Source organism: Pseudomonas sp. LJDD11 (assembly GCF_024584215.1).
Taxonomy (GTDB): Bacteria; Pseudomonadota; Gammaproteobacteria; order Pseudomonadales; family Pseudomonadaceae; genus Aquipseudomonas.
Map to the genome: position 1 here is coordinate 28,540 of NZ_JANJFL010000006.1, position 56,976 is coordinate 85,515.

General features: G+C 61.7%; 52 protein-coding genes and 1 pseudogene (1 of these 53 only partly in view). 28 read left to right on the forward strand and 25 right to left on the reverse strand.

The annotated features are described in order from the left end of the window. The first annotated feature begins 90 nt into the window (after positions 1-90). From NRB16_RS09460 to NRB16_RS09490, 7 genes are all read left to right on the forward strand, one after another. Complete coding sequence (locus NRB16_RS09460; protein ID WP_253111793.1) at positions 91-1,272, forward strand: amino acid ABC transporter permease; 1,182 nt, start codon at positions 91-93, stop codon at positions 1,270-1,272. Between the two features lie 10 nt (positions 1,273-1,282). Next, entirely contained in the window at positions 1,283-2,380 is a 1,098-nt protein-coding gene (locus NRB16_RS09465; RefSeq protein WP_253140531.1) for an amino acid ABC transporter permease, read from the forward strand. A gap of 10 nt (positions 2,381-2,390) precedes the next feature. After that, the gene (locus tag NRB16_RS09470; protein ID WP_045482932.1) at positions 2,391-3,155 is read left to right on the forward strand and encodes an amino acid ABC transporter ATP-binding protein; all 765 of its coding nucleotides are present in this window, start codon (positions 2,391-2,393) and stop codon (positions 3,153-3,155) included. Between the two features lie 141 nt (positions 3,156-3,296). Further along, a complete protein-coding gene (locus tag NRB16_RS09475; RefSeq protein WP_306456397.1) occupies positions 3,297-4,556 on the forward strand; it encodes an MFS transporter in 1,260 nt (419 codons plus the stop codon). A gap of 68 nt (positions 4,557-4,624) precedes the next feature. Beyond that, a complete protein-coding gene (locus NRB16_RS09480; RefSeq protein WP_045482926.1) occupies positions 4,625-5,110 on the forward strand; it encodes a nuclear transport factor 2 family protein in 486 nt (161 codons plus the stop codon). Beyond that, a complete protein-coding gene (locus tag NRB16_RS09485) occupies positions 5,103-5,405 on the forward strand; it encodes a GIY-YIG nuclease family protein (RefSeq protein WP_257106025.1) in 303 nt (100 codons plus the stop codon). Before NRB16_RS09480 ends, NRB16_RS09485 begins: the two co-directional genes overlap by 8 nt. Before the next feature lie 50 nt (positions 5,406-5,455). Beyond that, on the forward strand, positions 5,456-6,388 hold the full coding sequence (locus NRB16_RS09490; RefSeq protein WP_257106026.1) for a glutathione S-transferase N-terminal domain-containing protein: 933 nt from the start codon (positions 5,456-5,458) through the stop codon (positions 6,386-6,388). 396 nt (positions 6,389-6,784) lie between these two features. On the opposite strand, the gene NRB16_RS09495 is transcribed toward NRB16_RS09490, so the two are convergent. Together NRB16_RS09495 and yejK are read right to left on the reverse strand one after the other, a co-directional pair. Beyond that, positions 6,785-7,135, reverse strand: coding sequence for a glutaredoxin domain-containing protein (locus NRB16_RS09495; protein ID WP_257106027.1), 351 nt, complete (start codon positions 7,133-7,135; stop codon positions 6,785-6,787). 4 nt (positions 7,136-7,139) lie between these two features. After that, positions 7,140-8,141: a nucleoid-associated protein YejK gene (gene yejK, locus NRB16_RS09500; RefSeq protein ID WP_045482915.1), complete on the reverse strand. Its 1,002-nt coding sequence runs from the start codon at positions 8,139-8,141 to the stop codon at positions 7,140-7,142. Between the two features lie 20 nt (positions 8,142-8,161). On the opposite strand from yejK, the gene NRB16_RS09505 reads away from it, so the two are divergent. Beyond that, the gene (locus tag NRB16_RS09505) at positions 8,162-8,425 is read left to right on the forward strand and encodes a hypothetical protein (protein WP_257106028.1); all 264 of its coding nucleotides are present in this window, start codon (positions 8,162-8,164) and stop codon (positions 8,423-8,425) included. A gap of 67 nt (positions 8,426-8,492) precedes the next feature. Beyond that, positions 8,493-8,774 carry an HU family DNA-binding protein gene (locus NRB16_RS09510; protein WP_045482913.1) on the forward strand — a complete coding sequence of 94 codons (282 nt, stop codon included), beginning with the start codon at positions 8,493-8,495 and terminating at the stop codon, positions 8,772-8,774. A 65-nt stretch (positions 8,775-8,839) separates the two neighbouring features. Here the strand turns inward: NRB16_RS09510 and rlmF are convergent, their stop codons facing one another. From rlmF to NRB16_RS09535, 5 genes are all read right to left on the reverse strand, one after another. Next, positions 8,840-9,850 carry a 23S rRNA (adenine(1618)-N(6))-methyltransferase RlmF gene (rlmF, locus tag NRB16_RS09515; protein WP_257106029.1) on the reverse strand — a complete coding sequence of 337 codons (1,011 nt, stop codon included), beginning with the start codon at positions 9,848-9,850 and terminating at the stop codon, positions 8,840-8,842. A gap of 133 nt (positions 9,851-9,983) precedes the next feature. Then, a complete protein-coding gene (locus NRB16_RS09520) occupies positions 9,984-12,830 on the reverse strand; it encodes a valine--tRNA ligase (protein WP_257106030.1) in 2,847 nt (948 codons plus the stop codon). A 133-nt stretch (positions 12,831-12,963) separates the two neighbouring features. Then, positions 12,964-13,392 carry a DNA polymerase III subunit chi gene (locus tag NRB16_RS09525; protein ID WP_253111803.1) on the reverse strand — a complete coding sequence of 143 codons (429 nt, stop codon included), beginning with the start codon at positions 13,390-13,392 and terminating at the stop codon, positions 12,964-12,966. A 7-nt stretch (positions 13,393-13,399) separates the two neighbouring features. Continuing rightward, positions 13,400-13,828, reverse strand: coding sequence for a DNA polymerase III subunit chi (locus NRB16_RS09530; protein WP_045482903.1), 429 nt, complete (start codon positions 13,826-13,828; stop codon positions 13,400-13,402). 60 nt (positions 13,829-13,888) lie between these two features. Next, a complete protein-coding gene (locus NRB16_RS09535; protein WP_045482899.1) occupies positions 13,889-15,379 on the reverse strand; it encodes a leucyl aminopeptidase in 1,491 nt (496 codons plus the stop codon). A gap of 311 nt (positions 15,380-15,690) precedes the next feature. Here NRB16_RS09535 and lptF point away from each other — a divergent pair, with 311 nt between their 5' ends. Next, positions 15,691-16,812 carry an LPS export ABC transporter permease LptF gene (gene lptF, locus NRB16_RS09540; protein ID WP_253111805.1) on the forward strand — a complete coding sequence of 374 codons (1,122 nt, stop codon included), beginning with the start codon at positions 15,691-15,693 and terminating at the stop codon, positions 16,810-16,812. Then, entirely contained in the window at positions 16,805-17,866 is a 1,062-nt protein-coding gene (lptG, locus tag NRB16_RS09545; protein ID WP_045482893.1) for an LPS export ABC transporter permease LptG, read from the forward strand. The genes lptF and lptG overlap by 8 nt, the downstream gene beginning before the upstream one ends. 210 nt (positions 17,867-18,076) lie before the next feature. On the opposite strand, the gene NRB16_RS09550 is transcribed toward lptG, so the two are convergent. From NRB16_RS09550 to NRB16_RS09595, 10 genes and pseudogenes are all read right to left on the reverse strand, one after another. Next, entirely contained in the window at positions 18,077-18,568 is a 492-nt protein-coding gene (locus NRB16_RS09550) for an RDD family protein (protein WP_257106031.1), read from the reverse strand. A gap of 103 nt (positions 18,569-18,671) precedes the next feature. Further along, entirely contained in the window at positions 18,672-18,884 is a 213-nt protein-coding gene (locus NRB16_RS09555; protein WP_010220199.1) for a cold-shock protein, read from the reverse strand. Positions 18,885-19,284: 400 nt separating this feature from the next. Further along, a complete protein-coding gene (gene gcvT / locus NRB16_RS09560; RefSeq protein WP_257106032.1) occupies positions 19,285-20,409 on the reverse strand; it encodes a glycine cleavage system aminomethyltransferase GcvT in 1,125 nt (374 codons plus the stop codon). A gap of 81 nt (positions 20,410-20,490) precedes the next feature. After that, positions 20,491-23,355 carry an aminomethyl-transferring glycine dehydrogenase gene (gene gcvP, locus NRB16_RS09565; protein ID WP_257106033.1) on the reverse strand — a complete coding sequence of 955 codons (2,865 nt, stop codon included), beginning with the start codon at positions 23,353-23,355 and terminating at the stop codon, positions 20,491-20,493. A 10-nt stretch (positions 23,356-23,365) separates the two neighbouring features. Beyond that, on the reverse strand, positions 23,366-23,749 hold the full coding sequence (gene gcvH / locus NRB16_RS09570; RefSeq protein WP_045482884.1) for a glycine cleavage system protein GcvH: 384 nt from the start codon (positions 23,747-23,749) through the stop codon (positions 23,366-23,368). A 258-nt stretch (positions 23,750-24,007) separates the two neighbouring features. Further along, positions 24,008-25,525, reverse strand: coding sequence for a sigma-54-dependent transcriptional regulator (locus tag NRB16_RS09575; RefSeq protein WP_257106034.1), 1,518 nt, complete (start codon positions 25,523-25,525; stop codon positions 24,008-24,010). A 97-nt stretch (positions 25,526-25,622) separates the two neighbouring features. Continuing rightward, on the reverse strand, positions 25,623-25,979 hold the full coding sequence (locus NRB16_RS09580; RefSeq protein WP_045482878.1) for a DUF5064 family protein: 357 nt from the start codon (positions 25,977-25,979) through the stop codon (positions 25,623-25,625). A 61-nt stretch (positions 25,980-26,040) separates the two neighbouring features. Continuing rightward, positions 26,041-26,513 (reverse strand): annotated as a pseudogene (locus NRB16_RS09585) (YbaN family protein). 53 nt (positions 26,514-26,566) lie between these two features. Further along, positions 26,567-27,187 (reverse strand): biliverdin-producing heme oxygenase, encoded by a 621-nt coding sequence (locus tag NRB16_RS09590; protein ID WP_253111811.1) that lies wholly within the window; start codon positions 27,185-27,187, stop codon positions 26,567-26,569. Positions 27,188-27,300: 113 nt separating this feature from the next. Then, entirely contained in the window at positions 27,301-29,865 is a 2,565-nt protein-coding gene (locus NRB16_RS09595; protein WP_257106035.1) for a TonB-dependent receptor, read from the reverse strand. A gap of 245 nt (positions 29,866-30,110) precedes the next feature. Between NRB16_RS09595 and NRB16_RS09600 the strand changes: the two genes are divergently transcribed. Beyond that, positions 30,111-30,629, forward strand: a complete 519-nt coding sequence (locus NRB16_RS09600; RefSeq protein WP_257106036.1) for a sigma-70 family RNA polymerase sigma factor — start codon at positions 30,111-30,113, stop codon at positions 30,627-30,629. Between the two features lie 36 nt (positions 30,630-30,665). Further along, positions 30,666-31,619 (forward strand): FecR domain-containing protein, encoded by a 954-nt coding sequence (locus NRB16_RS09605; protein WP_373568448.1) that lies wholly within the window; start codon positions 30,666-30,668, stop codon positions 31,617-31,619. A 436-nt stretch (positions 31,620-32,055) separates the two neighbouring features. On the opposite strand, the gene gap is transcribed toward NRB16_RS09605, so the two are convergent. Beyond that, positions 32,056-33,054 (reverse strand): type I glyceraldehyde-3-phosphate dehydrogenase, encoded by a 999-nt coding sequence (gene gap, locus NRB16_RS09610; protein WP_253111813.1) that lies wholly within the window; start codon positions 33,052-33,054, stop codon positions 32,056-32,058. Between the two features lie 220 nt (positions 33,055-33,274). On the opposite strand from gap, the gene edd reads away from it, so the two are divergent. The 9 genes from edd to NRB16_RS09655 all read left to right on the forward strand — a co-directional run bounded on the left by edd (position 33,275) and on the right by NRB16_RS09655 (position 44,210). Further along, positions 33,275-35,101 carry a phosphogluconate dehydratase gene (gene edd, locus NRB16_RS09615; protein ID WP_045482858.1) on the forward strand — a complete coding sequence of 609 codons (1,827 nt, stop codon included), beginning with the start codon at positions 33,275-33,277 and terminating at the stop codon, positions 35,099-35,101. Next, entirely contained in the window at positions 35,098-36,072 is a 975-nt protein-coding gene (locus NRB16_RS09620) for a glucokinase (RefSeq protein ID WP_045482855.1), read from the forward strand. The genes edd and NRB16_RS09620 overlap by 4 nt, the downstream gene beginning before the upstream one ends. Before the next feature lie 45 nt (positions 36,073-36,117). After that, on the forward strand, positions 36,118-36,846 hold the full coding sequence (locus NRB16_RS09625; RefSeq protein ID WP_045482852.1) for a response regulator: 729 nt from the start codon (positions 36,118-36,120) through the stop codon (positions 36,844-36,846). Positions 36,847-36,895: 49 nt separating this feature from the next. Next, positions 36,896-38,296, forward strand: a complete 1,401-nt coding sequence (locus NRB16_RS09630; RefSeq protein ID WP_306456399.1) for an ATP-binding protein — start codon at positions 36,896-36,898, stop codon at positions 38,294-38,296. Positions 38,297-38,437: 141 nt separating this feature from the next. After that, a complete protein-coding gene (locus tag NRB16_RS09635; RefSeq protein ID WP_045482846.1) occupies positions 38,438-39,730 on the forward strand; it encodes an ABC transporter substrate-binding protein in 1,293 nt (430 codons plus the stop codon). 154 nt (positions 39,731-39,884) lie between these two features. Continuing rightward, positions 39,885-40,793, forward strand: a complete 909-nt coding sequence (locus NRB16_RS09640) for a carbohydrate ABC transporter permease (RefSeq protein WP_045482843.1) — start codon at positions 39,885-39,887, stop codon at positions 40,791-40,793. Continuing rightward, positions 40,786-41,631: a carbohydrate ABC transporter permease gene (locus NRB16_RS09645; RefSeq protein WP_045482841.1), complete on the forward strand. Its 846-nt coding sequence runs from the start codon at positions 40,786-40,788 to the stop codon at positions 41,629-41,631. The genes NRB16_RS09640 and NRB16_RS09645 overlap by 8 nt, the downstream gene beginning before the upstream one ends. Positions 41,632-41,640: 9 nt before the next feature. Further along, a complete protein-coding gene (locus NRB16_RS09650) occupies positions 41,641-42,801 on the forward strand; it encodes an ABC transporter ATP-binding protein (RefSeq protein ID WP_045482838.1) in 1,161 nt (386 codons plus the stop codon). A gap of 50 nt (positions 42,802-42,851) precedes the next feature. After that, positions 42,852-44,210 (forward strand): carbohydrate porin, encoded by a 1,359-nt coding sequence (locus tag NRB16_RS09655; protein WP_045482835.1) that lies wholly within the window; start codon positions 42,852-42,854, stop codon positions 44,208-44,210. Positions 44,211-44,699: 489 nt separating this feature from the next. Here NRB16_RS09655 and NRB16_RS09660 read toward each other — a convergent pair whose 3' ends face one another. Further along, positions 44,700-45,566: a MurR/RpiR family transcriptional regulator gene (locus NRB16_RS09660; protein ID WP_045482832.1), complete on the reverse strand. Its 867-nt coding sequence runs from the start codon at positions 45,564-45,566 to the stop codon at positions 44,700-44,702. A gap of 207 nt (positions 45,567-45,773) precedes the next feature. Here NRB16_RS09660 and zwf point away from each other — a divergent pair, with 207 nt between their 5' ends. From zwf to NRB16_RS09675, 3 genes are read left to right on the forward strand one after another with little or no spacing between them, the layout of a single operon-like run. Further along, the gene (gene zwf / locus NRB16_RS09665) at positions 45,774-47,243 is read left to right on the forward strand and encodes a glucose-6-phosphate dehydrogenase (protein ID WP_045482829.1); all 1,470 of its coding nucleotides are present in this window, start codon (positions 45,774-45,776) and stop codon (positions 47,241-47,243) included. Further along, positions 47,230-47,943, forward strand: a complete 714-nt coding sequence (gene pgl / locus NRB16_RS09670; RefSeq protein ID WP_045482826.1) for a 6-phosphogluconolactonase — start codon at positions 47,230-47,232, stop codon at positions 47,941-47,943. Before zwf ends, pgl begins: the two co-directional genes overlap by 14 nt. A 17-nt stretch (positions 47,944-47,960) precedes the next feature. Beyond that, the gene (locus NRB16_RS09675) at positions 47,961-48,635 is read left to right on the forward strand and encodes a bifunctional 4-hydroxy-2-oxoglutarate aldolase/2-dehydro-3-deoxy-phosphogluconate aldolase (protein WP_144403185.1); all 675 of its coding nucleotides are present in this window, start codon (positions 47,961-47,963) and stop codon (positions 48,633-48,635) included. Positions 48,636-48,707: 72 nt separating this feature from the next. Here NRB16_RS09675 and NRB16_RS09680 read toward each other — a convergent pair whose 3' ends face one another. Further along, entirely contained in the window at positions 48,708-48,950 is a 243-nt protein-coding gene (locus tag NRB16_RS09680) for a DUF3820 family protein (protein ID WP_045482823.1), read from the reverse strand. A 44-nt stretch (positions 48,951-48,994) separates the two neighbouring features. Further along, the gene (locus NRB16_RS09685; RefSeq protein ID WP_045482821.1) at positions 48,995-49,444 is read right to left on the reverse strand and encodes a helix-turn-helix domain-containing protein; all 450 of its coding nucleotides are present in this window, start codon (positions 49,442-49,444) and stop codon (positions 48,995-48,997) included. A 112-nt stretch (positions 49,445-49,556) separates the two neighbouring features. Between NRB16_RS09685 and NRB16_RS09690 the strand changes: the two genes are divergently transcribed. The 3 genes from NRB16_RS09690 (at position 49,557) to NRB16_RS09700 (ending at position 52,432) form a co-directional block, all read left to right on the forward strand. Next, positions 49,557-50,795 carry an MFS transporter gene (locus tag NRB16_RS09690; protein ID WP_257106037.1) on the forward strand — a complete coding sequence of 413 codons (1,239 nt, stop codon included), beginning with the start codon at positions 49,557-49,559 and terminating at the stop codon, positions 50,793-50,795. Between the two features lie 58 nt (positions 50,796-50,853). Further along, the gene (locus NRB16_RS09695) at positions 50,854-51,747 is read left to right on the forward strand and encodes an EamA family transporter (protein ID WP_257106038.1); all 894 of its coding nucleotides are present in this window, start codon (positions 50,854-50,856) and stop codon (positions 51,745-51,747) included. 211 nt (positions 51,748-51,958) lie between these two features. Then, on the forward strand, positions 51,959-52,432 hold the full coding sequence (locus NRB16_RS09700) for a PA2169 family four-helix-bundle protein (RefSeq protein WP_045482812.1): 474 nt from the start codon (positions 51,959-51,961) through the stop codon (positions 52,430-52,432). A 46-nt stretch (positions 52,433-52,478) separates the two neighbouring features. On the opposite strand, the gene NRB16_RS09705 is transcribed toward NRB16_RS09700, so the two are convergent. The 4 genes from NRB16_RS09705 to NRB16_RS09720 all read right to left on the reverse strand — a co-directional run. Further along, positions 52,479-53,987 carry a diguanylate cyclase gene (locus tag NRB16_RS09705; protein WP_257106039.1) on the reverse strand — a complete coding sequence of 503 codons (1,509 nt, stop codon included), beginning with the start codon at positions 53,985-53,987 and terminating at the stop codon, positions 52,479-52,481. A 139-nt stretch (positions 53,988-54,126) separates the two neighbouring features. Continuing rightward, positions 54,127-55,494: a heavy metal sensor histidine kinase gene (locus tag NRB16_RS09710; protein ID WP_257106040.1), complete on the reverse strand. Its 1,368-nt coding sequence runs from the start codon at positions 55,492-55,494 to the stop codon at positions 54,127-54,129. After that, entirely contained in the window at positions 55,484-56,161 is a 678-nt protein-coding gene (locus NRB16_RS09715) for a heavy metal response regulator transcription factor (protein ID WP_257106041.1), read from the reverse strand. The genes NRB16_RS09710 and NRB16_RS09715 overlap by 11 nt, the downstream gene beginning before the upstream one ends. A gap of 10 nt (positions 56,162-56,171) precedes the next feature. Further along, positions 56,172-56,976: the 3' end of a multidrug efflux RND transporter permease subunit gene (locus tag NRB16_RS09720; protein ID WP_257106042.1), read on the reverse strand. The gene runs 2,312 nt beyond the window's last position; the window shows 805 of its 3,117 coding nt (coding positions 2,313-3,117); its start codon lies beyond the right edge, outside the window — the gene reads right to left on this strand; it ends in the stop codon at positions 56,172-56,174.

The window sequence follows — 56,976 nt, forward strand, 5'->3', positions numbered from 1 at the left end:
CCCCCCCCGACGCCCACATCCCCCCACGCACCAGCCCCAGAGTCGTGGTGCTCTTTCGTCTTGTAATGTTTATTTATTCCGGGGCATTTCATGCAGAATAAAATCGACGCACCTAAACAAAAGCTCACCCTGAGCGACCCCAAAGTGCGCGCCTGGCTATTCCAGATCATCACCGTCGTAGCGGTGATCTCCCTGGGCTGGTTTCTATTCGATAACACCCAGACCAACCTGGAACACCGTGGCATCACCTCTGGTTTCGGCTTTCTGGAGCGCAGTGCCGGCTTCGGCATCGCCCAGCACCTGATCGACTACACCGAAGCGGACAGCTACGCCCGGGTCTTCGTGATCGGATTGCTCAACACCTTGCTGGTATCGTTTATCGGCATCATTCTGGCAACCCTGCTGGGGTTCGTCATCGGTATCGCCCGCCTGTCGCCCAACTGGATGGTCAACAAGCTGGCAACTGTCTACGTCGAGGTTTTCCGTAACATTCCGCCCTTGCTGCAGATTCTGTTCTGGTACTTCGCGGTATTCCTGACCCTGCCTGGGCCACGCAATGCCCATGGTTACCTCGACATGTTCTATGTCAGCAGCCGCGGCGTGAACATGCCAAGAGCCCTGGCGGCCGAAGGCATGACTGCCTTTGTGGTCAGCCTGGTGGTGGCGGTGATCGCCACTGTCCTGATGACCCGCTGGGCCAACAAGCGCTTCGAACTGACCGGCGAGCCGTTCCACAAGTTCTGGGCCGGCCTTGCCATCCTGCTGGCCATTCCCGGCCTGAGCATGCTGGTATTCGGCGTGCCCGTGCACTGGGAAATGCCTGAGCTGCGCGGTTTCAACTTTGTCGGCGGCTGGGTTCTGATCCCTGAACTGCTGGCCCTGACTCTGGCCCTGACCGTATATACCGCGGCGTTTATCGCCGAGATCGTGCGGTCGGGCATCAAGTCGGTGAGCCACGGCCAGACCGAGGCGGCTCGCTCGCTTGGGCTGCGTCCTGGTCCGACCCTGCGCAAGGTGATCATTCCCCAGGCACTGCGGGTGATCATTCCGCCGCTGACCAGCCAATACCTGAACCTGGTGAAGAACTCGTCCCTGGCGGCCGGTATCGGCTATCCGGAGATGGTCTCGCTGTTCGCAGGAACCGTGCTGAACCAGACCGGTCAGGCCATCGAGGTCATTGCCATCACCATGAGCGTGTACCTGGCAATCAGCATCAGCATTTCTCTGCTGATGAACTGGTACAACAAGCGCATTGCGCTGATCGAGCGGTGAGGAAACGCGCATGAGCACACATATTTTCAAACCTAATCTGGCGCCACCCAAGGCCACTGTCGGGGTGATCGGCTGGATGCGTTCGAACCTGTTTTCAAGCTGGTTCAACACGCTGCTGACGCTGTTTTCGCTGTATCTGGTCTGGCTGATTCTGCCACCGATCATCAACTGGGCCATTCTGGATGCGAACTGGAGCGGCACAACCCGCGCCGACTGCACCAAGGCGGGCGCCTGCTGGGTGTTCATCGAGCAGCGCTTCGGGCAGTTCATGTATGGTTACTTCCCCGGCGACCAACGCTGGCGTGTCGACCTGACCGTGATTCTGGCTATCGTCGGTATCGCGCCGCTGTTCATCAAGGCGGTGCCGCGCAAGGCGGTCTACGGCCTGAGCTTCCTGGTGCTGTACCCGATCATTGCCTTCTACCTGCTGCACGGCGGTGCGTTCGGTCTGAGCACCGTACCGACCAGCCAGTGGGGCGGCCTGATGCTGACCCTGGTGATCGCCACGGTGGGTATCGCCGGTGCTTTGCCGCTGGGTATCCTGCTGGCGCTGGGGCGGCGTTCGAACATGCCGGCGGTGAAGGTGGTCTGCGTGACCTTCATCGAGTTCTGGCGTGGCGTGCCGCTGATCACCGTGCTGTTCATGTCCTCGGTGATGCTGCCGCTGTTCCTGCCTGAAGGCATGAACTTCGACAAGCTGCTGCGGGCGCTGATCGGCGTGATCCTGTTCCAGTCGGCGTACATCGCCGAGGTGGTGCGCGGTGGCATGCAGGCCATTCCCAAGGGCCAGTATGAAGCCGCTGCGGCCATGGGCCTGGGCTACTGGCGCGCGATGGGCCTGGTGATTCTGCCGCAAGCCCTGAAGCTGGTGATTCCCGGCATCGTCAACACCTTCATTGCCCTGTTCAAAGACACAAGCCTGGTGATCATCATCGGTCTGTTCGACCTGCTCAACAGCGTCAAGCAGGCTGCGGCCGACCCGACCTGGCTGGGCATGGCGACCGAGGGCTACGTGTTCGCGGCCCTGGTGTTCTGGATTTTCTGTTTCGGTATGTCCCGCTACTCCATGCATCTGGAGCGCAAGCTGGACACTGGCCACAAGCGTTAGGAGTTTCGTGATGAGTGAAGCAGTCAAAAAGCCTCTGGGCGCTGAAGGCATGATCCGCCTGGAAGGCGTGCACAAGTGGTATGGCCAGTTCCATGTGCTCAAGGACATCAACCTCAATGTTCGCCAGGGCGAGCGTATCGTGCTGTGCGGCCCGTCCGGTTCGGGCAAGTCCACCACCATTCGCTGCATCAACCGTCTGGAAGAACACCAGCAGGGCCGGATCATCGTTGACGGCACCGAGCTGACCTCGGACCTGCGGCAGATCGAAACCATCCGCCGTGAGGTGGGCATGGTGTTCCAGCACTTCAACCTGTTCCCGCACCTGACCATTCTGCAGAACTGCACCCTGGCACCGATGTGGGTACGCAAGATGCCGAAGAAGGAAGCCGAAGAGATCGCCATGCACTACTTGCAGCGTGTGCGTATCCCGGAGCAGGCCAACAAGTACCCAGGTCAGCTCTCCGGTGGTCAGCAGCAGCGTGTGGCGATCGCCCGCGCCTTGTGCATGAAACCGAAAATCATGCTGTTCGACGAGCCAACCTCGGCACTGGACCCGGAAATGGTCAAGGAAGTGCTCGACACCATGGTCAGCCTGGCCGAAGAGGGCATGACCATGCTTTGCGTAACCCACGAAATGGGCTTTGCCCGGACCGTGGCCAACCGAGTGATCTTCATGGACCGCGGCGAAATCGTCGAACAGGCTGCACCTGACGACTTCTTCGACAATCCGCAAAGCGACCGTACCCGCCTGTTCCTGAGCCAGATCATTCATTGATCGACGCTTGAGCGATAAAGAACCCGGGCCTGGTGCCCGGGTTTTTTTAGCCCCGCAACCCAAGCTCCAGTCGGCTGAACCTTGTAATCTTCGCGCCCCTCCAACAGGATACTGCCCCCTTCTGCCAAGGGGTGTTACCTGATGCCTGAGGATTCAATGACCGCCCAGCCGCCCCACGACCGCCCCGATACCCTGACCGAGACCGTAACACTGACGCCTGCGCCGCAGCCGGCGCGCACTTGGCTGTTGCTGCTGGGGCTGGTGCTGGTGGCGCTGAACCTGCGTCCTGCGTTGTCGAGTATCGCGCCATTGCTCAATGACGTGTCTGTGGCATTGGGGTTGTCTGCGGCCGATGCTGGCCTGCTGACCACCCTGCCGGTGTTGTGCCTGGGCCTGTTCGCCCCGCTTGCTCCGCTGCTGGCCCGGCGTTTCGGTAGCGAGCAAGTGGTGTTATGGGTGTTGTTGTTACTGGCAGCAGGCATCCTGCTGCGCAGCCATCTGGGGGTATTCGGGCTGTTTGCCGGTAGCCTGTTGGCCGGCGCAAGTATCGGCGTCATCGGCGTGCTGCTGCCTGGCATCGTCAAGCGCGATTTCCCCAGACAAGCCGGTACCATGACCGGCGTTTACACCATGGCGCTGTGCCTGGGTGCAGCGCTGGCCGCCGCCAGCAGCGTGCCGCTGAGCCACCGGTTTGATAACAGCTGGGCTATCAGTCTTGGTGTCTGGTGTGTACCGGCACTGATTGCCGCCGTGCTCTGGTGGCCACAGACCCGTGCCCGGCATGCCGTGCAACAAGCCCGTTATCGGGTCAAGGGGCTATGGCGTGATCCGTTGGCCTGGCAGGTGACTCTGTACATGGGTCTGCAGTCATCGCTGTCCTACATTGTCTTCGGCTGGTTGCCTTCTGTGCTGATCGGCCGCGGCCTCGACCCGACCCAGGCCGGATTACTGTTGTCCGGCTCGATCATGATGCAAGTGATCAGCGCCTTGACCGTGCCTGGGCTGGCGGCGCGCTGCAAAGACCAGCGGCTGGCGGTGATCATCGCCATGTCGCTGACCCTGGCGGGATTGTTCGGTTGCCTGTACGCCTCGCTGGACGGTCTGTGGGGCTGGGCTATCGCGCTGGGCGTAGGGCAGGGCGGCACATTCAGCCTGGCGCTGGCGCTGATCGTGTTGCGTTCGGGCAACTCGCATATCGCCGCCAACCTGTCGAGCATGGCCCAGGGGGTTGGCTATACCCTGGCCTCGGCGGGACCGTTCGCGGTGGGGCTGGTGCATGAGATGACCGGCAGTTGGGATGCCATCGGCTGGGTCTTCGCGGTGCTCGGTCTTGGCGCGATGATCGCGGCGCTGGGCGCAGGACGCAACCTGCAGGTCCAGGTCAGCTGCGAAAAGGTCTGATCTGCCCCATGACAACTGGCCATTGGCTGCCTATTGTGCACAGATCTTTTCCTGAACGAGACGCAGCGATGAGTGATGAGCAGCAAAGCCAGGACCATATAGCGTTGATTACACGTTTTTACGAGGCGTTCAGCCGGCTGGACGCCGAGGCCATGAGCGCCTGCTACAGCGACGATGTGCTGTTCAGCGACCCGGTGTTCGGCGAGTTGCGTGGTCGTGAAGCGGGCGACATGTGGCGCATGCTGACCGCGCGTGCCAAAGACTTTTCAGTCAGGTTCGACAATGTGCGCGCCGACGGGCGCAGCGGCGCGGCGCACTGGGTGGCGACTTACCTGTTCAGCCAGACCGGGCGTACCGTGGTCAATGATATCCAGGCGCGCTTCGTGTTCCGTGACGGCAAGATCTGCGAGCACCATGACAGCTTTGACCTGTGGCGCTGGTCGCGTCAGGCGTTGGGCGCCAAGGGGCTGCTGCTGGGCTGGACGCCGGTGGTGCAAAACGCCATCCGCACTCAGGCACACAAGGGTCTCAAGGCGTACCGGCGCAATGCCTGAGCCGCTCGCTGCACCGGTGGCCAAGCCCTGGTTTGTCTATCTGGTCCGGGCCGCCAATGGCTCGTTGTACTGCGGTATCAGCGATGATCCACAGCGTCGTTTCATTCAGCATCAGAGTGGCAAGGGCGCGCGCTTTTTCCACTCCAGCCCGGCGCTGGCGCTGGCCTATGTCGAGTCCTGGCCGAGCAAGGCCGAAGCCTTGCGCCAGGAGCGTTTGATCAAGAAACTGCGCAAGAGCGCCAAAGAGGCTTTGGCTCGATCGGACTGGCAATTGCCCGTTCAGGCACTGGGCTGATTGTTGCGCGAGCTACTAAGCTGTGTGCTCGCCAATCTAGAGACGCGACCATGTCTGAATTGATCCTGCACCATTACCCCGCCTCGCCATTTGCCGAAAAGGCTCGCCTGATGCTGGGCTTCAAGGGGCTTTCATGGCGTTCGGTGTTCATTCCCCCGGTCATGCCCAAACCTGACCTGACCGCTTTGACAGGCGGTTACCGCAAGACCCCGGTGCTGCAAGTGGGTGCTGATATCTATTGCGATACGGCACTGATCGCCCGGCGTCTTGAGCAGGAAAAAGCCACGCCTGCGTTGTTTCCCATTGGTCACGAGTTTAGCGGTGCCGGGCTGGCCGCCTGGGCTGATGCCACCTTGTTCCAGCACGCGGTCGCCCAGGTGTTCCAGCCTGAGGTCTTGGCCGAGCGCTTTGCCAGATTGCCGGCCGCAGCGGTGGAGGCATTCAAGGCTGATCGTGCGGGGTTGTTTGCCGGTGGCACGGCGTCGCGTCTGCCGCTGGAGCAGGCCAGGCATCAGTGGCCGGTTATCATGGGGCGGCTGGAGCAACAATTGCAGCGCAGTGGCGACTTTCTGTGTGGTGAACCGTCGATTGCCGACTTCGCGGTGGCTCACCCGCTGTGGTTCCTGCGTCAGACGCCGTTGACCGCGGCGGCGGTGGACGATTACCCGAACGTATTGGCCTGGCTCAAGCGCGTTGAAGGCTTCGGCCACGGCACGCTGACCGCCATGACCGCGCAAGAGGCTATCGAAGTGGCTCGTAATACCACCCCAATTAGTGTGCCGGCAGAACGCTTCACCGACCCCAATGGCTGGGCTGTCGGTGATCGCGTAGCGATTGGGGCCATTGATTACGGCGTTGATGCGGTGGAGGGCGAGCTGGTGTTCAGCGGCCATGAAGAGCTGATTCTGCGCCGCGAAGATGAACGCGCCGGGACCGTGCATGTGCACTTCCCGCGTCTGGGCTTCAGGATCGAGAGGCGCTGACCGGCGTTCGTCGCCGCTCGGTTGCCGTTGATTTTGCTTTTGATCTTCGAACCGAGATAGCACAGACGCCGCGAATCGCGACTTGGGGGCAGGCCGAGGGTAGGCGTCGATTAGGGGGAGAAACCGGCAGGGAAGTCGCTGCTCTTGATACAAGGAGCAGGTGCGCTGGGCAGGGACGCCCATCGCGCCGGCCCCCGAATCGATGCCGGACAGAGGGAAGTTCGCCCGCAGGGCGGACCCAAGCCAAGAGCAAGCGGTTTTCCCCCATTTTGCCCGGGGCACGTTGCCAAGCACAAAATGGGGTCGCCCGTCGGGGCGAAACCCGCAGTCCAGACAACCGCGGCAAAGGTTTTTCCATTGTTCGAAAGCACGCTCGTAACCGGAGCGTGTACAGCGTTATTTCAGCGCCTTCTGAATCTGCTCCGGGGCAAAATCCCGGAGCAGGGTGCCGTTCACATCCAGCATCGGAATACCCCGGCCACCGAGCGCCTGATAAGCCGCGCGGCCTTCTGCCGAACTCTCGATATCGTATTCCTTGAAGGCAATACCCTGGCTGTCGAGAAAGCGCCGCGCCTGGTTGCAGTAGCCGCACCAGGGGGTCGAGTACATCACCACCCTGGCCTGGCTGTAGCGTTGCGCGTCGCTGGCCGTCGGCGGGTTGACGAAGTGTTCGATCTTGCCCCAGTTCTGGTAGATCACCACCACCAGCAGGATCAGCGCAACTTTCTTGAGGGTGCGTTGCAGCATGGGCTCAGCGGCGCTTCAACTGGTCGGTCAACTGGGTTGGCAGACCCTTGATGATCAGCGTGCCGGCGTCTTCGTCATACTCGATACGATCGCCCAGCAGGTGAGCCTCGAAGCTGATCGACAGGCCTTCGGCGCGGCCGGTGAACCGACGGAACTGGTTCAGGGTCCGTTTATCGGCCGGAATCTCTGGCGACAAGCCGTAGTCCTTGTTGCGGATATGGTCGTAGAACGCTTTGGGGCGTTCTTCGTCGATCAGCTCTGACAGCTCTTGCAGGCCGATCGGCTCGCCGAGTTTGCTCTGGCTGCTGGCGTAGTCAACCAGCGCCTTGGTTTTCTCGCGAGTGGCTTCTTCGGGCAGGTCTTCGCTTTCGACAAAATCGCTGAATGCCTTGAGCAGGGTCCGGGTTTCGCCGGGGCCGTCGACACCTTCCTGGCAGCCGATGAAGTCGCGGAAGTATTCCGAAACCTTCTTGCCATTCTTGCCTTTGATGAACGAAATGTACTGCTTGGACTGCTTGTTGTTCTGCCACTCGGAAATGTTGATCCGCGCCGCCAGGTGCAACTGGCTCAGGTCCAGATGCCGCGACGGGGTGACGTCCAGGGAGTCATTGACCGCTACACCTTCGCTGTGATGCAGCAGGGCGATGGCCAGGTACTCGGTCATGCCTTGCTGATAATGGGCGAACAGCACGTGGCCGCCGGTCGACAGGTTGGATTCCTCCATCAGCTTCTGCAGGTGCTCGACCGCAATGCGCGAGAACCCGGTGAAGTCCTTGCTGCCGGCCAGATACTCTTGCAGCCAGCCACTGAACGGATAGGCTCCTGACTCGCCATGGAACAGCCCCCAGGCTTTACCCTGTTTGGCGTTGTAGCTTTCATTGAGGTCGGCGAGCAGGTTTTCGATGGCCATCGATTCGGCCAGCTCCGAGTCGCGGGCATGCAGGACTGCGGGGCTGCCGTCAGGTTTCTTGTCGATCAAATGGACGATGCAATGACGGATCGGCATGGAAGTCTCGGCTGAAAAAAATGAAAAACGCTCAGGCGCGCAAGTGTAACGCAGGGCTGCTGAAAATGGCCGGCTGTGGTGGTTTTTCAGCCAGCAAAGATTTTTTTACTTCTTTTTGCCTTAAAAGCCCGCAAAACCTGACCAAAAGAAAAGTCAGAGGCGGATATTTGCTTGGCTCTGTGCTAGTTTTGCGCCGTCCTGCGCACTTCAGCGCGTCAGGCATGCAGTTTGTGTGCGTGCTGGCGAACCAATTTCAGGTTTCAGTATCTACATTTCTCGATTGATCGTGGCTGCCAATGGCCGACGTCGCACTCTGCAATCCATATGAATTTTATAGGGAAGGAACACTACATGGCTCTTACCAAAGACCAGTTGATCGCCGATATCGCAGACGCTATCGACGCGCCTAAGACCACTGCGCGTAACGCTCTCGAGCAGTTGGGCCAGATCGTTGCTGATCAACTGGAAAACGGTGCTGAAATTACCCTTCCAGGTATCGGCAAGCTGAAAGTCAGCGAGCGTCCGGCTCGCACCGGCCGCAACCCTTCGACTGGCGCTGCCATCGAAATCGCTGCCAAGAAAGTTGTCAAGTTCGTACCAGCCAAAGTGCTGAGCGACGCGATCAACAAGTAAGCATCCGCTTGCAACAAAAAAGCCGTGTACTGGGTCTCCAGCCACGGCTTTTTTGTGGGTGACAGTCAGGCTTTTGGCCAGCGCTCGGCACGCCATCTGGCCTGTTCTTGCAGGTCATGAAAGGTCCAGGCCACGAAGCGGCTCTGTTTCTGGCCTTGGCCCATCTCCAGCACCTGCACATCAAAGGCGCCGATCTTTTTCAGGTGTTGCTGGATCTGCGGCAGGTTGGCGGCCTTGGACACCAGGGTGCTGAACCACAGCACCTGTTCGGGGATCAGCGCGCTTTCGTCGATCATGCGGGTCACGAACGCGATCTCACCGCCTTCACACCACAACTCCTGGGCTTGACCACCGAAATTGAGTACCGGCAGCTTGCGCTTGGGGTCGGCTTTGCCCAGGGCTTTCCATTTGCGCTGGCTGCCCCGTGTCGCCTCTTCACGGGACGAATGGAACGGCGGGTTGCACATGCTCAGGTCAAAGCGCTCATCGGCGTCCAGCAGGCCGCTGAGGATGTGCTGGCGGTCGCTTTGCTGACGCAGCTCGATGGCCTTGCTCAGCTTGTTGGCCTTGACGATGGTCTGCGCGGCGGCGAGGGCGGTGTGGTCGATTTCCGAACCGGTGAAATGCCAGCCGTAGTCGGCATGGCCCAGCAGTGGATAGATGCAATTGGCGCCGGTGCCGATGTCCAGCACCTTGATCGCTGCGCCGCGTGGAATCTGCTCCTGATTGCTGCGGGCCAGCAGGTCGGCCAGCAAGTGCAGGTAGTCAGCCCGGCCGGGAATCGGCGGGCACAGGTAATCGGCCGGGATGTCCCAATGCGCGATTCGGTACTGGGTCTTGAGCAAGGCGCGGTTGAAGACCCGTACCGCCTGCGGGTTGGCAAAGTCGATGCTTTGCTTGCCATAGGGGTTGAGGATGACGAAATCGGCCAGCTCCGGGCTGCTCTTGATCAGGGCCGCAAAGTCGTAACGGCCTTGATGGCGGTTGCGCGGGTGCAGAGTGGCCTTTTCCCGCGGGACGGCGGGTTTGGCCTGGCGTTGCGGTTTCTTGCGTGGCGGCTTGATGCGGTCGGTCATGGCGCGAGTCCGGCGGTGTCTGGCCTATTCGCGAGCAAGCTCGCTCCCACAAGGGGGAACGTGCTCGCGAATGCGTCAGCGCAGTGAATAAAAAAGCCAGCCCGTGAACGGGCTGGCTCGGTGTATCACGGCCTTACAGGCTACTGATACGGGCGTGCTGTTCGGCCAGCTTGGCCAGAGCCTGTTCGGCTTCGGCCAGTTTGGCGCGCTCTTTGGCGATCACGTCGGCAGGGGCCTTGTCGACGAAGGCGGCGTTGGACAATTTACCGCCCACGCGTTGCACTTCGCCTTGCAGACGCTGGATTTCCTTGTCCAGCCGCGCCAGCTCGGCGCCTTTGTCGATCAGCCCGGCCATTGGCACCAGCACCTGCATTTCGCCCACCAGGCCGGTGGCCGACAGCGGCGCTTCGGCACCGGGCTGCAGAACGGTGATCGACTCGAGCTTGGCCAGCTTTTTGAGCAGGTGCTCGTTGTCGTGCAGGCGACGCACGTCTTCAGCGTTGCTGTTGCCCAGGAACAGTTGCAGCGGCTTGCCAGGGCCGATGTTCATTTCGCCACGGATGTTACGCACCGCCAGCATCAGGCCTTTGAGCCATTCGATGTCGCCTTCGGCGGCCTCGTCGATACGGGTCTCGTTGGCCACCGGCCATGGCTGGAGCATGATGGTCTTGCCTTCGGCACCGACCAGCGGCGCCAGGCGCTGCCAGATTTCTTCGGTGATGAACGGCATGAACGGATGGGCCAGGCGCAGGGCGACTTCCAGGACGCGCACCAGCGTGCGGCGGGTGCCGCGCTGGCGCTCGACCGATGCGTTCTCGTCCCACAGCACGGGCTTGGACAGCTCCAGGTACCAGTCGCAGTACTGGTTCCAGATGAACTCGTACAGCGACTGGGCGGCCAGGTCGAAGCGGAACTGCTCCAATTGGCGGGTCACTTCGGCTTCGGTGCGTTGCAACTGGGAGATGATCCAGCGATCAGGCAGCGACAGCTCGTAGGCTTCGCCGTTCTGGCCACAGTCTTCACCCTTGTCCAGCACGTATCGCGCAGCGTTCCAGATCTTGTTGCAGAAGTTGCGATAGCCCTCGACGCGGCCCATGTCGAACTTGATGTCGCGGCCGGTGGAGGCCAGCGAGCAGAAGGTGAAGCGCAGGGCGTCGGTGCCGTAGCTGGCGATGCCCTCGGCAAACTCCTGACGGGTCTGCTTCTCGATCTTCTTGGCCAGTTGTGGCTGCATCAGGCCACTGGTGCGTTTTTGCACCAGGGTTTCCAGGTCGATGCCGTCGACGATGTCCAGCGGGTCAAGCACGTTGCCCTTGGACTTGGACATCTTCTGGCCCTGGCCATCGCGTACCAGACCATGGACGTAGACGGTCTTGAACGGAACCTGAGCGGTGCCGTCGTCATTTTTCACCAGGTGCATGGTGAGCATGATCATCCGCGCAACCCAGAAGAAGATGATATCGAAGCCGGTGACCAGCACGTCGGTGGAATGGAAGGTCTTCAGCGCTTCGGTCTTCTCTGGCCAGCCGAGGGTGGAGAAGGTCCACAGACCCGAACTGAACCAGGTGTCGAGCACGTCGTTGTCCTGATTCAGAACCACGTCGGCGCCCAGGTTGTTCTTGGCCCGCACTTCGGCTTCGTCGCGACCGACATAGACCTTGCCGGACTGGTCGTACCAGGCCGGAATACGGTGACCCCACCACAGCTGACGGCTAATGCACCAGTCCTGGATGTCGCGCATCCAGGAGAAGTACATGTTCTCGTACTGCTTGGGCACAAACTGGATGCGGCCGTCTTCGACGGCGGCGATGGCAGGCTCGGCCAGTGGCTTGGTCGACACGTACCACTGGTCGGTCAGCCATGGCTCGATAACGGTGCCGGAGCGGTCGCCTTTCGGCACTTTCAACGCGTGGTCATCGACGCTGACCAGCAGGCCGGCAGCGTCGAAGGCGGCGACGATCTGCTTGCGTGCCTCGAAGCGGTCCAGGCCGGCGAATTGCGTGGGCAGGGTGCTGTCCAGGCTCTCGTTGAGGCTGCCATCGATGTTGAACACCTGGGCCTTGGCCAGCACCACAGCGTTCTTGTCGAAGATGTTGATCAGCGGCAGGTTGTGACGCTTGCCGACTTCATAGTCGTTGAAGTCATGGGCCGGGGTCATCTTGACGCAGCCGGTGCCGAACTCGGGGTCGCAATAGTCATCGGCAATGATCGGAATGCGACGACCTACCAGCGGCAGCTCGACAAACTTGCCGATCAATGCCTGGTAGCGTTCGTCAGCCGGGTTAACGGCCACCGCCGAATCACCCAGCATGGTTTCCGGGCGCGTCGTGGCGACCACCAGATAGTCTTTGCCTTCGGCGGTTTTTGCGCCGTCAGCCAGCGGGTAACGCAGGTTCCACAGGTGACCTTTCTCGTCGTGGTTTTCCACTTCCAGGTCAGAAATCGCGGTGTGCAGCTTGGTGTCCCAGTTCACCAAGCGTTTGCCACGGTAGATCAGGCCGTCTTCGTAGAGGCGCACGAAGGCTTCCTGGACGGCGGCCGACATGCCGTCGTCCATGGTGAAGCGCTCACGGGACCAGTCCACCGAAGAGCCCAGACGGCGGATCTGGCGGCTGATGTTGCCACCGGACTCGGCTTTCCATTCCCAGATCTTGTCGAGGAATTTCTCGCGGCCCAGTTCATGGCGGTTCAGGCCTTGGGCTTCAAGGCGACGCTCGACCAGCATCTGGGTGGCGATACCGGCGTGATCGGTGCCTGGTTGCCACAGGGTGTTGCGGCCCTGCATGCGGCGGAAACGGATCAGCGCGTCCATGATCGCGTTATTGAAGCCATGGCCCATGTGCAGGCTGCCGGTCACGTTCGGCGGCGGGATCATGATGGTGTACGAGTCACCCGAGCCCTGCGGAGCGAAGTAGTTCTCGGACTCCCAGGTCTGGTACCAGGAAGTTTCGATGGCGTGCGGCTGGTAAGTCTTGTCCATGCGCGGCGGGAACCTGTGGCATTGATTCGGAAACCGGCAAGTATACCCCTGTGGTGGAGCTGCAAGCCACCAGTGGCAAGCGCCAGGCCCAAAGCGGCGATTGGGTTGAATCAGCCGCTATGGGTTGCTGGGCTCAGTTTTTATTGCCGGTGCTGGCCAGCAGTCGTTCCAGCCGTGCTTCAAGACGCCGCTTGATCTCGGTTTCGATATGCGGGGCGAAGTCGCTGATGACGTCCTGCATGATCAATTGCGCGGCCGAGCGCAGCTCGCTGTCCAGGTGCAGCAGGGCGTCGACACTGGGCGGTACGTCGGGGGTGGGGGCTTCGGCGGCGGGCAGCGCTGCTGTAGCCTGTTGTGCGGGGGCAGCGTCAGCCGGGTCGGCAAGGTGTACCGGCGGCTGGGGCGGGCTTTCGACCACATCGAACAGCAACGGGATCTGTTCTTCGTAGTGAACCGTTTCGGTCAGCAGGGGCGGTTGCAGGTTCTCGTCGCCGAGCAGCTTGCGGATCGATTCGAGATCGTCCAGCAGATGCGCGGATTCAGCTTTTTTTGAAGTATCCATCGTTTACTCAAAGACGCTGTAGTCGGTGGTCTTGCGGAGCATAGCCCTGTTCGCGGTAGGTGCGAAAACAGGTCCGCGCCGCCTGGCGAACAGCCGGGTCTTCGATTACGACCTCGGCAACCCGGGCAAATTGCTTGAAAAATGCCGGGATCTGCAAATCGAGGTTGATCAGCAGATCCCGATGCTCGCCCGCCGCATCGCCCAGGCCCAGAACCACGGGGGCCTGGTGGTCAGTTTCGGCATCGCCGTGGGGCACGAAGCTTTCGCCCTTGAAGCGCCACAGGCGCGCGTCGAGATCATCGCGCTGGGCGGCGTCGCTGCAATGCAGGTAGACCCGATGGCCAAGCCGCCAGGCCTTCTCCGTGAGCTTGCAGGCAAAGTCCAGCCGGGCCTCGCTGGCCGGGCTGGGTAAAATATAGAAGTCGATCTGGGGCATGTCAGTTCCGCAAACGGCCGCGCCCGCATTGATACAGGCCCATCAGGCGCGGCAGGTTGATCAAACGCCCGAGCGGTCCAGCAGGTACTGGGTCAGCAGGGGAACCGGACGTCCAGTGGCGCCCTTGTCCTTGCCGCCACTGGTCCAGGCGGTGCCGGCGATGTCCAGGTGTGCCCAGTTGTAGCTCTTGGTGAAGCGCGACAGGAAGCAGGCGGCGGTGATGGTGCCGCCTTTCGGGCCGCCGATGTTGGCGATATCGGCGAACGGGCTGTCGAGCTGCTCCTGGTACTCATCGAACAGCGGCAGTTGCCAGGCGCGGTCGTCCGCCAGCTTGCCGGCATCGAGCAGTTGGTTGATCAGGCCATCGTTGTTGCCCAGCAGGCCGCTGGTGTGGGCGCCCAGGGCGACCACGCAGGCGCCGGTCAGGGTTGCGATGTCGATGACCGCCTGCGGCTTGAAGCGCTCGGCGTAGGTCAGTGCGTCGCACAGCACCAGGCGGCCTTCAGCGTCGGTATTGAGAATCTCGACGGTCTGGCCGCTCATGGTGGTGACGATGTCGCCAGGGCGGGTCGCGGTGCCGCTCGGCATGTTCTCGGCTGCGGCAATGATGCCCACCACGTTGATCGGCAGTTGCAGCTCCAGTACCGCGCGCAGGGTGCCGAATACGCTGGCGGCGCCGCACATGTCGTACTTCATTTCATCCATGGCTGCGGCGGGCTTGATGCTGATGCCGCCGGTGTCGAAGGTAATGCCTTTGCCGACCAGCACGAAGGGTTTGTCGTTCTTCTTGGCGCCCTGATAGTTCATCACGATCAGGCGTGGTGGCTGCGCGCTGCCCTGGGCCACGGCGAGGAACGAGCCCATGCCCAGTTCCTTGAGTTTTTTCTCGTCGAAGACTTCGACCTTGAGATTCTTGTGTGCCTTGCCCAGCGCCTTGGCCTGCTCGCCCAGGTAAGTCGGGTGGCAGATGTTTGGCGGCAGGTTGCCCAGGTCGCGGGTCAGCGACATGCCGCTGGCGATGCCGCGGGCGTGGGCCACGCCGCTTTCTACCTGCGCAGTGCTGGCCTTGGCAGTCAGCAGGGTGATCTTCTTCAGGCTGCGCGCTTCGGCTTTCTGGCTCTTGAAACGGTCAAAGACATAGCCGCCGTCGAACAGGGTTTCGGCCAGCAGGCGGGTCTTGCCGTAGGTTTCGCGGTGCTTGACCTTCAGTTCGTCCAGGGCCAGTGCGGCATCGCTGCCGCCCAGACCTTTGAGGGTGCCGAGAATGCCGGCAATCACCTTGCGGAACTGACGGTCAGACAGCTCTTCATCCTTGCCCACACCGACCAGCAACACGCGCTCGGCCTTGAGGTTGGGCAGGCTGTGCAGCAGCAGGCTCTGGCCAACCTTGCCGGCCAGGTCACCGCGTTTGAGCACGGCGCTCAGGGCGCCACCGCTCAGGGCGTCGACACTCTTGGCTGCCGCACCCAGCGTCCGGCCTTCGCCCACGGCGACAACCAGCGTTGCGGTTTTCAGGGTTTCTGGGCTAACGCTTTTAACAACCAATTCCATGTCGGGTCCCCGAATGACTGTGAACTTTGCAAATGAATGAGGTAGGTGGCACGCGCCGTCCTGTGTCAAAGGTCTGGCGGATAGACTGACCCGCAGTTTGACCCTGCGATGTAACCGCTGACAACCCCGTAACGCATTTGTAGGAGATGGCTGAACGAACTATCCCCGTCGTTAAGTGACAGAAGGAGTCAATCACAGGATAATGCCGCATATTTTTTCCGGACCGTGCAGCCTGCTGCATGATTCCTTTACCGTGGCTCGTCTTTTTCCTTGTCTGGCCGCCGCTGCCTGGCAAATCTGGAGTGTCTGGTTTGATCGTCTTTCGTTATCTGTCCCGTGAAGTGCTGGTTACGCTGAGCGCCGTCAGCGCCGTGCTGCTGGTGATTATCATGAGCGGGCGCTTCATCAAGTACCTGGCCCAGGCTGCCTCCGGCGCACTGGACCCTGGCGTGCTGTTCATGATCATGGGCTTTCGCCTGCCGGGGTTTCTGCAGTTGATTCTGCCGCTGGGCCTGTTTCTGGGCATCCTGCTGGCCTACGGGCGCCTGTATCTGGAAAGCGAAATGACCGTGCTGGCGGCCACCGGCATGAGCCAGCAACGCCTGCTGGCGATTACCCTGGGCCCGGCGACGCTGGTCGCGCTGCTGGTGGCCTGGCTGAGCTTCAGCCTGGCACCGCAGGGTGCCTCGCAATTTGCCGTGCTGATCAACAAGCAGGACGCCCTGACCGAGTTCGACACACTGGTGCCGGGCCGCTTCCAAGCCCTGCGCGACGGCACCCGCATCACCTATACCCAAGAGCTGTCCGAAGACCGTACCCAGTTGGGCGGTGTGTTCATCTCCGAGCGGCGGATGTCCGACGACAAGAGCGAGGAACGGGGCATTACCGTACTGGTTGCCGAGAAGGGCCGTCAGGAAGTGCGCCCGGACGGCAGTCGCTTCCTGGTGCTGGAGAACGGCTACCGCTACGACGGCAACCCTGGCGAGGCCAATTACCGGGCCATTCAGTACGACACCTATGGTGCGATGCTGCCCAAGCCTGAAATCAGTGCCGAAGTCACCGAACGCGATGCGATCCCGAGCAGCGAGCTGTTCGGCAACGACACGCCGCGCTACCAGGCCGAACTGCACTGGCGCATCTCGCTGCCGATCCTGGTGTTCATCGTGACCCTGATGGCGGTGCCGCTGGCGCGGGTCAACCCGCGCCAGGGCCGTTACCTGAAACTCTTGCCGGCGATTCTTCTGTACATGGCTTACCTGACGATACTCATCGCCGTTCGCGGCGCCCTTGAAAAGGGCAAGCTGCCCATGGCGCTGGGCATGTGGTGGGTTCACGCCCTGTTTCTGGCGATCGGCGTGGGGCTGATGTACTGGGAGCCGTTACGCCTGAAACTGGCCGCCCGCCGCACGGCCGGGGAGGTGGCTCATGGTTAAGCTCGATCGTTACATCGGCAAGAGCGTCTTCATGGCGATCCTTGCCGTACTGGGCATTATCCTGGGGCTGGCCTCGCTGTTCGCTTTCATCGACGAAATGGGCGACCTGGGCGACAATTACACGCTGCTCGATGCCGGCTCGTTCGTGCTGTTCACTGCGCCGCGCCGGGTCTATGAAATGCTGCCAATGGCGGCGCTGATCGGTTGCCTGATCGGCCTGGGTACCCTGGCCAGCAGCAGCGAGCTGACCATCATGCGCGCTGCCGGTGTGTCCATCGGACGTATCGTCTGGGCGGTCATGAAGCCGATGCTGGCGCTGATGCTGGTCGGCGTATTGGTTGGCGAATATGTGGCGCCCTACGCCGAGAGCAAGGCCCAGGCCGACCGCTCGCTGGCACAGGGCACCGGTAACTCGCAGAGCGCCAAGCATGGCCTGTGGCACCGCCAGGGTGATGAGTTCATTCACATCAACAGCGTCCAGCCCAATGGCTTGATGTACGGGGTGACCCGTTATCGCTTCGACGATCAGCGCCATATGCTGAGCGCCAGCTTCGCCCGCCAGGCCAGCTATCACGAGAATTACTGGGAGCTGAGCGACATCAGCACCACGCATTTCCGTGAAGGACACACCGAAGTGATCAAGACCCCGAATGAGCGCTGGGATGTTTCCCTCAGCCCGCAACTGCTCAGCACGGTGATCATGCCGCCGGAGTCGCTGTCGATCACCGGGCTGTGGAGCTACGCGCATTATCTGGCTGAGCAGGGGCTCAACAACGGCCGTTACTGGCTGGCGTTCTGGACCAAGGTGCTGCAACCGGCGGTCACTGTGGCGCTGGTGCTGATGGCGATTTCATTCATCTTCGGCCCGTTGCGCTCGGTGACCCTTGGGCAGCGGGTATTCACTGGTGTGCTGGTGGGCTTTGTATTCCGCATCGCCCAGGATTTGCTCGGCCCGTCGAGCCTGGTGTTTGGCTTCTCGCCGTTGTTTGCGGTGCTGGTCCCGGCGGCGATTTGTGCCTTGGCCGGGGTGTGGCTGCTGCGTAGGGCGGGTTGATCTGAACAGTCAGTGCACGCCCTTTTGTGGGAGGCCGGCTCTGCTGGCGGCTGCTGTGCAGGATCACCGCTGAATCTGGCTGGCCTGTAGCTGACGTTAAAGGGCGTTGCCGCAGTTGACTGGGCTGCGGCGACGCCAAACCTGTCGCCCGCCAGGGCGAAGCAGGGCGGGCGAAAACACCTGCGCCAGTGCTGTCAAACGACCCGAACATCACCCAGCCGTACGCTTGGGCAATCTCACCAACTGACTGTTCGAATAGATGTCATGCCAGGTCCGCCCCTGCTTGTCATACAGCGCCCACACAAACCCCGCCCCAAGACACAACCCTGAGGCAATTGCCACCATGAAGCGCAGCAGCGCCTGGGTCAGACTGATCGCGCTGCCATCGGCATTCTGCACACGCACCCCCCACGCTTGCATGCCCAGCGTCTGGCCCGCATGGGTCCAGAACTTGGCAAAGAACGCAAAGGTCACCAGCAACAGCAGCGAAGACAGCACAGGGTCGCCATCCATTGCCCCGGACTCGGTCAGCTCACGCAAGCGCGCTTCACCGACAAAAGCCATCCAGATCAACTTGTAGATAAAGGCAGTGACGATTTGCACGGCCAGGCACAGCAGCAAGTCATAACTGATCGCCGCGAGGCGGCGTAACAGGCCAGCGGGCGGGAAGGGGCCTTCAGGCTTGAGCAGGTGGGTAGACATGGCAAGGCCTCGTTGACGAAGAGGCACTTATGGTAGCGGGGTCGGCCTATAAAAAAGCCCCTGGTAAGTCAATACCAGGGGCTTTTGGCGATCAGGCAGTTGCTTAGGCTTCTGCGATCACTTCGTCAGCCTGCATGCCTTTCTGGCCTTGCACGGCGATGAAGGTCACTTTCTGGCCTTCTTTCAGGCTCTTGAAGCCGTTGCCCTGAATCGCGCGGAAATGCACGAACAGATCCGGACCGCTCTCAGGAGTGATAAAACCAAAACCTTTCTCGTCGTTGAACCACTTAACGGTGCCGCTCTGACGTTGGGACATTTTCTTATTTCCTTGACGCTTGAATTAATGACAGCCTCTTTCGGCCGGAAATGCCAAAAAAGTACTGGGGCTGGTTGCAGGAAGTAAGAAACGTAGAACGGGTGTAGCAAAGCTTTGAGCTACTGCCCAGGTCCAGATTCAGCGACCTATGCAAACACAGTCAGGGCACTCTACGCCAACTCTCGTTACAAAAACAAGCCCCCGCGAAGCCCCGGATTTTAAAGGGCTTGAGCAGCACCCAAAGAAAATTCACCGGCTTGGGGCAAGTCGCATATCTGGCCTGCTTTGTGCACTTGGGCGGTGCACAAAACAGACCATTCGATGTTATTGCAGAACCATGAAAGATCATCGACAAAGCTGTGACGACTGCAGGCATGCAGCTGGTTTTTTGGCGCTGCGCTTAGCCGCGGAAGTAACGTTGCGCAACAAAAGGCATTTTTGCCACTTTCATCGGCACCTGCTTGCCACGGACCAGCGCCCAGACCGGGGTATCAAGAGCGCTGAAGGCGCTGTCCAGATAGCCCATCGCCAGCGGCCCGCCCAGGCTTGGACCGAAGCCACCACTGCTGACCTGGCCGATTTCTCGTCCCTGATCGTCGACGATTTGCGTGCCTTCGCGCACGGGAGTGCGCTCCTGCGGCAACAAACCGACGCGCTTGCGGCTCACGCCTTCCTGCTGTTGGGCGAAGATGCGCTCGGCCCCCGGAAAGCCTCCGGCACGTTCGGCGCCGGCGCGACGGGCCTTGGAAATCGCCCATAGCAGGCTGGCTTCCACGGGAGAAGTGTCACTATTCATGTCATGGCCATACAGGCACAGGCCGGCTTCCAGGCGCAGTGAATCCCGTGCACCGAGGCCGATGGCCTCGACTTCCGGTTCGGCCAGCAGGCGCCGGGCCAACGCTTCGGCGGCGCTGGCAGGCACTGAAATCTCGTAACCGTCTTCGCCGGTGTAGCCCGAACGGCTGACATAGCAGTCGCTGCCCAGAATCGTCACGCTGGCAAACTGCATGAAGGTCATGCTGGCAACTTGCGGGGCCAGGCGTGCCAGTACTGTGGCGGCTTGCGGGCCTTGCAGGGCAAGCAGGGCACGTTGCTCAAACAGCTCTTCGATCTGGCACTGGCCGCTCAGGTGCTGACGCAAGTGCGCCAGGTCCTGCTGTTTGCAAGCGGCGTTGACCACCAGCAGCAATTGCTCTGGGCTGAGCCGGGCAACCATCAGATCGTCGAGAATCCCGCCGTGTTCATTGGTGAACAGCGCATAGCGCTGCATGCCCTGCGGCAGATCGATGATGTCCACCGGCACCAGGCTTTCCAGCGCGCGGGCAGCGTCTCTGCCGGTGAGCAGGATCTGGCCCATGTGCGAGACATCGAACAGGCCGGCCTGGGCGCGAGTGTGCAGGTGTTCTTTCATGACGCCGAGCGGGTATTGCACCGGCATTTCATAACCGGCGAATGGCACCATCCTGGCGCCCAGTTCGCGGTGCAGGCTGTGCAGCGGGGTGGTCAGCAGCGGTTGATCAGACATGGTCGATTCCTGAATGCGAATGTGCGGGCCTGTCCCGGAAAACCGGGGCAGGCCTGCCAGAGAAGCAAGTGAACGAGACGATCAGGCTTGCTGATAGCTCTCGATGGACGGGCAGGAGCAGACCAGGTTGCGGTCGCCGTAGACGTTGTCGACCCGCCCGACCGGTGGCCAGTACTTGCCGTCGACCAGCGAAGCCACCGGGTAGACCGCCTGTTCGCGGCTGTAAGGGTGATCCCATTGGCCGGTCAGTTCGGCAGCGGTATGCGGCGCGTTTTTCAGCGGGTTATCGTCTTTGTCCAGGCTGCCGTTTTCCACCGCACGGATTTCTTCACGGATGGCGATCATCGCTGTGCAGAACCGGTCGAGTTCTTCCTTGGCTTCGCTTTCAGTCGGTTCGATCATCAGCGTGCCGGCCACCGGGAACGACATGGTCGGTGCGTGGAAGCCAAAATCGATCAGGCGCTTGGCCACATCGTCGACGGTGATGCCGCTGCTGTCCTTGAGCGGCCGCAGGTCAAGAATGCACTCGTGGGCGACCAGGCCGTTGCTGCCGGTGTACAGCACCGGATAGTGCTCTTCCAGGCGCCGGGCAATGTAGTTGGCATTGAGAATGGCCATCTGCGAGGCGCGCTTGAGGCCTTCGCCGCCCATCATGCGGATGTACATCCAGGTGATCGGCAGGATGCTGGCGCTGCCGAACGGTGCGGCGCATACCGCGCCCTGTTGCTGTTCCAGATGACGGTGCCCCGGCAGGAACGGCGCCAGATGCGCTTTGACGCCGATCGGGCCGACGCCCGGGCCGCCGCCGCCATGGGGAATGCAGAAGGTCTTGTGCAGGTTCAGGTGCGACACGTCACCGCCGAACTTGCCCGGTGCGCAGAGGCCGACCATGGCGTTCATGTTGGCGCCGTCGATGTACACCTGGCCGCCGTTGTCATGCACGATGGCGCAGATTTCGCGAATGCCTTCCTCAAACACACCGTGGGTCGACGGGTAGGTGATCATCAGCGCAGCGAGTTTGTCGCGGTGCTCAACAGCCTTGGCGCGCAGGTCTTCGATATCGACGTTGCCGCGTGCATCGCAGGCGGTCACCACCACGCGCATGCCGGCCATCTGGGCGGTGGCCGGGTTGGTGCCGTGGGCAGAGGACGGGATCAGGCATACGTCACGGTCCTGGTCACCACGGCTCTGGTGATAGGCACGGATCGCCAGCAGGCCGGCGTATTCGCCCTGCGAGCCGGCGTTGGGCTGCAGCGATACCGCGTCATAACCGGTGGCCGCGCAGAGCATGGCCTGCAGTTCGTCGGTCATCAGTTGGTAACCGGCGCTTTGTTCGGCCGGGGCGAACGGGTGCAGGTTGCCGAATTCGGCCCAGGTCACCGGGATCATTTCGCTGGCGGCGTTGAGCTTCATGGTGCACGAACCCAGCGGGATCATGCTGCGGTCCAGCGCCAGGTCCTTGTCGGCCAGTTTGCGCAGGTAGCGCATCAGCTCGGTTTCGGAGTGGTAACGGTTGAACACCGGGTGATCGAGAATCGCCGACTGACGCAGCAGGCCGTGGGGCAGACGCGAGGTGGCGCTGGCTGCCAGGCTGTCAAAGTCCGGCAGCGCCTGTCCGTCAGTGGCCAGCAGCGCCCACAGGGCTTTGATGTCGTCCGGGGAGGTGGTTTCGTCGAACGACAGGCCCAGATGCGTGCTGTCGACCTCGCGCAGGTTGACGTTGTGGCTGCGGGCGCGGCCATGCAGTTCAGCGGTGCGTGCGCCGGTGGCGAGGGTCAGGGTGTCGAAGAAGAACTCCTGCTCGGCTTTCAGGCCCAGCGGGTTCAGGCCGGCGGCGAAAATCGCGGTCAGGCGGTGCACGCGGTTGGCGATGCGGGTCAGGCCGCGCGGGCCATGGTAGACGGCATACATGCTGGCGATATTGGCCAGCAGCACCTGCGCGGTGCAGATGTTGCTGGTGGCTTTCTCGCGGCGGATATGTTGCTCGCGGGTCTGCATGGCCAGGCGCAGGGCTTGCTGGCCGTGGCGATCGACCGAGACGCCGACCAGACGGCCGGGCATGTCGCGCTTGAACGCATCACGGGTCGAGAAGTACGCCGCATGCGGGCCGCCGAAGCCCAGCGGCACGCCGAAGCGTTGGGCGGTGCCGATCGCCACGTCGGCGCCGAACTCGCCGGGCGGGGTCAGCAGGGTCAGCGCCAGCAGGTCGGCAGCCACGGCCACCAGCGCATTGGCGCTGTGCAAGCGTGCGATCAACTCGCTGTAGTCGAACACATCACCATTGCTGGCCGGGTATTGCAGCAAGGCGCCGAAGTAATCGCTGACATCGCCCAACTCGGCTTCGTCAGCCACCACCACGGTGATGCCTAGCGGCTCGGCACGGGTGCGCAGCACGTCGAGGGTCTGCGGGTGGCAATGGATGGAGGCAAAGAATTGCTGGCTGCCCTTGTTCTTGCTCAAGCGCTTGCAGAAGGTCATGGCTTCGGCAGCGGCAGTGGCTTCATCAAGCAAGGAGGCGTTGGCGATTGGCAGGCCGGTCAGGTCGCTGATCAGGGTCTGGAAATTCAGCAGCGCTTCCAGGCGGCCTTGGGAAATTTCTGGCTGGTAGGGGGTATAGGCAGTGTACCAGGCCGGGTTTTCCAGCAGGTTGCGCAGGATTGGTGCTGGTGTATGGGTGTTGTAGTAGCCCTGGCCGATGTAGGTCTTGAACAGTTGGTTCTGCCCGGCAATGGCTTTGAGCGACGCCAGTGCGTCAGCTTCGCTTTGCCCGGCCGGCAGGTTCAGCACGCTGCTGCCCTTGATGCTCTCCGGAATCACGCTGGCAGTCAGTGCTTCCAGCGAGTCGTAGCCCAGCGTCTGCAGCATGGCCGCCTCGTCCGCTGCACGCGGGCCGATGTGCCGGTCGATGAATTCGTTGTTGGTGCTGAGCTCGATGCGATCACTCATGACGTGCTCCTCAGGCTTCGGCGTTGGCTTGGATCAGGCGGTCGTACGCGTCCTGATCGAGCAAAGTATGGATGGCGCTGGCGTCGGCCGGCACAAAGCGGAAGAACCATCCGGCACCCAGAGCGTCCTCGTTGACCTGCTCAGGGGTCTCGCTAAGCGCCTGGTTGACCTCGACCACTTCGCCATCGAGGGGCATGTACAGGCTGCTGGCGGCCTTGACCGACTCCACCACCGACACTTCGGCGTGTTGAGTGTAGGTCTGTAATTCGGGAAGTTGCACAAAGACCACGTCACCGAGCGAATTCTGGGCATAAGGCGTGATACCGACTGTGATGCTGCCATCGGCTTCGGTTCTCAGCCATTCGTGTTCAACGGTGAATCGCAACTCGCTCATAAAAACTCCTGGGGGGGGCGACGGCATGCTGCATGGGCATGCCCTATGTCGCTCATCTAGCAAGTTTCTGACCAATTAAATTTTTTGTATATAAATCAAAGGCTTGATGGTTTTTTTGAGGAAATTGGGTTATTGCTCTGTAACGATTTCGATACGAGGTTGCTGGCAGGCGTCGCAGGCAACGGCTGCCGGCCTTGCAGATGGGTGCTCAGGGTGGCTCTGTATTTAAATCGTTACGGTGTATTGATTTCGATACGACTAGGTGCGTATCGTCTGTTGACCAATGCCGTACTTGCGCAGGCGGTGGGCAATTGCGGTGTGGGAAGTGCCCAGGCGGCTGGCGAGTTGGCGCGTCGAGGGGTAGTCAGCGTACAGGCGCAACAGCAGGTCCCTTTCGAACCCGTCGACTGCCTGTTCCAGGCTGCCGACGGTCTCGACGGGCTGGCCGGCGACTGCGGTCGCGGCGATATCCAGATCGGCCAGTTCCACCTGGCAGCTTTCACTGACGGCGGCGGCGCGGAAGATGACGTTCTGCAATTGCCGCACATTGCCCGGCCAGCGGTAGCCAAGCAATGCGCTTTGCGCCTCGCCAGTCAGGCGGCAGAGCGGGCGCTGGATCTGAGTGCAGGCCTGCTGCATGAAAAAGCGCCCCAGCAGCACAATGTCCTGGCCGCGCTCGCGCAGCGGCGGCACGTGCAGGTTGAGGACGTTCAGGCGATAGAACAGGTCTTCACGAAAGCTGCCTTCGGCGACCATCTTTTCGAGGTCGCGGTGGGTGGCGCTGATGATGCGTACATCGACTTTGATTTCCCGGTCGCCGCCCACCCGGCGAAAGCTGCCATCGCTGAGAAAACGCAGCAGTTTGGCTTGCAGATAGGGCGACATCTCGCCGATCTCGTCAAGAAACACCGTGCCACGGTTGGCCAGTTCCATCAGCCCCGGCTTGCCGCCGCGCTGGGCGCCGGTAAATGCACCCGGCGCGTAGCCGAACAGCTCGCTCTCGGCCAGGCTCTCAGGCAATGCGGCGCAGTTCAATGCCAGAAACGGCTCGCCATGCCGGGCGCTGCTGGCATGGGAGGCGCGGGCCACCAGTTCTTTGCCGGTGCCTGTTTCGCCGCGAATCAGCAGTGGTGCATCCAGGGTTGCGACACGCTGGGCGCGGCCCTTGAGGGTGCGGATGGGCGCAGAATCACCGAGCAGCGCGTCGAAGCCTTCAGCGTGGTCGTGGTGCAGGGCCGACAGGCGTTCGCCGATACGGCTGGGCGGGTAGAGGGTGAGCAGGCCACCGGCTTCGGTGATAGGGGTGGTTTCCAGCAGCAGCGCTTCACCGCCCAACGTGATTTCGCGCATGGGCAGCCGAAAGCCGTTGTCGCGCAGGCTGGCTTGCAGGTCGGGGTCGTTGAGCAGTGTGCCCACCGGCTCACCCACCGGCTCGCGACCGATCAGCGCCACCAGCGCCGGGTTGGCCAGCAATACCAGGCCCTCGCTGTCCAGTGCCAGCACCGGGTCGGTCATGGCGGCCAGCAACGCATCGAGCTGTAGGTGGCGACGCTGGCCGGGCAGTATGTCGACCACGGTAATGGCTTCGACGCCGCGCACCCGAAACAGCGCGTCCTTGAGGTCTTCAAGCATCTTCGGGCTGAGCGTCGGCGCGTCGATATAGACGTTCGGCGGCACCATTTCCACGGCATCGAGGTTCAGATTGCGGCTGCCGAGGATCGCCAGAACTTCCTGGGTGATACCGACACGGTCAATGAAGCAGACATGGATGCGCATGATGAACAGGCATGGAGGCTCAAGAGGTCGCCAGTATGCCTTGTGATCGCCAGCACGTCCTGTACGGTTGCTGTCCGGTCAACCGGGTGTCGGCTGGCTACTCCAGATGTTCCGGTTTGACCGGCTCGCCGGGTTGGGCATGCAATTGGGCGCGAATATCCTCGAACATCCGGTCGTAGTCCTGATGTTGCGATATTGGCAGCCCGGCCGGGTTGGGCAGGCCGTGGCGGATGGCGATGCGGCTGGCGTTCTGGGCAAAGTTGAAGGCCAGGTCGCGAGGCAGCTGGAAGGTTTCGCTGAACGGCTTGCCGTCGATTTCGCCCTGCATCTCGAAACTCATGCAGGTGCCCAGCGCCGGGTCTTCGACGCGTTGATAGCGCAGATGGATATCAAAGCTGTGATCGGTTTTTTGCAGTGCGCTGTGACTGAGATGCAGATGGCCGGGTTCGAACATGCTGGCGTTCCCCACAAAGCAGATGAATGTGTCCGGATAGACACTACCGGACTATCCGGGTTCAGCGCTTGTCGTGGGTCAATGGTGGCTTGCTGGCAGGTTCCGGGCGTGACCACAGCCACAGGTTGCCCATGGCCATGCCGGCGATTGCCAGATACAGCCACCACACGTGGGTGAACAGGCTCAGCATCAAAATGGCGCAGGCCAGCATGCTGATCGTCGCGCTGATCTTGCTGCCGCGCGAGACCATCCGGCCATTGCGCCAGTTGTACAGCATTGGCCCGAACAGCCGGTGATTCTCAAGCCACGCATTGAGGCGTGGTGAACTGCGGGTGGCTGCCCAGGCGGCCAACAGAATGAACTCGGTGGTCGGCAGGCCGGGAACGAAAATGGCAATGATGCCTATCGCCAAGCTGGTGTAAGCCAGCAGGCCGTAAAGCAGGCGTGAAAGTCTGGAGCCGGGCGGTTTGTAGGTCATGGTCATGATCGGCGAGTTCAAAAGCCCGGCCAGCTTAGGGGCTGTGCCGGGTGCAACGCAAACCGCGTTGTTGCAAGCGCAGCAGCCCCGCCAAGGCTTGCCCCTGCTGTCATGCCTGAGCCACGTCAGCCTGAGGGGCCGCAGAGCCGGCGTAGGCGTGCTCCAGCAGCACACCAAAACGCTCGAACGCCGCCAGGGCGCCCTGGTCGAGTTCGGCTTCCTGGCTGGCGCTCAGGGGCAGCTCGTCGAGAATCCGGGTAAAGGCTTTCCAGCCGGCGGCACGACCGCCCTCGGGCTCGCCCAGGTGACGCGCGCCGAATTGATGGCTGAGGTTCAGCGCTTCAGCGCGCTTGATCAGAAACGCCGCACCGAGCTTGGAACCTTCCGAGACGAACAGCCAGCCCAGCGCCTGGGCAACGCCGGGTTGCTGTACCGCACCCGCGACGCCGGCCGGCAGTTCGGTATTGAGGTCTTGCAGGTCGGCGGCGGCCTGTTCGGCGCGGCAACGCTGGGCCAGGTCCGGAATCAGGGCGATCAGTTGCGGGTCGCGGTACAGCGCTTGCAGTTCGCTCTGGAACAGATACTGGGCAACCACGAAGCGTGTGTAGCTGCTCAGGGTGGCAAACGGCGCATGGGCCTTGACCGCGTGATCGAGCTTCTCGTGTGGTGCGTGGGTGATCTTGTTCAGGCGTTGTGAGCGAAGCTCGCGGCTCGGGGTATCGGTGGTCATCGAATCTTCCTTGCGAGAAATTTCAGGGCTTGTTGAATAGACGAGTGGGCCGCTTGCGCCACGTAAAAAAATGCCGCACAGCGTGCGGCATTTGTTCAGCCAGCCACTGGCAGTCAGATGTCCCACACCAGATTGACGCTGAAGTTGCGCCCCGGCTGGGTCAACCGGTCGAGGTTGGCGGGGGCCGTCACCCCGGCTTCACCGACGCCGTCGTAGCCGCGCACGTCATCCCACAGCCAGTACTGTTTGTCGGTCAGGTTGTAGAGGCCCGCGCTGAGCGTCACGTCCTGAGTGACCTTGTAGTAACCGGTCAGGTCCAGCACGCCGAAGCCCGGGGTCTTGAACTGGCTGGAAACGCCATCGGGGGTGTGGAAGTTGCTGTCATCGACGCGGTTCTTGCGCTTGACCAGGGTCCAGCTCAACAGCCCGCCGTAGTTATCCTGGTCATAGCCCAGGCCGAACACCCCGGTCAGCGGGTTGACGCTGTTGATCGGCTCGCCAGTGTCGTCGTTGCGGCCTTGCAGCCAGGCCAGCGACGCCTGGGTATACAGGCCCTGCGGCGCGCCGAAGTGGCCCAGATCCAGGCGGCCCTTGAACTCAGCACCCTTGATGGTGGCGTGGCGGATGTTGCTGGACTGGAAGGTCGTCTCGTTGTAACCGGGGCTCAGCGCGTCCTCGTTGATGAAGTCGCGGTACTTGTTATAGAACACTGCGACATCGAACGAACCGGCGTCGAAGCGGCCACGCAGGCCGGTCTCGAAGCTCTTGCTCTTTTCCGGCTCCAGATTCGGGTTGGGTTCGACCGAGTAGCCGGCGTTGGGGTTGTCGAAGCGGCCAAACAGGGCCTTGGCCGATGGGGTGCGGAAGCCTTCGGCGTACTGGCCGTACCAGGTGTACTGCTCGTCAATCGCGTAGGTCACGCCGAACTTGGGCGAAACCCGATGCCAGGTCTTGTCGTCGCCGCTGGCCTGCCCGTTGCTGGCCAGGTTCAGGGAGTTGATGAACTCCGGGGTCAGCTTCGGATCCAGGCGGGTGTGGTCGTAGCGCACGCCCGGCGTGAAGGTCCAGTTGTTCCAGCTGATCTGGTCCTGGGCGAACAGCGCGTAGCTGGTAATGGTCGGGTCCGGGAAATCGCTGGTCGGCACCAGACGGTCGGCGGTGCTCTCGGCGCCCACGGCGCGGCAGGCGCCCAGTACCCGGGCACAGATGCCGTAGCCGCTGCGCAGGCCGGTGACTTTCTGTTGCTTGAGGGTCGTGCCGTAGGTCAACAGGTGGTCGGTTTCAGCCAGGGCAAAGGCCTTGTCGGCCTGGGCATCGAAGATCCACTGCTTTTCCTGATAAGTGGTGTCACGGAAACGATAGACATCGCGGGAGAACGGGAAGTAGCGCTCTTCAGTACCCTGTGAGGTCTTGGCGTTCTGGTAGTTCAGGCTCCACTTGATGTTGTCGGCCAGCAGGCTGTCCAGCGCAAAGCGATGCTCCAGGCCGAAACGCTCGCGGGTGATGGTGTCGTTGCCCAGCCGTGATTGGTACATGCCCAGCCCGGCACCATTGGTGAACGGCCCGCCCACTGCGCTTTTCAGGTCGGTATCGCGGTCGTCCTTGTAGCGTTCATAGGTCAGTTGCAGGTGCGCATCATCAGCGTAGTTCCAGCCCAGCTTGGCCAGCACGTTGGTCGAGCGCACGTCTTGCGGGTTGGCTTCAGTGCGCGCCAGGCCATTGCCGCCGGTGCCACCGTAGGACTCGGTCTCATGGCCGTTGCGCTGGCTGGCGTGCAGCAGCGCATCGAAGTCGTTGTAGCGACCGGCGACGCTGGCGGAGGTCAGCCAGCTGTCGTCAGCCGAACTGTAGCCGGTCTTCAGGCGCGCGCCGGCGTCACGACCGTCTTTGATGATGTCGTCGGCATCCAGGGTGTAATAGCTGACCACCCCACCGATGGCGCTGCTGCCGTACAGGGCCGAAGCCGGGCCGCGGAGAATTTCGACGCGCTTGACGATTTCCGGGTCGACGTAGTTGCGCTGGGTCTGGGCGTACGGGCCGCTGAAGAAACGGTCTGGCACCTCGACGCCATCGACCTGGGTGAGAATCCGGTCGCCATCGATACCGCGAATGTTGTAGCCGTTGGTCCCCGCCCGGTGGCCTGCGCCGCCCACCGAAACACCAGGCTCGTAGCGCACCAGGTCGCGAATGTTATTGACGTTCTGGCGGTCCAGTTGCTCGCGGGTATGCACGCTGACCGTGCTGCTCACGGTGCTGATGTCCTGTGACTGGCGAGTGGCACTGATGGTGGTCTGATCCAGCGCCAGCACGCTGCCGTTGGCGCGGCGCTGCAGCACCACGTTCTGCGGGCTGATGGTGCGATAGCCCAGCGCGCTACCGGCCAGCAGGCGCTCCAGTGCTTGCTCGGGGGCCAGCGAACCCTGCACGCCCGCCGTGGTGACGTTACGGGTCAGCTCCGAAGGCGCGCCGACCTGCCAGCCGGTGATTCGGCTGAATTCGTTGAGTGCCGCCACCAGCGGTTGCTGGGCGATATTGAACGAGTACTGGCCGGCACTGCGCTGGCTGGCGGGTGCGGTTTCGGCGGCGAGCACCGACATGGCGGGCAGGCCGGCGCTCAGCATGGCCACGCTGAGCAAGGACAGCGCGAAACGTGAGCGGGGTAGTGCGGCGGATGGCATGAAAGGGCTCCCTGGCGTGTGTCGTCGGCATCATTGGAGATGCTTGGGTAATACGAATCAGTTGCATTGGCTATGACTAGACGAACGGCACCAAGGGGGCGCGTAAAAATAACTGGGTAAATTTCTACAGATTTATCAGGCCGTTCGCGCACCGTGCTGGCCTGATATCGGGCAGCATTAAACGCTTGACGCTTAAGGTGGATGATAAGCATTATCATCGGCTTGATTATCGGTCGAGCCCTGCCGTGTCCCAGTCCCGCTTCAACGATGTCTTCCAGGCCCAGCGCGATGTGCTGTTGCGTACCCTGCAGCGCATGGTCGGTAGCCACAGCACCGCCGAGGATCTGTTACAGGAAACCTGGCTGCGGGTGACCCGCGCCCTGACCGAGCGGCCCATCGATCATCTGGAGCCTTTTGTCTACCAGACCGCGCGCAACCTGGCCCTCGACCATTTGCGCGCGCAACGCCTGCGCGAGCGCATGCTGGTTGAGGATGTACCCACTCAGGAGCTGGAGAGCATTGCCGCGCAGTTCGGCTCACCCGAAGACTCTGCCCATGCTCGCCATCTGCTCGACAGCCTGGGCGCCAGCCTTGGGCGGTTGAGCCCGCGCCAGCAGCGGATTTTTGTGCTCAGCCGCTTGCATGGCTGTAGCTATCAGGAAATTGCCGATACGCTGGATGTCTCGCCAAGCACCGTGCAAAAAGAACTCAAACTGATCATGGCGATCTGTATCGGAGTCATTGCCAGGCTTGACCACGCCTGATAAACACGTCCGTTACAAGAAATGCCGAGGAACACCGTGACCGTAGCCCCCCAACGCCCGCCAGGCGAAAACGTGTCGGGCGCAAGCGCCATGGATCAGGCCTTGAACTGGCTGATCGAACTGGACGCCGCCGATGCCGGGCAGCAGGCGCGCTTTGAGGCCTGGCTGCGGGCCGATCCTGCGCATGCCGAGGCGTTCGCCCAGGCCGAGGCGATCTGGAATAGCCAGGTCGTGCGCCAGAGCGCCGCGACGCTTAACCAGCGCCCGCAGCGCTGGCAGCGCCTGCGTGCCTGGACCCGGCCCATGGCGGCGGCAGCGGTGTTGCTGCTGGGGGTGGGCTATTTCGGCAATCTGCCGCTGCGCTTGCAGGCCGATCATCTGACCGTGGCCGGCGAGCGGCAGCGGCTGGAACTCGATGATGGCTCGCGGGTGCTGCTCAATACCCGTTCGGCGTTCTCCAGCCAGTTCGATGAGCAGCATCGCCTGGCGCGGCTGTATCAGGGCGAGGCGTTTTTCGAGGTGGCCAATGCCCATGGCATGCCACTGGAGATCGAGGCCGGGCCGCTGCGGATGAGCACCCGTGGCAGTGCGATGTCGGTGCGTTATCTCGACGGCGAGGCGCGGGTGCAGGTGCAGCGTGGCGCGGTGGATGTGCATGCGGTCAAAGGTGGTTCGCGGCTTAGCCTGAGTGCCGGTGATAGCGTCAGCCTGAACGCCGCCGGGCTTGGCCCGCAGCAACGCCTGGACCCTGGCCGGGACCTGGCCTGGGTGCAGGGCCGGCTGATTTTCGACAACTGCCCGATGGGCCAGGTGCTCGATGAGTTGCGGCGTTATTATCCGGGCCTGATCGTCAACACCAATCCGGCCCTGGCGCAGGTCAATGTGACCGGTAACTACCGGCTGGACAACCCGCTGGATGTAGTCCGCTCACTGGCCGAGATGACCTCCGCAAGCGTGCATGAATTGCCCAAGCTGGTGATTATCAACTGACCGGTTTTGTTGGGGCAGATTGATCCGCGAAGGCCTTACGATTGGTGCATGGATCGTGGCCGCAGTTGTCTGGACTGAGGGTTTCGCCCCGACGGGCGACCCTATTTTGTGCTTGGCAAAATAGGGGAAAACCGCTTGCTCCTGGTTTGGGTCCGCCCTGCGGGCAGACTTCCCTCCGTCCGGTGCCGATTCGGGGGCCGGCGCGATGGGCGTCCTGCCCATCGCACCTGCCCTTCATATCAAGAGCAGCGACATCCATGTCGGTTTCTCCCCCGAATCGACACCTGCGCTCGGCCAGCACCAAATGTCGCGATTGTCGGCGCCTGTGAGATCGCATTCCAAAAAGACCTCGCCCGTCGGGGCGAAACCCGCAGGTCAGTCAACCGCGGCAATGGATCTTGCGCAAAACAGAAGATCTTCGCGGCTAAAGCCGCTCCTACGCGTTATGCAACGCCAGGCAGTTATCCAGCATGCGGTTGGAAAACGCCCACTCATTGTCGTACCAGGCCAGCACCTTGAGCAGTCGACCACTGACCTTGGTGTGGTTGGCGTCGAAGATCGACGACAGCGGGTTATGGTTGAAGTCGTGCGACACCAGTGGCAACTGGTTATAGCCCAGCACTTTCGAATTCTGGCTGGCCGCTTTCATCAGCGCATTGACCTCATCGGCCGTGGTATCGCGCTTGAGCTGCACGGTCAGGTCCACCAGTGACACATTGATCACCGGCACCCGCACGGCCATGCCGGTCAGTTTGCCGGCCAGCTCCGGCAATACCAGCCCGACAGCCTCGGCGGCGCCGGTCTTGCTCGGGATCATCGACTGAGTGGCCGAACGCGCACGGTACGGGTCGGTATGGTAGACATCGATCAGATTCTGATCATTGGTGTAGGCATGCACCGTGGTCATCAGGCCGCTTTCGATGCCCAGTTCGCGGTGCAGCACCTGTGCCACCGGCGCCAGACAGTTGGTGGTGCACGAGGCGTTGGAAATAATCTGGTGCGACTGGCGCAGCACGTCATGGTTGACGCCATACACCACGGTGGCGTCGGCGCCGCTGGCCGGGGCCGAGATGATCACTTTGCTGGCGCCGGCCGTGATGTGCGCCGCCGCCTTGTCGCGGCTGGTGAACAGCCCGGTGCATTCGAACACCACATCGACCTGTTGGGCCTTCCAGGGCAGGTCTGCCGGGTTGCGGATGGCGCTGACTGCAATCCGGTCACCATTGACTGTCAGGCTTTCGCTATCGCACTCGACGGTGCCGTCAAATGGCCCATGGACAGTATCGAAGCGCAGCAGGTGGGCGTTCATTTCACTGTTGCCCAAGTCGTTGATGGCGACGACCTGCAAGTCTTGCCTATAGCCTTGGGTATACAGTGCGCGCAGGATGTTACGACCGATGCGGCCAAAACCGTTGATTGCGATACGAAGGGCCATGAACGCGTCCTCTCTGGAATTTGTTGTTTGAATTACAAGATTATTCTCATAAAAATAGAAAACAAGCCTTTTTGGTGGCAATATTTTCCTAAACCTACAAATACAAACCTTGAAGATCCGACACCATGACCCAAGTCACGGTCTTGCCTGACAAACCGGTGACCTGCGACTGTCCAGAATCTTTACGGGTGACCATAGACCTTAGCCTGGAGTTCATCACATGCATCCCCGCATCCTTGAGGTCACCGAACGGCTGATCGAACGCAGCCGTCCGACCCGCCAGCGCTACCTGCAACTGATCCGCGAGGCGGCCAGCGACGAACCCATGCGGGCCAAGCTGCAATGCGCCAACTTTGCCCATGGCGTCGCCGGCTGCGGCAGCGAAGACAAGCAGACCCTGCGGCTGATGAACGCTGCCAACGTAGCGATCATCTCGGCCTACAACGACATGCTCTCGGCGCATCAGCCCTACGAGCACTTTCCGCAGCGCATCAAGCAGGCCCTGCGCGAGGTCGGTTCGGTCGGCCAGTTCGCCGGTGGCGTGCCGGCCATGTGCGATGGTGTGACCCAAGGTGAGCCGGGCATGGAACTGGCCATCGCCAGCCGGGAAACCATCGCCATGTCGACCGCGGTCGCGCTGTCGCACAACATGTTCGATGCCGCCCTGATGCTGGGGATCTGCGACAAGATCGTGCCGGGGCTGATGATGGGCGCGCTGCGCTTCGGCCATCTGCCGACCCTCTTTGTGCCCGGCGGGCCGATGGTGTCGGGCTTGTCCAACAAGGAAAAGGCCGACGTGCGCCAGCGCTATGCCGAAGGCAAGGCGAGCCGTGAAGAACTGCTGGACTCGGAAATGAAGTCCTACCATGGTCCGGGCACCTGCACCTTCTACGGTACTGCCAATACCAACCAGTTGCTGATGGAGGTGATGGGCCTGCATCTTCCCGGTGCCTCGTTCGTCAACCCGTACACGCCGTTGCGCGATGCGCTGACCGATGAAGCCGCGCAACAGGTCACCCGCCTGACCCGCCAAAGCGGCAGCTTCATGCCGCTTGGCGAAATCGTCGATGAGCGTTCGATCATCAACTCCATCGTCGCTCTGCACGCCACCGGCGGCTCGACCAACCACACCCTGCACATGCCGGCCATCGCCCGGGCGGCGGGGATTCTGTTGACCTGGCAGGACATGGCCGACCTTTCGGATGTGGTCCCGACCCTGACCCATGTCTACCCTAATGGCAAAGCTGATATCAACCACTTCCAGGCCGCTGGTGGCATGTCGTTCCTGATTCGGGAGCTGCTGGGCGCCGGGCTGCTGCATGAAAACGTCAATACCGTAGTCGGTCATGGGCTGAGCCGTTACACCCGCGAGCCGTTTCTCGAAGACGGCAAACTGGTGTGGCGCGAGGGGCCGCTGCAAAGCCTCGATGAAAATATCCTGCGTCCGGTGGCGCGGCCATTCTCGCCAGAGGGCGGCCTGCGGGTGATGCAAGGCAATCTCGGTCGCGGGGTGATGAAAGTGTCAGCGGTGGCCCTTGAACATCAGGTGGTCGAGGCGCCGGCCCGGGTGTTCGAAGACCAGCAGGCGCTGGCCGATGCGTTCAAGGCCGGTGAGCTGGAGCGCGATTTCGTCGCCGTGATGCGGTTTCAGGGCCCGCGCAGCAACGGCATGCCGGAGCTGCACAAGATGACCCCGTTCCTCGGCGTGCTGCAGGATCGCGGCTTCAAGGTCGCGCTGGTCACTGACGGGCGTATGTCGGGCGCCTCGGGCAAGATTCCGGCGGCCATCCACGTTTGCCCGGAAGCCCATGATGGTGGCCCTTTGGCTTTGGTGCGTGATGGCGACGTGATTCGGGTCGACGGTGTCAAAGGCACATTGCAAGTTCTGCTCGAACCGGCAGAATTGGCCGCAAGACAACCGGCAACCACGCAGATCGACAGCAGTGTCGGCTGCGGTCGTGAGTTGTTCGGTTTCATGCGTGTGGCCTTCAGCTCCGCCGAGCAGGGGGCCAGCGCCTTTACTGCAAGCCTGGAGGGACTCAAGTGAAGCTGGCTCTGGTAGGTGATATTGGCGGTACCAACGCACGGTTCGCGATTTGGGAAGACGATCAACTGCACTCGATCCGGGTGTTCGCCACGGCTGAGTATGCAGGTCCTGAACAGGCCATCGAACTCTACCTGCAAGACCTTGACCTGCAACGCGGTGATGTCAGCCATGTCTGCCTGGCCGTCGCCGGCCCGGTGGACGGTGATGAATTCCAGTTCACCAACAGCAACTGGCAGTTCAGCCGTTCGAAATTCTGTGAGCACCTGAAGGTCGAGCACCTGTTGCTGGTCAACGATTTCGCGGCCATGGCGCTGGGCATGACCCGGCTGGGTGAGGATTACCTGACGGTCTGCCATGGCATCGGCAAGCCGCAGCGGCCGCGTGTGGTGATCGGGCCAGGCACCGGCCTTGGCGTCGGCACGCTGGTCAAGACCGGCGACAATCACTGGACCGCGTTGCCCGGGGAGGGTGGTCACGTCAACCTGCCGGTCGGCAGCGCCCGTGAAGCGCTGTTGTGGACCCGCCTGATGGCCGAGCACGAACACGTCAGCGCCGAAACCGTGCTCAGCGGCGCCGGGCTGCTGCGCCTTTATCAGGCCAGTTGCGCACTGGACGGCATCGACGCGCCGCTGAAATCGCCGGCAGCCGTGACTGCCGCCGCCCTGGATGGCGATACCGTGGCGGCTGCAGTGCTCGAGCAGTTCTGTGTGTTCCTTGGCCGGGTGGTGGGTAATAACGTCCTGACCCTCGGTGCGCTGGGGGGCGTGTACATCGCCGGCGGCATGGTGCCGCGCTTCACTGAGTTTTTTATCAATAGCGGATTCCGTCAGGCGATGGCCGACAAGGGCGTGATGAGCGACTATTTCGACGGTCTGCCGGTGTGGCTGGCGACTGCCGAGTATCCGGGCCTCAATGGCGCCGGGGTGGCCTTGCAACAGGCGTTTGGCGAGGGCGAACAGGTACTCGAATAACCCGCTGTCCATACAATAACAATTCACTGAACAAGGACGACCTTCTTGAGTTCAGCCCATAAAACCCTGCTGCTGGTCGATGACGACCAGGAGATTCGCGAACTGCTCGAAACCTACCTGAGCCGGGCCGGTTTTCAGGTCCGCGCCACCGCGGACGGTGCCCGGTTTCGTCAGGCGTTCAACGAAGCCCCCGCCGACCTGTTGATCCTCGACGTCATGCTGCCCGACGAAGACGGCTTCAGCCTGTGCCGCTGGGCGCGTCAGCATCCGCGCCAGCCGCATGTGCCGATCATCATGCTCACCGCCAGTTCCGACGAGGCTGATCGGGTCATCGGCCTGGAACTGGGGGCCGACGATTATCTGGGCAAGCCGTTCAGCCCACGCGAGTTGCTGGCCAGAATCAAAGCCCTGCTGCGCCGCTCCGGGTTTGGCCAGGAGCGTGGCGGGGAAGTGCTGCTGTTCGATGAGTGGCGCCTGGACATGGTCAGCCACCGGCTGTTTCATGCCGATGGTGAAGAGGTGATTCTTTCCGGGGCCGATTTCGCCCTGCTCAAGCTGTTTCTCGATCATCCACAGCAGATCCTCGACCGCGACACCATCGGCAATGCCACCCGAGGCCGTGAACCGATGCCGCTGGAGCGCATCGTTGACATGGCGGTCAGCCGCCTGCGCCAGCGTTTGCGTGACACCGGCAAAGCGCCGCGGCTGATTCGTACCGTGCGCGGCAGCGGTTATCTGCTGGCCGCGACCGTGCAGTCGGGAGTGGCTCATTAACGGCGCACGCCAGCGCTGGCTGGCGCTGCCACGCACGTTGCTCGGGCGCATGCTGCTATTGACCCTGTTGGCGGTGCTGCTGGGCCAGTCGCTGTCGGGGATCATCTGGGTGGCTCAATTGCGCGCCACCCAGATGGAAGGTTTGCTCAACAGTGCGCGCAGCCTGGCTTATTCGATGGCTGCCAGCGTCAGTTATTTTCGCTCGCTGCCGGTCAGCTACCGGCCGCTGGTGCTCGACCAACTGCGCAGCATGGGCGGTACGCGCTTTGTGGTGTCGCTCAACGAGCATCCGCTGGACATGCAACTGCTGCCGGCCACACCGCGTAAAGATGCGGTATTGAGCGCGGTGGGCGAGGTGCTGCGCAGTTCGTTGGGCGACGGGCCGAAGATCGTCGCCTGGTTCGTCAGCCCTGATGAGCTGCGGCTGTTCAACAGCGGCCTGAAACTCGACGAACTGCCGCGCTCCTGGGCGCATTACGCATTGACTCTGGAGCCGGTCAATCCGCCGGTGCTGGTCACCCAGATCGAACTGGCGCCCGGCGAATGGCTGTACATCGCGTCATTGCTGCCCGCACCTTACACCTTTCTGGAAGAACCAGACCTGCCGGCCCAGCAGGTCTGGTCGATCGCCTTGACCAGCGCGTTCCTGCTGCTGTTCATCGGCCTGCTGGTGCACTGGCAGAGCCGGCCGCTCAAGCGCCTGGCCAGGGTGGCACGGGACCTGTCACTGGACGGTGATGCCTCTCCGCTGATCGAGGGCGGCAGCAGCGAGGTGCAGGAGGTCAGCCGCGCCTTCAACACCATGCGCACCCGCATCAGCCGCTACCTGACCGAGCGCGGCCAGTTGTTCGGCGCGATTTCTCATGACCTGCGCACACCGATTACCCGTTTGCGGCTGCGCGTCGAACTGCTTGATGACCCGGCCTTGCAGGCGCGCTTCGAGCGCGATCTGGACGAGCTGGAATTGCTGGTCAAAGGCGCACTGCAGTGCGTCAAGGACACCGACATTCACGAAAACATCGAACCGGTGGACCTCAATAACCTGCTCGATTGCCTGGTGGAGCCCTATCTGTCAGCTGAAGGGGACGCGCGCATCACCCTGCACGGCGTGGCTCAGGCTTCGTACATGGGCAAGCCGCTGGCGCTGCGGCGCTGCATCGGCAACCTGATCGACAACGCACTCAAGTACGGCTACCGCGCCCACTTGCATATCGAAGACCGCCGCGAGGTATTCGTGCTGCACGTTGATGACGAGGGGCCGGGCGTTCCCGAGCAGCGCCTGGAACAGGTGTTCGAGCCTAACGTGCGGCTGGCTTCGAACCAGCAAGGCTACGGCCTGGGGCTGGGCATTGCGCGCAATATCGCCCATAGCCACGGTGGCGAGGTGAGCCTGCAGAACCTTCGCGAGGGCGGCTTGCGGGTAACCCTGGAACTGCCGCGCTTGCCCTGATGCCACTGCATTGCCACTAAATGTCACTAACCTGTGACTATTCCCTATCCCTTCGTTACCAAGCGGTCTTTCGATATGGCTAGACTGCTTTCAAGCGCAGGCAACCGACCTGCCCCAAATAACAACAAGAAGGCCGAATCAATGAATGCTCTGTCCCAGCTTGCCGCTGCCATTTCTCTTGCCACGTTGCTTCCTTTCACTGCCCAGGCTGCCGAGTCCAAAGGCTCGGTAGAAGTCGTCCATTGGTGGACCTCCGGTGGCGAAAAAGCCGCTGTCGATGTCCTCAAGGCTCAGGTCGAGAAAGACGGTTTCACCTGGAAAGACGGCGCCGTAGCCGGTGGTGGCGGGGCGACGGCGATGACCGTGCTCAAGAGCCGCACCGTGGCCGGTAATCCGCCGGGCGTGGCGCAGATCAAGGGGCCGGACATTCAGGACTGGGGTTCGATGGGCCTGCTGAGCACCGACACCCTCAAAGATGTCGCCAAGCAAGAGAAATGGGACGAGTTGCTCGACAAGAAAGTCTCTGACGCGGTCAAGTACGACGGTGAGTACGTCGCCGTGCCGGTGAACATTCACCGCGTCAACTGGTTGTGGGTCAACCCGCAGGTGCTGGAGAAGGCCGGCGTGGCCAAGGCGCCGACCACCCTCGAAGAGTTCTACGCCGCCGCTGACAAACTCAAGGCGGCCGGTTTCATTGCCCTGGCCCATGGTGGCCAGCCGTGGCAGGACAGCACGGTGTTCGAGAACCTGGTGCTCTCGGTCATGGGCCCTCAGGGCTACGAGCAAGCGTTCGTCAAACTGGACGATAAAGCGCTGACCGGTCCTGAAATGGTCAAGTCGTTCACGGAATTGAAGAAAGTCGCCACCTACATGGACCCCAACCGCGCCGGGCGTGACTGGAACATTGCCGCCGCCGATGTGATCAACGGCAAGGCCGGCATGCAGATCATGGGCGACTGGGCCAAGAGCGAATGGACGGCTGCAAAGAAAGTTGCCGGCAAGGACTACCAGTGCGTGCCGTTCCCGGGCACCGAGAAGGCGTTCACGTACAACGTCGACTCGCTGGCGATCTTCAAGCTCAACGCCGATCGTACGGGTGATATCGCTGCCCAGCAGGACCTGGCCAAAGTCGCGTTGGGTGAAGAGTTCCAGAAGGTCTTCAGCATCAACAAGGGCTCGATCCCGGTGCGCAAGGATATGCTCGCCAGCATGGACAAACATGGCTTCGACAGCTGCGCCCAGGCCTCGGCCAGGGACTTCCTGGCAGACGGTGGCAATGGCGGCCTGCAGCCAAGCATGGCGCACAACATGGCCACCTCGCTGGCTGTGCAGGGCGCGATTTTCGATGTGGTGACCAACTACATCAACGACCCTAACGCTGACCCGGCCCAGGCGGCCAAGCGGCTGGCCTCGGCGATCAAGGCAGCCCGCTAGCAGCCGTAGCGTTATTCGCTGCTGAAGCAGCTCCTACGGCAGCTCCTACGGCAGCGCCTACGGATATCACCTTAACCGTTGTGTGTGTCGACGGGACTCTTTGCGGGTCTCGCGACCGCCTGCGGCCTGAATTCGACCCGACTGGATGACTTCAATGACTTCTGTCGCTGTGTTCAACAAAGCCTCGCCGCTCGATGCGCTGCAACGCTGGCTGCCCAAACTGGTGTTGGCGCCCAGCATGCTCATCGTGCTGGTGGGCTTCTACGGCTACATTCTCTGGACCCTGGTGCTGTCGTTTACCAACTCCACCTTTCTGCCGTCCTACAAGTGGGCCGGGCTGGCTCAGTATGCGCGGTTGATGGATAACGACCGCTGGTGGGTGGCGAGCAAGAACCTGCTGTTGTTCGGCGGGTTGTTCATCGGCATCAGCTTGGTGGTCGGGGTGATTCTTGCGGTGTTGCTCGACCAGCGGATTCGCCGCGAAGGCGCGATCCGCACCATTTACCTGTACCCGATGGCGCTGTCGATGATTGTCACCGGCACCGCCTGGAAATGGCTGCTCAATCCCGGCCTGGGCCTGGACAAGCTGCTGCGTGACTGGGGCTGGGAAGGCTTTCGCCTCGACTGGCTGGTGGACCCGGAGCGGGTGGTGTACTGCCTGGTGATTGCCGCCGTGTGGCAGTCCTCCGGCTTTGTCATGGCATTGTTTCTCGCCGGCCTGCGCAGTGTCGACCAGTCGATCATCCGCGCCGCGCAAATGGATGGCGCCAGCCTGCCGCTGATTTACTGGCGGGTGGTGCTGCCCAGCCTGCGCCCGGTGTTTTTCAGTGCGGTGATGATCCTCGCCCATATCGCGATCAAGAGCTTTGACCTGGTGGCGGCGATGACCGCCGGTGGGCCGGGCTACTCCTCTGATCTGCCGGCAATGTTCATGTATGCCTTTACGTTCAGCCGCGGACAGATGGGCATGGGCTCGGCCAGCGCGATGCTGATGCTCGGCGCGATCCTCGCCATTCTGGTGCCGTACCTGTACTCGGAACTGCGGAGCAAACGCCATGAGTAACACGATCGGCTCCAATGGAACCACCGTCAGCCGTTTGCTGATCCACGCGGTTTTGTGGCTGGCCTGCCTGGTGTATCTGGTGCCGCTGGTGGTCATGCTGCTGACCAGCTTCAAGACCCCTGAAGACATCGGCAGCGGCAACCTGCTCAGTTGGCCGGCGGTGGTCACGGTGATTGGCTGGGTCAAGGCCTGGAACATCGTCGATGGCTATTTCTGGAACTCGATACGCATCACCATTCCGGCGGTGATCATCTCGACGGCCATCGGCGCGCTGAACGGTTACGTGCTGTCGATGTGGCGCTTTCGCGGCTCGCAGCTGTTTTTCGGCTTGCTGCTGTTCGGCTGCTTCCTGCCGTTTCAGACCGTGCTGCTGCCAGCGTCCTTCACCCTCGGCAAGATGGGCCTGGCCAGCACCACCACAGGCCTGGTGTTTGTTCATGTGGTCTATGGCCTGGCCTTTACGACGCTGTTCTTTCGCAACTTCTACGTGACCATTCCCGAGGCGCTGGTGCGTGCGGCACGGCTCGATGGGGCGGGGTTCTTCACCATCTTCTGGCGCATCGTCCTGCCGATGTCGACGCCGATCATCATGGTCTGCCTGATCTGGCAGTTCACCCAGATCTGGAACGACTTCCTGTTTGGCGTGGTGTTCTCCAGCGGTGACTCGCAGCCGATCACCGTGGCCCTGAACAACCTGGTCAACACCAGTACCGGGGTCAAGGAATACAACGTGGACATGGCCGCGGCGATGATCGCCGGGCTGCCGACACTGCTGGTCTACATCCTGGCCGGCAAATATTTCCTGCGCGGGCTGACCGCCGGCGCGGTCAAGGGCTAGGGATCAATCATGGCAACTCTCGAACTGCAAAACGTCAACAAACGCTACGGCAGCGGCCTGCCAGACACGCTGAAAAACATCGAACTGAAAATCAAGGACGGTGAGTTCCTGATCCTGGTCGGCCCGTCCGGTTGTGGCAAATCGACCCTGATGAACTGCATTGCCGGCCTTGAAGACATCAGCGGCGGGGCGATTCTCATTGATGGCGAAGACGTCAGCCAGACCAGCCCCAAGGACCGTGACATCGCCATGGTGTTTCAGTCCTACGCGCTGTACCCGACCATGAGCGTGCGCGAGAACATCGAGTTCGGCCTGAAAATTCGCAAGCTGGCCAAGCCGGCCATTGATGAGGAGGTCAGCCGGGTGGCGCGCCTGCTGCAGATCGAACATCTGCTTGAGCGCAAGCCGGCACAGCTTTCCGGCGGCCAGCAACAGCGTGTGGCGATGGGCCGGGCATTGGCGCGGCGGCCGAAGATCTACCTGTTCGACGAGCCGTTGTCCAACCTCGACGCCAAGCTGCGGGTCGAGATGCGTACCGAAATGAAACTGATGCACCAGCGCCTGAAGACCACCACGGTGTACGTCACCCATGACCAGATCGAGGCCATGACCCTCGGTGACAAGGTGGCGGTGATGAAGGACGGCATCGTCCAGCAGTTCGGTACACCACGGGAGATCTACAACGACCCGGCCAACCAGTTTGTCGCCAGCTTCATCGGCTCGCCGCCGATGAACTTCATCCCGCTGCGTCTGCAACGCCGTGACGCACGCTTGCTGGCGCTGCTCGACAGCGGTCAGGCGCGCTGCGAGCTGCCGCTGGGTTGCAACGACGCGGGGCTGGAAGACCGTGAAGTGATTCTTGGCGTACGCCCGGAGCAGATCAGCCTGGCTGCTGGCGATGGCCAGGGATTACCGACGATTCGCGCCGAGGTGCAGGTGGTGGAGCCTACCGGCCCTGACACCCTGGTGTTCGTCAACCTCAACCAGACCAAGGTCTGCTGCCGTCTGGCGCCGGATCAGGCACCGCAGGTCGGCGAGACCCTGACCCTGCAACTGGACCCTACCCGCGTGCTGCTGTTCGACGCCGCCAGCGGTGAGCGTCTGGGCGTTCTCGGGCGTGCCGAGGGCGCAGGCCGGCAGGGCAATGTGACCTTGCTCAATCGCAAGTGAGTGGACGCTGTAAAGCTGAAAGCCAATAACAATAATTGAGGACTCATGGGATGAACAAGCACGATGCGCCATCGTATTCACGGCTGAAAAGCCTCTGCCAACTATCGATACTGGGCAGCCTGGCCCTGGCCGGTGGTGTGCAGGCGGCTGAAGCGTTCAGCGCCGATTCACCGTGGATGACCGGTGACTGGGGCGGGGCGCGCACCGAATTGCTCGACAAGGGCTATGACTTTTCGCTGGAGTACGTCAGCGAGGCGGCCAGCAATCTCAATGGCGGCTACAACGACGACACTACAGCGCGCTGGAGCGATCAGTTCGCCTTCGGCCTGAAAGTCGATTTGCAGAAAGCATTCGGCTGGCAAGGCGCCGAGTTCAAGCTGGCGATCACTGAGCGTAGCGGCCGTAATATTTCCAATGACCGGATCGGCGACCCGCGGGCTGGCACCCTCAGTTCATCCCAGGAAGTCTGGGGCCGTGGCCAGACCTGGCGTCTGACCCAGATGTGGCTCAAGCAGAAATTCATGGATGACGCGCTGGTGGTCAAGCTCGGCCGTTTCGGGCCGGGCGAGGAATTCGCTTCGGCGCCGTGTGACTTCCAGAACCTGAGCTTCTGCGGCGCGCAGCCAGCCAACTACGTCAACACCTGGTACAACTGGCCGGTCAGCCAGTGGGGCGCAGCGCTGAAGTACAACATCACCCCAGAGTTCTTTGCGCAGATCGGTGTGTTCGAGCAAAACCCTTCGAACCTGGAGATTGGCAACGGCTTCAAGCTCAGCGGCAGCGGCTCGCAGGGCACCCTGGTGCCGGTGGAAGTGGTCTGGAGTCCGAAGGTCAACGGCTTGCCCGGCGAGTACCGGCTGGGCTACTACCACAGCAGCCCGGACGCCGACGATGTCTATGAAGGCGCCAACGGCCTGCCGCAGCCGGTGTCGGGCGGCGCGTTCAAATCCCATGGCAGCAAGCACGGTGGCTGGGTCATGGCGACCCAGCAACTGACCGCCCACAACGGTGATGCCTCACGCGGCTTGACCCTGTTTGCCGCCGCGACGGTGCATGACAAGGCCACCAACTACATTGATAACTTCCAGCAGATCGGCCTGCTCTACAAAGGCCCGTTCGACAGTCGGCCCAAGGATGACATCGGCATTGGTATCTCGCGCATCCACGTCAACGACGATGCCCAGGACCGTCGTCGGCTGGTCAACCTGATCAACGGCATCAACGACTACGACAACCCGGCGTTCCTGCCGGTGCAGGACACCGAGTACAACTCGGAGATTTATTACGGCTTCCACGTCACCAACTGGCTGACCGTACGGCCCAACCTGCAGTACATCCGCCATCCCGGTGGCGTGGACAAGGTTGACGATGCGCTGGTGGCCGGTCTGAAGATCCAGACCAAGTTCTGATAGCGGCTGTGTGTGCTTTGCGGGCAGCCTGGCTGCCCGTTTTTTTGGGCGTTGTACAAATATACAAATCGCAGGAGGTCAGCCGCCGCCTTGGCGGCGGGCTATCGCGTTGCAAATATGAAGTGGCACGGATCGAGCTCTGTAATGAATCACTTTTGACGGTTCGAACGGTGTACATCCGCCGCAGCGGTGGTGGGTTTTAGTCACCTTTGTGCTCAAGTGATCTGTGCTCGGCTTTAGATCGTTGCCGTTGATTTCGCTTTTGATCTTCGAGCCGAGATGGCGCAGACGACGCGAGTCGCGACTTGGGTGCAGGCCGGACGGAGGGAAGTCCGCCCGCTGGGCGGACCCAAGCCAGGAGCAAGCGGTTTTCCCCCATTTTGCCAAGCAAAATGGGGTCGCCCAGCAGGGCGAAACCTGCAGCTCAGACACCGTGGAAAAGGATTTTCCATTGCTCGAAAGAGCGATGCGGGCCGCACCTGACCTTGCTTAGCCCTGATCTTCCAGCGGGTAGCGGCTGTCGTTGAGGCTTTCCTTGATCTTGCGCAGGTGCGGCTGGAAGTCCACGCCGCGGCGCAGGGTCATGCCGGTGGCCAGTACGTCCAGCACGGTCAACTGAATGATCCGCGAGGTCATCGGCATGTAGATATCGGTGTCTTCCGGCAACGGAATGTGCAGGCTGACCGAACTGGCCTGGGCCAGTGGCGAACCGGCGGCGGTCAGGCCGAGCACCGAGGCGCCATTCTCGCGGGCCAGACGTGCGACTTCGACCAGGTCGCGGGTGCGTCCGGTGTAGGAAATGATCACGAACAGATCACCGGTGTGCGCCACCGAGGCGAGCATGCGCTGCATCAGTACGTCGGCGTGAGCACTGACCGCCAGGTTGAAGCGAAAGAACTTGTGCTGGGCATCCATGGCTACCGGTGCCGAGGCGCCCAGGCCAAAGAAGTGGATCTGCCGGGCCTGGATCAGCATGTCCACGGCGCGGCTGATCTGCGCCGGGTCCAGAGCCTGGCAGGCGCTGTCCAGCGAGGCAATGGCACTGCCGAAGATTTTTTGTGTGTAGGCCTCGGGGTTGTCGTCCGGCTCCACGGCACGGCTGACGTAGGCGGCGCCACTGGCCAGGCTCTGGGCCAGTTGCAGCTTGAGTTCCGGGTAACCGCTGACGCTGAACGAGCGGCAGAAGCGGTTGACGGTCGGTTCACTGACCTTGGCCGCCTGGGCCAGGGCTGCGATGCTCAAACGGGTGGCCATCTGCGGGTTGAGCAGGATGACTTCGGCCACCTTGCGTTCGGCTTTATTCAGCTCCGGGAGTCGGTTCTGGATCTGCTCCAGGAGATTTCGTGTGCGGTCCATGACGGCATCCTGATCGGGGGCTGTTCGACAGACGTTCGCCTGGCGGCTTTAGCCTGTAGCAAAGGTGGCCTATCGTACTGAGAGGCCGAGTGAATCACCACCGGTATAAAGCTTTGGATAAAATGTTGTAGTTATTACTACATTTGGCCTTGAGGAATACCTTTAAAAAAGGTATTTGTAGTCTAACTTGATAAAAGAACTAACATTATGCCCCTGATTACGGTTGATCCGTGCACTTTCGCCCTGTTCGGCGCTCTCGGCGATCTGGCTGTGCGCAAACTGTTTCCGGCTCTTTATCAGCTCGATCGTGCAGGTTTGCTGCATGACGATACGCGCATTATCGCTCTGGCCCGCGAGCCGGGCGACGAGGCCTCGCACCTGGCCTATATCCACCAGTCGATGCGCCGCTTCATTCCCGAGACGGAGCTTGAGTCCGAACACGTCACCCGCTTTCTGGCGCGGCTCAGCTATCTGCACCTGGATTTCCTGCTGCCGGAGGGCTATCTGGCCCTGGCCGAGCGGGTCGGCAATGCCGATTCGCTGATTGCCTACTTCGCCACGCCCGCCTCGGTGTACGGCGCGATTTGCGAGAACCTCGCGGCGGCAGGCCTTGCCGAGCGCACCCGGGCGGTGCTGGAGAAACCCATCGGCCACGATCTGGCGTCTTCGCGACGGGTCAACGATGCGGTGGCGAAGTTTTTCCCCGAGAACCGGGTTTATCGCATCGACCACTATCTGGGCAAGGACACGGTACAGAACCTCATTGCCCTGCGCTTCGCCAACAGCCTGTTCGAAACCCAGTGGAACCAGAACCATATCTCCCACGTGGAAATCACCGTGGCCGAGAAGGTCGGCATCGAAGGCCGCTGGGGCTATTTCGATCAGGCGGGGCAACTGCGTGACATGATCCAGAACCACCTGCTGCAGTTGCTGTGCCTGATCGCCATGGACCCGCCCAGCGACCTGTCGGCCGACAGTATTCGCGACGAGAAGGTCAAGGTGCTCAAGGCCCTGGCGCCGTTCACCCCGGAGCGTCTGGCTACTCAGGTGGTGCGCGGTCAGTACACTGCCGGCTACAGCGAAGGCAAGCCGGTGCCGGGCTATCTGGAGGAAGACAACTCCAACACCGAAAGCGACACCGAGACCTTCGTTGCCCTGCGCGCCGATATCCGCAACTGGCGCTGGTCGGGGACGCCGTTTTACCTGCGCACCGGCAAGCGCATGCCGCAGAAGCTGTCGCAGATCGTGATCCACTTCAAGGAGCCGCCGCACTATATCTTTGCCCCGGAACAGCGCCTGCAGATCAGCAACCGGCTGATCATCCGCCTGCAGCCTGACGAGGGTATCTCGCTGCAGGTGATGACCAAGGATCAGGGCCTGGACAAGGGTATGCAGTTGCGCAGTGGCCCGCTGAATCTGAACTTCTCTGACACTTACCGCAGTGCCCGGGTGCCTGACGCCTATGAGCGGCTGTTGCTGGAAGTGATGCGCGGCAACCAGAACCTGTTTGTGCGCAAGGATGAAATCGAATACGCCTGGCAGTGGTGCGATCAACTGATCGCCGGCTGGAAAAAAGCCGGTGATGCGCCCAAACCGTACGCCGCCGGGTCCTGGGGGCCGATGAGTTCCATCGCCCTGATCACACGTGACGGGAGAGCCTGGTATGGCGACATGTGATTTGCAATTGCCGGCGGGCCTGAAGGCCCATGACTTCGATAATGCGGCGCAACTGGCCGAGGCGCTGGCCAGCGATGTGGCCGAGCACTTGCGCGCCGCCATTGCGCAGAACGGCAAGGCCACTCTGGTGGTGTCCGGTGGCCGTAGCCCGGTGGCTTTTTTCGAGCGTCTGGCGGCCGAGCCGCTGGACTGGTCGCAGGTGGTGGTCAGCCTGGCTGATGAGCGCTGGGTACCGGTGGAGCACCCGGACAGTAATGCGGCGCTGGTACGCCGTCATTTGCTGCAAGGCCCGGCCGCTGCGGCAAAGTTGCTTGGCCTGTATAGCCTGGCGCCGAGCCTGGAGGCCGCCGCCGAGCAGGCTGACCGGTTGCTGGCCGAGCTGCCGCCGATCGATGTGCTGGTGCTGGGGATGGGCGATGACGGGCATACCGCCTCGCTGTTCCCGTCCAGCCCGAACCTGCGCGAAGCCCTGAGTCTTGGTGGTGAGCGCCGCTGCCTGGCGATGCTGGCGCCCAGCGTGCCGCATCAGCGGCTGACCATGACCCGTGAGTTGCTGGCCTCAGCCAGCGTGAAGATTCTGTCGATTGCAGGCCAGGCCAAGCTCGACACCCTGCGCACCGCTGTGCAAGGCGATGACGTGACGGCTTTGCCGATCCGCGCCTTTCTCAACCCGTCTCTTGAAATTTACTGGTGCCCCTAAGCCAAGGAAACATCGCCGTGACCCAAGACCAAAATAATCAGCCACTCAACAGCATGGCGAACAAGACAGCCCGGATCGATGAGCTCTGCGCCCGGGCCAAAATTCTTCCGGTGATCACCATCGCCCGCGAGCAGGACGTGTTGCCGCTGGCCGACGCGCTGGCTGCCGGTGGCCTGAGCGTGCTGGAAGTCACTCTGCGTTCGGCGTTCGGCCTGGATGCGATCCGCCTGTTGCGCGAGCAGCGCCCGGAGCTTTGCACCGGTGCCGGGACCATCCTCGACCGTCGTACCCTGGCTGACGCTGAAGCGGCGGGCGCGCAGTTCATTGTGACGCCGGGCAGCACCCATGAGCTGTTGCAGGCTTCGGCCGCAAGCGAAGTGCCGCTGTTGCCCGGCATCAGCAGCGCCTCTGACATCATGCTCGGCTACGCCCTGGGTTACCGGCGCTTCAAGCTGTTCCCGGCGGAGGTCAGCGGGGGAGTGGCGGCGCTCAAGGCGCTGGGCGGCCCCTTCAACGAAGCGCGGTTCTGCCCGACCGGCGGGGTCAATGCGCAGAACCTTAAAAACTACATCGCCCAGCCCAACGTCATGTGTGTCGGCGGTAGCTGGATGATCGACAACGCCTGGGTCAAGAACGGCGACTGGGGCCGTATTCAGGAAGCCACCGCTGAGGCCGTAGCGCTGTTCGGCTGAGCGGCAGCAGGCTGGCGGCAAACCAAAAATCCGGTGCCTGTGCACCGGATTTTTTCTGCGTGCTTTTCGTGCTCAGTTCCGGCCGGATTTGAAGCCCTGGCGGGGCCGGGTGCGCAGCGGGTCGAGCAACGCACCCAGGCCGTTGTGGTCAATCTCGTGCATCAATGCCAACAGGGCGCCCAGCTCACCCTTGGGAAAGCCTTCGCGGGCGAACCAGTTCAGGTAATGGCCGGGCAGGTCAGCCAGCAAGCGGCCCTGGTACTTGCCAAAGGGCATTTCACGGGTGACCAGCAGTTTCAATGATTCGGGATTCATGGCTTATCGGTTCTGAAGAGGGGAAGGACCGGGGCTGACCTGAGTCAGCGCGTCACCCGGCGGCGATGACAGTCGTGTGGCTTGAGCAGCTTGCCCTGCACCGAACGCACCTGCAGGCTGAGTACGGGTTGCTCGTGCTCGTTATCGAGCAACACCGAATGCGTCTCGCCAGGTTCGAACAAATGCTGCTCACCCCATTGGCGCAGGCATACCACAATCGCAAAAGTCGAGCGGCCCCGCTCGGTCAGCACGTACTCATGGTAGGCGCTGCCATCGGAGGCCGGGCAGATTTCGAAGATGCCCAACTCCACCAGCACTTTCAAACGTGCGGCAAGAATATTCTTCGCCAGACCAAGACTCTTCTGAAAGTCGCCGAAACGCCGGATATCGTCGAAGGCATCGCGAATGATCAGCAGCGTCCAGCGCTCGCCGATGGCTTCCAGTGTGCGTGCCACAGGACATTCGCTGCTTGCCAGCGCTATATGCCTAGCCATTGGATTACCTTTCAGAGGTTAAAAAAAACTGGTTGCAGATTAAAACCTGAATTGTTACAACTCAATCATCTGGTTTTAAATTGAAACTGCTTGTTTTGTCAGGGATGACCCCATGAGTTGCAGCAGCCATTGCGAGCAAGCCACTGCACCGTCAGTCATAAACGAGCCATTGCAGCTCTCCCGTTCACTGAGCCTGATCTTATCGATCACCTGCGCGCTGGCGGTGGCGAATGTGTATTTTGCCCAGCCCTTGCTCGATAGCATGGCGCAGAGCCTGAATGTTGCGCCCGGCAGCATTGGTATTGTGGTCACAGCCACGCAGATCGGTTACGCGGCCGGACTGCTACTGATCGTGCCGCTGGGCGACTTGCTCGATCGCAAGGCGTTGATCATCACGCAAATGCTGTTTTCAGTCGCGGCTCTGCTGGCAGTGGGCATGGCAGGGCAATGGTCGGTGCTGCTTGGCGCGATGGTGCTGGTCGGCTTGATGGCGGTGGTGGTGCAGGTGCTGGTGGCGTGCGCCGCCAGCCTGGCCATCCCGGTGCAACGCGGCCAGGCGGTGGGGACGGTGACCGGCGCCATTGTGCTGGGCATCCTGCTGGCCCGCTTCGCCTCTGGTCTGATCGCCGATCTGGCCGGTTGGCGGGCTGTGTATTACGTGTCTGCCGGTCTGATGCTGAGCATGGCGCTGGTGTTGTACAAGAACATCCCTGCGCTTGACCTGCCACGCGCTGACAGTTCCTACAAAGCCTTGTTGATCTCGGTCGGCAAACTGTTCGTCAGTGAGCCGGTGTTGCGCGTTCGTGGCGTATTTGCCTTGCTGATCTTCGCGGCGTTCAGCGTGTTATGGACCTCGATGGTGTTACCCCTGAGTGCCCCGCCGTGGTCGCTGTCCCACACCCAGATCGGCTTGTTCGGCCTGGCAGGTCTGGCCGGTGCACTGGCCGCCGGCAGAGCGGGGCGCTGGGCTGACCAAGGCTTGGGGCAACGCACCACGGGTGTAGCACTTGCGCTGCTGGTGCTTTCCTGGTTGCCCATCGCCTGGGCCGAAACCTCGTTACTGGCGCTGGTGCTGGGTGTGGTGATGCTCGATTTTGCCGTGCAGGCGGTGCATGTCACCAATCAGAGCCTGATCCTCGCCGCCCGGCCGGACGCGCAAAGCCGTCTGGTGGGCGCCTACATGTGTTTTTACTCGGTTGGCAGCGCGCTGGGGGCAGTGGCGGCGACCCAGATGTATGCGCTGGGGGGCTGGTCAGCGGTGTGCCTGTTGGGTGCCGCAGTCAGTACCGCCGCCTGGCTGTTCTGGGCATGGATACGCTTTAGCGAGCTGCGCCTGGCGCCCTCGGGCTAGCCCTGTACATCACTCTGCATTTGTCTGCACCCTCACTCAATTACGCGTCAAGGCGTTTATGAAACTTCACCACTTGCTGCTGGCCATCCTGATCACTGCTATCTGGGGCTTCAACTTTTCGGTCATCAAACTGGGCCTGCACAGCGTCGATCCGCTGATGCTCGCCGCCATTCGTTTCGCACTCTGCGCACTGCCGGCCATCCTGTTCATCCCCAGGCCGAATGTGCCTTGGCGCTACATTGCAGGTTACGGGCTGGTGTTCGGCATCGGCCTGTGGGGGGTGGTGAATCTGGGGATCAAGTCCGGGCTGTCGGCCGGTATCGCTTCACTGGTGCTGCAGTTCAGTGCCTTCTTCACGATCTTGCTGGGCGGCTGGGTGTTCAAGGAAAAGATCACACGCTTTCAATTGGCCGGTATCGTCATCGCGCTGGGTGGCTTGTCGAGCATCATCTTCATTGCCGATGGTTCGGTCAGCGTGACCGGACTGGCGCTGGTGCTGTTCGGTGCCTTGGCCTGGAGTGTGGCCAACATCATCATCAAGAAGGCCAAAACGACTCAAGTGTTTGCCTTTCTGGTCTGGTCCAGCGCCTTTGCGCCGCTCCCGCTGTTGCTGCTCGATTACGGGGTCAATGGCACGCAGGGTTATGGCGTACTGGTCGCGCAAATGGATTGGCGTGCCGTGTCGTCGATCCTGTTTCAGGTGTACCCCAATACCTTGTTTGCCTACTGGGTCTGGAACTCGCTGCTCAGGCAATACCCGGTTTCGACGGTGGCGCCGCTGTCACTGTTGGTGCCGATCTTCGGCATGCTTGGTTCGGCACTGATCTTTAACGAGCGCCTTTCGGCAATCAAGGTGGTTGCCGTGCTGCTTATAGTCTGCGGTCTGGCTGTGGGCTTGTATGGCGAGCGGATCAGGCAGGCATTGAGCAAGCGCTTGACGCGCACGGCCTGATCACTGTTCGGCATGGCTGATAGCCAGACTTGCAGTCTGCATGCTGGCAAAAAGCAACTTCATGCAGAACGCAACGCATGGTTTTTCAGGTTTTTTGTTAAGTGGTTGAAATTAAACATAAAAATTGAATCGAAAAAGCTGGCACAGGCCATGCAACTCTCCAGGCAGCCACACCCAATTTGGTATCAACTGCCTAGGAAGGATGAGTGAAATGACTGACATCAACAAAGAATCGATCAACCTGCTCAACGACCTGATCGAAACCAGCAAAGATGGCCAGAAGGGCTTTGAGACCAGTGCTGAAGACATCAAGAACCCTGCCATCAAGCAGTTCTTCCAGACCCGTGCCAGCGATTGCGCCAGCGCCGTAACTGAGTTGCAAGCCGAGGTTCGCGCCTTGGGCGGCGACCCGGAGACTTCTTCGAGCGTCAGCGGCACGCTGCACCGCGCCTGGGTAGACCTCAAGTCACTGGTTACCGGCAAGAGTGATGAAGCGATCCTCAATGAGGTTGAGCGCGGTGAGGATGTAGCGCTCAAGGCTTACAAAGACGCTCGTCAGAAAGCGGTTGAAAAGTCCCTGCCAGCTAACGTCACCGGCCTGATCGACCGTCAGTTGCAAGGTGCTCAGGCCAACCACGACAAGGTTAAGGCGCTGCGCGATCAAGTGCGCGCTGCCAATCATTAAGGGCACGTTTGACCGGCAAGGATGCCATCACGCCAACCGCCAGCGGCTAAACCGCCCTGGCGGTTGGCGTTTGTGCGTAATCAATAAATTCCACCCGGTTACGGCCGTGATGCTTGGCGTTGTACAGCGCCTTGTCAGCGCTGTCGATGAACGCGCTCAGGTCGTCATGCTTGCTGACGCTTGCCGTGGTCACACCAATACTCACGGTAATCGCCTGCTGATCATGCTCGACGGCAGGCAGGGTCATGATGGCCTGGCGAATGGTCTCGGCCATGGCCAGCGCCCCTTGACGCTCGGTATTGGGCAGTATCAGCAGAAACTCTTCGCCACCATAACGCGCGGCAAAATCACCGGCGCGCCGTGCGTTGCCGGCGATGCACTGGGCGACCTGACGCAATGCCTTGTCGCCGCCCAGGTGCCCGTGGCGTTCATTGAAGCGGCGAAAGTGGTCTACATCGATCATCAGTAGCGACAGCGGATCACCGCAGCGCTGTGCGCGGCTCCACTCGCTGGCCAGGGTCAGGTCGAGCTGGCGACGGTTCGGCAGGCCGGTCAGGGCATCGGTGGCAGCCAGCCCGGCCAGTATGTTTTCCGCCCGCTGGCGGCGGCGCAGTTCGCGGCGCAGCAGGACGGTCAGCCACAGGATCCCCAGGCACAGCACGCCGGTGGCGCTGCCGACCAGCAAGGCATTGCGCTGCCAGGCGGCATAGACGGCCGATTCCGGCTGGCTGATGACCACCACCAGTGGCAGGCCCCTGACCCTGGAAAAGGTATACAGGTGCCGATGCCGGTGCTCTACCGACATGCCCACGAAACTGCCTTCAGGCAGCTCGAGAATGTGCTGGTAGTTGGCGTTGCCGGCCATCACGGCGCCGGTCAGGTCTTCATCGTCCTCGACCGGCTCACGGACCAGCAGTACACCTTGGGTATTCATCAGGCTCAGGCTGCTGTCCGGCCCCAGCGACTGGCTGCGGAACAACGGCTTGAAGTAAGCCAGGCGCATGGCCGCGGCGGCCACCCCGAGAAACTCACCGTTGGGCCCCGACAAGCGGCGACTGAAGCTGATGCACCAGTCCTTGAAGCCCCAGCTGGCCTTGAACGGCTGGCTGATGTACAGCCCGGTCAGGTTGCTGTCGCGGTGATGTTGAAAGAACGGGCGGTCGGCGAAGTTCTCCTCGCGCCTGGCGCTTGGCAACGAGTCGGCAAGTACATCGCCGTTCTGGTCGAGCAGTAACAGGTCACCTTTATAGGGCGCTGCTGCGGCACGATCAAACAGTACCTGATGGCGCAGGTCGTCGGGTAACTGGCGCAGGCGCTCATGCTGCCAGGCACTGATCATCCCGTTGATCGAGGCGTCGTAGAGTTCGGCGCTGCGCACCACATCGGCTTCGATCAGCCGCACGATATTGGACGCCGCCCGGGTGGCGCTGAGCAGCGCGTCGTTGCGCTCGCGCATCAGCAACGAGGCGACGATGCCTAGAATGGCGATCAGTGACAGCAGGCTGCCACAGATCAACAGAAGCTCGGAGCGTATCCAGCCAGCAGGTACGTTCATTGCAGCCACTCGACTCAAGGGGCGGCGGCGATCCGTTCATGCCGCAGACTCTGGAACTGATTTTTATCGGTATATCAGGTTTTCGGCAGGACGCCGCCGATCAATAGACCAATCACCCGCCGTTTTTCGCACGTACCGTTCAGCGGTTCGGCAGACTGACACCAAAGGTGTTGATTCCGTCGCGGCTGGTCACGAACACCGTGCCGCCGTGCATCAGTGCGATGGCCTTGACGATGGCCAGGCCCAGACCGTGGTTGGCGCCGCTGTTACTGCGTGAGGCATCGACCCGATAGAAGCGCTCGAACAGCATCGGCAGATGCTCGTCGGCAATCGCCGGCCCCGGATTGCTGACACCGATGTGAACCTGTTGCTCAAGCCGCTCGATAGCGACGCGGATAGTCTGCCCGGCGCTGGTGTGCTGTACGGCGTTATGCAGCAGGTTGATCAGTGCGCGGCGCAACTGGGCCTTCTCGATCGGGACGCTGGCATCGCCGTGCACCTGGACCGCAACCTGCGCGTCCTCAAGGATGAAGTCCAAATACTCCAGGGTTGTCGCCACTTCCTCGGCCAGCGACACGCGGGTCAGTTCACTGGCCTTGCCGCCCTGGTCAGCGCTGGCCAGAAACAGCATGTCATTGATGATCGAGCGCAGCCGTTCCAGCTCTTCGAGGTTCGATTGCAGGACCTCGAAGTAATGCTCGGCCGAGCGGCCACGGGTCAGTGCCACTTGGGTCTGGCCGATCAGGTTGGTCAGTGGCGAGCGCAGTTCGTGGGCCACATCGGCGTTGAACGACTCCAGCCGTGAGTAAGCCTGTTCGACCCGACCCAGCGTCGCGTTGAAGGCGTTGACGAACTGCTCCAGTTCCGGCGGCAGTGGTGACAGTTGCAGGCGTGCCGACAGGTGCGGTGGCGACAGCTTGTGGGCTTCCAGCGACAGGCTGGTCAGCGGCCGCAGGCCGACGCGCGCGACCCAGTAGCCCAGTAGCGAGGCGAGCAGAATGCCGATCACCGCCAGGCTGACCAGCGCGACCACCAAGGAGTGCTGGGTCTGCCAGAAGGTCTGGGTGTCGATGGCGGTGAGAAAGCGCAGGGCCGGGCGCTGGTCTTTGGCGGGAAACTCGCTGACCAGCACCTTGTACGGGAAACGCTGGCCGGGCAGCAGTAAATCACGCATGCCCAGCGGCCCGCGAGCGAAGCGGCGAATTTGCGGGTCGGGGTTGCCATACTCGTAGTCTGGATGATCGCTGACCACCCAGAAGCGGATACGCTTATCCTCCTCGCTGAGCAGGTTGAGCTTGTTGCCGAGCTTGCTCCAGTGCTGCAAGTCACCGAAGCGATTGACTGTCGATTCGAGCACGCTATAGCGTGCATCGACTTCTGCCTCGGGCAACAGGTCCAGGTGCTTGTCGACCTGCAGGTACAGCGCCCAGCCGATCAGGGTGAAGACACCGAAGGCCACCAGCGCGAACAGGCTGCCCAGGCGCAGGGCAATGGAGTCAGTCCGCACGGCGATCTTCCAGCACATAGCCCATGCCGCGGATGGTGTGCAGCAGTTTATGTTCATGGGGGCCGTCGAGCTTGGCCCGCAGACGCTTGATGGCCACCTCGACGACATTGGTGTCGCTGTCGAAGTTGATGTCCCAGACCTGCTCGGCGATGGAGGTCTTGGACAGGATCTCGCCGTGGCGGCGCGCCAGCACGCTGAGCAGGGCAAACTCTTTGGCGGTCAAGTCCAGGCGCACGCCGGCACGGCTGGCCTTGCGGCTGAGCAGATCGATGCGCAGGTCATCAATGCTGATCTGCACCGGCTCCTGGGTGCTGCTGCGACGGGTCAGGGCTTGCAGGCGGGCGACCAGTTCAAGGAACGAAAACGGCTTGCCCAGATAGTCATCGGCGCCTTCGCGCAGGCCCCGAATCCGGTCGTCGACCTGCTCGCGGGCGGTGAGCATGATCACCGGGGTCTGTTTACGCGCACGCAAGGCGCGCAGCACACCGAAGCCATCCAGGCCCGGCAGCATGACGTCGAGGATGATCACCGCGTAGTCGTGCTCCAGACCCAGGTGCAGACCTTCGATGCCATCGGCGGCCAGATCCACGCTATAGCCCTGTTCGCTCAGGCCGCGATGCAGGTAGTCAGCGGTTTTCTGTTCGTCTTCGATAATCAGCACGCGCATGCGCAACCTCTCAGGTGTGAAGCGCCTGGCCAGTGGCCGGGGCGTTCTGGCGGCGGTGGAACACGCGTTCGAGTTGCAGGTAGATCACCGGGGTGGTGAACAGGGTCAGCACCTGGCTGAGCAGCAGTCCACCGACCACCGCGATCCCCAGCGGCTGGCGCAACTCGGCACCGGCGCCAAACCCGAACATCAGCGGCAGGGCACCGAACAAGGCGGCCAGGGTGGTCATCATGATTGGCCGAAAGCGCGTCAGGCAGGCGGTGTAAATCGCATCGTGTGGCGAAAGGCCCTGATTGCGCTGCGCCTCCAGGGCAAAGTCGACCAGCAGGATGCCGTTCTTCTTGACGATACCAATCAGCAGCACCACGCCAATCAACGCCATGATCGAGAAGTCATGGCCCATCATCCACAACAGCAGCAGTGCGCCAATCCCCGCCGAGGGTAGCGTGGAGATGATCGTCAGCGGGTGGACGAAGCTCTCGTAAAGCACCCCGAGGATGATGTACACCGCCACCAGCGCGGCGAGGATCAGCCACGGCTGGTTGGCCAGCGAACTCTGGAACGCCTGCGCGGCGCCCTGGAAGGTGCCGATGATCGAGGTCGGCATGTCGATTTCGGCCTTGGCCTGCTCAACCATGCGCACCGCATCGCCCAACGCGATGCCGGAAGCCAGGTTGAATGACAGGTTGGCGGCCGGGAACATGCCGTCATGGCTGATCGACAACGGCCCCATCACCGGTGCACCGACACTGGCCACGGCAGACAGCGGCACCATCTCGTCGGTCAGCGGTGAGCGCAAGTAGAAGTAGCTCAGG

What these genes read in the sequence shown, in the direction of transcription:
- NRB16_RS09460 (WP_253111793.1), top strand. Translation starts at nt 91, where the DNA reads ATGCAGAATAAAATCGACGCACCTAAACAAAAGCTCACCCTGAGCGAC.
- NRB16_RS09465 (WP_253140531.1), top strand. Translation starts at nt 1,283, where the DNA reads ATGAGCACACATATTTTCAAACCTAATCTGGCGCCACCCAAGGCCACT.
- NRB16_RS09470 (WP_045482932.1), top strand. Translation starts at nt 2,391, where the DNA reads ATGAGTGAAGCAGTCAAAAAGCCTCTGGGCGCTGAAGGCATGATCCGC.
- NRB16_RS09475 (WP_306456397.1), top strand. Translation starts at nt 3,297, where the DNA reads ATGCCTGAGGATTCAATGACCGCCCAGCCGCCCCACGACCGCCCCGAT.
- NRB16_RS09480 (WP_045482926.1), top strand. Translation starts at nt 4,625, where the DNA reads ATGAGTGATGAGCAGCAAAGCCAGGACCATATAGCGTTGATTACACGT.
- NRB16_RS09485 (WP_257106025.1), top strand. Translation starts at nt 5,103, where the DNA reads ATGCCTGAGCCGCTCGCTGCACCGGTGGCCAAGCCCTGGTTTGTCTAT.
- NRB16_RS09490 (WP_257106026.1), top strand. Translation starts at nt 5,456, where the DNA reads ATGTCTGAATTGATCCTGCACCATTACCCCGCCTCGCCATTTGCCGAA.
- NRB16_RS09495 (WP_257106027.1), bottom strand. Translation starts at nt 7,135, where the DNA reads ATGCTGCAACGCACCCTCAAGAAAGTTGCGCTGATCCTGCTGGTGGTG.
- yejK (WP_045482915.1), bottom strand. Translation starts at nt 8,141, where the DNA reads ATGCCGATCCGTCATTGCATCGTCCATTTGATCGACAAGAAACCTGAC.
- NRB16_RS09505 (WP_257106028.1), top strand. Translation starts at nt 8,162, where the DNA reads ATGAAAAACGCTCAGGCGCGCAAGTGTAACGCAGGGCTGCTGAAAATG.
- NRB16_RS09510 (WP_045482913.1), top strand. Translation starts at nt 8,493, where the DNA reads ATGGCTCTTACCAAAGACCAGTTGATCGCCGATATCGCAGACGCTATC.
- rlmF (WP_257106029.1), bottom strand. Translation starts at nt 9,850, where the DNA reads ATGACCGACCGCATCAAGCCGCCACGCAAGAAACCGCAACGCCAGGCC.
- NRB16_RS09520 (WP_257106030.1), bottom strand. Translation starts at nt 12,830, where the DNA reads ATGGACAAGACTTACCAGCCGCACGCCATCGAAACTTCCTGGTACCAG.
- NRB16_RS09525 (WP_253111803.1), bottom strand. Translation starts at nt 13,392, where the DNA reads ATGGATACTTCAAAAAAAGCTGAATCCGCGCATCTGCTGGACGATCTC.
- NRB16_RS09530 (WP_045482903.1), bottom strand. Translation starts at nt 13,828, where the DNA reads ATGCCCCAGATCGACTTCTATATTTTACCCAGCCCGGCCAGCGAGGCC.
- NRB16_RS09535 (WP_045482899.1), bottom strand. Translation starts at nt 15,379, where the DNA reads ATGGAATTGGTTGTTAAAAGCGTTAGCCCAGAAACCCTGAAAACCGCA.
- lptG (WP_045482893.1), top strand. Translation starts at nt 16,805, where the DNA reads ATGGTTAAGCTCGATCGTTACATCGGCAAGAGCGTCTTCATGGCGATC.
- NRB16_RS09550 (WP_257106031.1), bottom strand. Translation starts at nt 18,568, where the DNA reads ATGTCTACCCACCTGCTCAAGCCTGAAGGCCCCTTCCCGCCCGCTGGC.
- NRB16_RS09555 (WP_010220199.1), bottom strand. Translation starts at nt 18,884, where the DNA reads ATGTCCCAACGTCAGAGCGGCACCGTTAAGTGGTTCAACGACGAGAAA.
- gcvT (WP_257106032.1), bottom strand. Translation starts at nt 20,409, where the DNA reads ATGTCTGATCAACCGCTGCTGACCACCCCGCTGCACAGCCTGCACCGC.
- gcvP (WP_257106033.1), bottom strand. Translation starts at nt 23,355, where the DNA reads ATGAGTGATCGCATCGAGCTCAGCACCAACAACGAATTCATCGACCGG.
- gcvH (WP_045482884.1), bottom strand. Translation starts at nt 23,749, where the DNA reads ATGAGCGAGTTGCGATTCACCGTTGAACACGAATGGCTGAGAACCGAA.
- NRB16_RS09575 (WP_257106034.1), bottom strand. Translation starts at nt 25,525, where the DNA reads ATGCGCATCCATGTCTGCTTCATTGACCGTGTCGGTATCACCCAGGAA.
- NRB16_RS09580 (WP_045482878.1), bottom strand. Translation starts at nt 25,979, where the DNA reads ATGTTCGAACCCGGCCATCTGCATCTCAGTCACAGCGCACTGCAAAAA.
- NRB16_RS09590 (WP_253111811.1), bottom strand. Translation starts at nt 27,187, where the DNA reads ATGACCACCGATACCCCGAGCCGCGAGCTTCGCTCACAACGCCTGAAC.
- NRB16_RS09595 (WP_257106035.1), bottom strand. Translation starts at nt 29,865, where the DNA reads ATGCCATCCGCCGCACTACCCCGCTCACGTTTCGCGCTGTCCTTGCTC.
- gap (WP_253111813.1), bottom strand. Translation starts at nt 33,054, where the DNA reads ATGGCCCTTCGTATCGCAATCAACGGTTTTGGCCGCATCGGTCGTAAC.
- edd (WP_045482858.1), top strand. Translation starts at nt 33,275, where the DNA reads ATGCATCCCCGCATCCTTGAGGTCACCGAACGGCTGATCGAACGCAGC.
- NRB16_RS09630 (WP_306456399.1), top strand. Translation starts at nt 36,896, where the DNA reads ATGCTGCTATTGACCCTGTTGGCGGTGCTGCTGGGCCAGTCGCTGTCG.
- NRB16_RS09635 (WP_045482846.1), top strand. Translation starts at nt 38,438, where the DNA reads ATGAATGCTCTGTCCCAGCTTGCCGCTGCCATTTCTCTTGCCACGTTG.
- NRB16_RS09640 (WP_045482843.1), top strand. Translation starts at nt 39,885, where the DNA reads ATGACTTCTGTCGCTGTGTTCAACAAAGCCTCGCCGCTCGATGCGCTG.
- NRB16_RS09645 (WP_045482841.1), top strand. Translation starts at nt 40,786, where the DNA reads ATGAGTAACACGATCGGCTCCAATGGAACCACCGTCAGCCGTTTGCTG.
- NRB16_RS09650 (WP_045482838.1), top strand. Translation starts at nt 41,641, where the DNA reads ATGGCAACTCTCGAACTGCAAAACGTCAACAAACGCTACGGCAGCGGC.
- NRB16_RS09655 (WP_045482835.1), top strand. Translation starts at nt 42,852, where the DNA reads ATGAACAAGCACGATGCGCCATCGTATTCACGGCTGAAAAGCCTCTGC.
- NRB16_RS09660 (WP_045482832.1), bottom strand. Translation starts at nt 45,566, where the DNA reads ATGGACCGCACACGAAATCTCCTGGAGCAGATCCAGAACCGACTCCCG.
- zwf (WP_045482829.1), top strand. Translation starts at nt 45,774, where the DNA reads ATGCCCCTGATTACGGTTGATCCGTGCACTTTCGCCCTGTTCGGCGCT.
- pgl (WP_045482826.1), top strand. Translation starts at nt 47,230, where the DNA reads ATGGCGACATGTGATTTGCAATTGCCGGCGGGCCTGAAGGCCCATGAC.
- NRB16_RS09680 (WP_045482823.1), bottom strand. Translation starts at nt 48,950, where the DNA reads ATGAATCCCGAATCATTGAAACTGCTGGTCACCCGTGAAATGCCCTTT.
- NRB16_RS09685 (WP_045482821.1), bottom strand. Translation starts at nt 49,444, where the DNA reads ATGGCTAGGCATATAGCGCTGGCAAGCAGCGAATGTCCTGTGGCACGC.
- NRB16_RS09690 (WP_257106037.1), top strand. Translation starts at nt 49,557, where the DNA reads ATGAGTTGCAGCAGCCATTGCGAGCAAGCCACTGCACCGTCAGTCATA.
- NRB16_RS09695 (WP_257106038.1), top strand. Translation starts at nt 50,854, where the DNA reads ATGAAACTTCACCACTTGCTGCTGGCCATCCTGATCACTGCTATCTGG.
- NRB16_RS09700 (WP_045482812.1), top strand. Translation starts at nt 51,959, where the DNA reads ATGACTGACATCAACAAAGAATCGATCAACCTGCTCAACGACCTGATC.
- NRB16_RS09705 (WP_257106039.1), bottom strand. Translation starts at nt 53,987, where the DNA reads ATGAACGTACCTGCTGGCTGGATACGCTCCGAGCTTCTGTTGATCTGT.
- NRB16_RS09715 (WP_257106041.1), bottom strand. Translation starts at nt 56,161, where the DNA reads ATGCGCGTGCTGATTATCGAAGACGAACAGAAAACCGCTGACTACCTG.